The 57,671-nt window shown below is 64.2% G+C and carries 42 protein-coding genes; 15 read left to right on the top strand and 27 right to left on the bottom strand.

The window, feature by feature from the left end; genetic code table 11:
- Nucleotides 1-353: 353 nt before the first annotated feature.
- The 4 genes from preA to LB564_RS26440 all read right to left on the bottom strand — a co-directional run bounded on the left by preA (nucleotide 354) and on the right by LB564_RS26440 (nucleotide 4,741).
- Nucleotides 354-1,667, bottom strand: a complete 1,314-nt coding sequence (gene preA, locus LB564_RS26425) for an NAD-dependent dihydropyrimidine dehydrogenase subunit PreA (RefSeq protein ID WP_224542103.1) — start codon at nucleotides 1,665-1,667, stop codon at nucleotides 354-356.
- 12 nt (nucleotides 1,668-1,679) lie between these two features.
- Nucleotides 1,680-2,522, bottom strand: a complete 843-nt coding sequence (locus tag LB564_RS26430; RefSeq protein WP_224542105.1) for a class I SAM-dependent methyltransferase — start codon at nucleotides 2,520-2,522, stop codon at nucleotides 1,680-1,682.
- A gap of 4 nt (nucleotides 2,523-2,526) precedes the next feature.
- The gene (locus tag LB564_RS26435) at nucleotides 2,527-3,882 is read right to left on the bottom strand and encodes an NAD(P)-dependent oxidoreductase (RefSeq protein ID WP_224542107.1); all 1,356 of its coding nucleotides are present in this window, start codon (nucleotides 3,880-3,882) and stop codon (nucleotides 2,527-2,529) included.
- 121 nt (nucleotides 3,883-4,003) lie between these two features.
- A complete protein-coding gene (locus LB564_RS26440; RefSeq protein WP_224542109.1) occupies nucleotides 4,004-4,741 on the bottom strand; it encodes a gamma-glutamylcyclotransferase in 738 nt (245 codons plus the stop codon).
- Between the two features lie 172 nt (nucleotides 4,742-4,913).
- Here LB564_RS26440 and LB564_RS26445 point away from each other — a divergent pair, with 172 nt between their 5' ends.
- Nucleotides 4,914-5,690 carry a VOC family protein gene (locus LB564_RS26445; RefSeq protein WP_224542110.1) on the top strand — a complete coding sequence of 259 codons (777 nt, stop codon included), beginning with the start codon at nucleotides 4,914-4,916 and terminating at the stop codon, nucleotides 5,688-5,690.
- Nucleotides 5,691-5,735: 45 nt separating this feature from the next.
- On the opposite strand, the gene LB564_RS26450 is transcribed toward LB564_RS26445, so the two are convergent.
- Complete coding sequence (locus LB564_RS26450; protein WP_224542112.1) at nucleotides 5,736-6,224, bottom strand: hypothetical protein; 489 nt, start codon at nucleotides 6,222-6,224, stop codon at nucleotides 5,736-5,738.
- Between the two features lie 200 nt (nucleotides 6,225-6,424).
- On the opposite strand from LB564_RS26450, the gene LB564_RS26455 reads away from it, so the two are divergent.
- Nucleotides 6,425-6,817 carry a DoxX family protein gene (locus LB564_RS26455; RefSeq protein WP_224542114.1) on the top strand — a complete coding sequence of 131 codons (393 nt, stop codon included), beginning with the start codon at nucleotides 6,425-6,427 and terminating at the stop codon, nucleotides 6,815-6,817.
- 21 nt (nucleotides 6,818-6,838) lie between these two features.
- Here LB564_RS26455 and LB564_RS26460 read toward each other — a convergent pair whose 3' ends face one another.
- Both LB564_RS26460 and LB564_RS26465 read right to left on the bottom strand, forming a co-directional pair.
- Nucleotides 6,839-9,280 carry an FAD-dependent oxidoreductase gene (locus LB564_RS26460; RefSeq protein ID WP_224542117.1) on the bottom strand — a complete coding sequence of 814 codons (2,442 nt, stop codon included), beginning with the start codon at nucleotides 9,278-9,280 and terminating at the stop codon, nucleotides 6,839-6,841.
- 78 nt (nucleotides 9,281-9,358) lie between these two features.
- Complete coding sequence (locus LB564_RS26465; protein ID WP_224542118.1) at nucleotides 9,359-10,897, bottom strand: trimethylamine methyltransferase family protein; 1,539 nt, start codon at nucleotides 10,895-10,897, stop codon at nucleotides 9,359-9,361.
- A 217-nt stretch (nucleotides 10,898-11,114) separates the two neighbouring features.
- Here LB564_RS26465 and LB564_RS26470 point away from each other — a divergent pair, with 217 nt between their 5' ends.
- The gene (locus LB564_RS26470) at nucleotides 11,115-11,705 is read left to right on the top strand and encodes a transglycosylase SLT domain-containing protein (protein ID WP_224542120.1); all 591 of its coding nucleotides are present in this window, start codon (nucleotides 11,115-11,117) and stop codon (nucleotides 11,703-11,705) included.
- A 13-nt stretch (nucleotides 11,706-11,718) separates the two neighbouring features.
- Here LB564_RS26470 and LB564_RS26475 read toward each other — a convergent pair whose 3' ends face one another.
- From LB564_RS26475 to LB564_RS26500, 6 genes are all read right to left on the bottom strand, one after another.
- Nucleotides 11,719-14,040, bottom strand: a complete 2,322-nt coding sequence (locus LB564_RS26475) for an ABC transporter ATP-binding protein (protein WP_224542122.1) — start codon at nucleotides 14,038-14,040, stop codon at nucleotides 11,719-11,721.
- Nucleotides 14,041-14,088: 48 nt separating this feature from the next.
- Nucleotides 14,089-15,246 carry an ABC transporter permease gene (locus LB564_RS26480; RefSeq protein WP_140701986.1) on the bottom strand — a complete coding sequence of 386 codons (1,158 nt, stop codon included), beginning with the start codon at nucleotides 15,244-15,246 and terminating at the stop codon, nucleotides 14,089-14,091.
- Between the two features lie 11 nt (nucleotides 15,247-15,257).
- On the bottom strand, nucleotides 15,258-16,292 hold the full coding sequence (locus LB564_RS26485; RefSeq protein WP_140701987.1) for an ABC transporter permease: 1,035 nt from the start codon (nucleotides 16,290-16,292) through the stop codon (nucleotides 15,258-15,260).
- 148 nt (nucleotides 16,293-16,440) lie between these two features.
- Nucleotides 16,441-18,099 carry an ABC transporter substrate-binding protein gene (locus LB564_RS26490; RefSeq protein WP_224542124.1) on the bottom strand — a complete coding sequence of 553 codons (1,659 nt, stop codon included), beginning with the start codon at nucleotides 18,097-18,099 and terminating at the stop codon, nucleotides 16,441-16,443.
- 252 nt (nucleotides 18,100-18,351) lie between these two features.
- On the bottom strand, nucleotides 18,352-24,405 hold the full coding sequence (locus LB564_RS26495) for a translocation/assembly module TamB domain-containing protein (RefSeq protein WP_224542126.1): 6,054 nt from the start codon (nucleotides 24,403-24,405) through the stop codon (nucleotides 18,352-18,354).
- A 1-nt stretch (nucleotide 24,406) separates the two neighbouring features.
- Nucleotides 24,407-26,335 carry an autotransporter assembly complex protein TamA gene (locus tag LB564_RS26500; RefSeq protein ID WP_224542128.1) on the bottom strand — a complete coding sequence of 643 codons (1,929 nt, stop codon included), beginning with the start codon at nucleotides 26,333-26,335 and terminating at the stop codon, nucleotides 24,407-24,409.
- Between the two features lie 281 nt (nucleotides 26,336-26,616).
- Here LB564_RS26500 and LB564_RS26505 point away from each other — a divergent pair, with 281 nt between their 5' ends.
- From LB564_RS26505 to LB564_RS26535, 7 genes are all read left to right on the top strand, one after another.
- Complete coding sequence (locus LB564_RS26505) at nucleotides 26,617-32,115, top strand: alpha-2-macroglobulin family protein (protein WP_224542130.1); 5,499 nt, start codon at nucleotides 26,617-26,619, stop codon at nucleotides 32,113-32,115.
- A gap of 174 nt (nucleotides 32,116-32,289) precedes the next feature.
- Entirely contained in the window at nucleotides 32,290-34,380 is a 2,091-nt protein-coding gene (gene pbpC, locus LB564_RS26510; RefSeq protein ID WP_224542132.1) for a penicillin-binding protein 1C, read from the top strand.
- 204 nt (nucleotides 34,381-34,584) lie between these two features.
- Nucleotides 34,585-35,331: a M15 family metallopeptidase gene (locus LB564_RS26515; protein WP_411910224.1), complete on the top strand. Its 747-nt coding sequence runs from the start codon at nucleotides 34,585-34,587 to the stop codon at nucleotides 35,329-35,331.
- Nucleotides 35,332-35,542: 211 nt separating this feature from the next.
- The gene (locus tag LB564_RS26520) at nucleotides 35,543-36,571 is read left to right on the top strand and encodes a sulfate ABC transporter substrate-binding protein (RefSeq protein ID WP_224542136.1); all 1,029 of its coding nucleotides are present in this window, start codon (nucleotides 35,543-35,545) and stop codon (nucleotides 36,569-36,571) included.
- A gap of 22 nt (nucleotides 36,572-36,593) precedes the next feature.
- Nucleotides 36,594-37,445, top strand: a complete 852-nt coding sequence (gene cysT, locus LB564_RS26525) for a sulfate ABC transporter permease subunit CysT (RefSeq protein ID WP_224542137.1) — start codon at nucleotides 36,594-36,596, stop codon at nucleotides 37,443-37,445.
- Complete coding sequence (gene cysW, locus LB564_RS26530; protein WP_224542139.1) at nucleotides 37,438-38,322, top strand: sulfate ABC transporter permease subunit CysW; 885 nt, start codon at nucleotides 37,438-37,440, stop codon at nucleotides 38,320-38,322. The genes cysT and cysW overlap by 8 nt, the downstream gene beginning before the upstream one ends.
- A 72-nt stretch (nucleotides 38,323-38,394) precedes the next feature.
- Nucleotides 38,395-39,435, top strand: coding sequence for a sulfate/molybdate ABC transporter ATP-binding protein (locus LB564_RS26535; RefSeq protein WP_224542142.1), 1,041 nt, complete (start codon nucleotides 38,395-38,397; stop codon nucleotides 39,433-39,435).
- Nucleotides 39,436-39,478: 43 nt separating this feature from the next.
- On the opposite strand, the gene LB564_RS26540 is transcribed toward LB564_RS26535, so the two are convergent.
- Nucleotides 39,479-39,964 carry a GNAT family N-acetyltransferase gene (locus tag LB564_RS26540; protein ID WP_140702254.1) on the bottom strand — a complete coding sequence of 162 codons (486 nt, stop codon included), beginning with the start codon at nucleotides 39,962-39,964 and terminating at the stop codon, nucleotides 39,479-39,481.
- Nucleotides 39,964-40,245 carry a DUF1778 domain-containing protein gene (locus LB564_RS26545; RefSeq protein ID WP_140701998.1) on the bottom strand — a complete coding sequence of 94 codons (282 nt, stop codon included), beginning with the start codon at nucleotides 40,243-40,245 and terminating at the stop codon, nucleotides 39,964-39,966. The genes LB564_RS26540 and LB564_RS26545 overlap by 1 nt, the downstream gene beginning before the upstream one ends.
- Before the next feature lie 243 nt (nucleotides 40,246-40,488).
- On the opposite strand from LB564_RS26545, the gene LB564_RS26550 reads away from it, so the two are divergent.
- The 3 genes from LB564_RS26550 to LB564_RS26560 all read left to right on the top strand — a co-directional run bounded on the left by LB564_RS26550 (nucleotide 40,489) and on the right by LB564_RS26560 (nucleotide 43,357).
- Nucleotides 40,489-41,475 (top strand): sulfate ABC transporter substrate-binding protein, encoded by a 987-nt coding sequence (locus LB564_RS26550; RefSeq protein ID WP_224542143.1) that lies wholly within the window; start codon nucleotides 40,489-40,491, stop codon nucleotides 41,473-41,475.
- Nucleotides 41,476-41,727: 252 nt separating this feature from the next.
- Nucleotides 41,728-42,177, top strand: a complete 450-nt coding sequence (locus LB564_RS26555; RefSeq protein ID WP_140702000.1) for an RrF2 family transcriptional regulator — start codon at nucleotides 41,728-41,730, stop codon at nucleotides 42,175-42,177.
- Nucleotides 42,178-42,187: 10 nt separating this feature from the next.
- Entirely contained in the window at nucleotides 42,188-43,357 is a 1,170-nt protein-coding gene (locus tag LB564_RS26560) for a hypothetical protein (protein ID WP_224542145.1), read from the top strand.
- On the opposite strand, the gene LB564_RS26565 is transcribed toward LB564_RS26560, so the two are convergent.
- The 7 genes from LB564_RS26565 to LB564_RS26595 all read right to left on the bottom strand — a co-directional run bounded on the left by LB564_RS26565 (nucleotide 43,352) and on the right by LB564_RS26595 (nucleotide 51,357).
- Complete coding sequence (locus tag LB564_RS26565; protein ID WP_224542148.1) at nucleotides 43,352-43,900, bottom strand: gluconokinase; 549 nt, start codon at nucleotides 43,898-43,900, stop codon at nucleotides 43,352-43,354. The two genes, LB564_RS26560 and LB564_RS26565, sit on opposite strands and share 6 nt — an antisense overlap.
- 2 nt (nucleotides 43,901-43,902) lie before the next feature.
- Entirely contained in the window at nucleotides 43,903-44,907 is a 1,005-nt protein-coding gene (locus LB564_RS26570) for an ABC transporter permease (RefSeq protein WP_224542150.1), read from the bottom strand.
- Nucleotides 44,904-45,884 (bottom strand): ABC transporter permease, encoded by a 981-nt coding sequence (locus LB564_RS26575; RefSeq protein ID WP_140702003.1) that lies wholly within the window; start codon nucleotides 45,882-45,884, stop codon nucleotides 44,904-44,906. Before LB564_RS26575 ends, LB564_RS26570 begins: the two co-directional genes overlap by 4 nt.
- The gene (locus tag LB564_RS26580; protein ID WP_224542152.1) at nucleotides 45,881-47,428 is read right to left on the bottom strand and encodes a sugar ABC transporter ATP-binding protein; all 1,548 of its coding nucleotides are present in this window, start codon (nucleotides 47,426-47,428) and stop codon (nucleotides 45,881-45,883) included. Before LB564_RS26580 ends, LB564_RS26575 begins: the two co-directional genes overlap by 4 nt.
- Nucleotides 47,429-47,503: 75 nt before the next feature.
- Nucleotides 47,504-48,631: a sugar ABC transporter substrate-binding protein gene (locus LB564_RS26585; RefSeq protein ID WP_140702005.1), complete on the bottom strand. Its 1,128-nt coding sequence runs from the start codon at nucleotides 48,629-48,631 to the stop codon at nucleotides 47,504-47,506.
- A 307-nt stretch (nucleotides 48,632-48,938) separates the two neighbouring features.
- Entirely contained in the window at nucleotides 48,939-49,967 is a 1,029-nt protein-coding gene (locus LB564_RS26590; protein WP_224542154.1) for a LacI family DNA-binding transcriptional regulator, read from the bottom strand.
- A gap of 160 nt (nucleotides 49,968-50,127) precedes the next feature.
- A complete protein-coding gene (locus LB564_RS26595; protein WP_224542155.1) occupies nucleotides 50,128-51,357 on the bottom strand; it encodes an MFS transporter in 1,230 nt (409 codons plus the stop codon).
- Nucleotides 51,358-51,527: 170 nt separating this feature from the next.
- Between LB564_RS26595 and LB564_RS26600 the strand changes: the two genes are divergently transcribed.
- Nucleotides 51,528-51,818, top strand: coding sequence for a DUF3175 domain-containing protein (locus tag LB564_RS26600; protein ID WP_181173553.1), 291 nt, complete (start codon nucleotides 51,528-51,530; stop codon nucleotides 51,816-51,818).
- A gap of 36 nt (nucleotides 51,819-51,854) precedes the next feature.
- Here LB564_RS26600 and LB564_RS26605 read toward each other — a convergent pair whose 3' ends face one another.
- The 3 genes from LB564_RS26605 to LB564_RS26615 all read right to left on the bottom strand — a co-directional run bounded on the left by LB564_RS26605 (nucleotide 51,855) and on the right by LB564_RS26615 (nucleotide 54,219).
- Nucleotides 51,855-52,298, bottom strand: a complete 444-nt coding sequence (locus LB564_RS26605) for an SRPBCC family protein (RefSeq protein WP_224542157.1) — start codon at nucleotides 52,296-52,298, stop codon at nucleotides 51,855-51,857.
- Nucleotides 52,299-52,444: 146 nt separating this feature from the next.
- Nucleotides 52,445-53,221, bottom strand: coding sequence for a FadR/GntR family transcriptional regulator (locus LB564_RS26610; RefSeq protein ID WP_140702010.1), 777 nt, complete (start codon nucleotides 53,219-53,221; stop codon nucleotides 52,445-52,447).
- Between the two features lie 101 nt (nucleotides 53,222-53,322).
- On the bottom strand, nucleotides 53,323-54,219 hold the full coding sequence (locus LB564_RS26615) for an NAD-dependent epimerase/dehydratase family protein (RefSeq protein WP_224542159.1): 897 nt from the start codon (nucleotides 54,217-54,219) through the stop codon (nucleotides 53,323-53,325).
- 67 nt (nucleotides 54,220-54,286) lie between these two features.
- On the opposite strand from LB564_RS26615, the gene LB564_RS26620 reads away from it, so the two are divergent.
- Nucleotides 54,287-55,276, top strand: a complete 990-nt coding sequence (locus LB564_RS26620) for an NAD(P)-dependent oxidoreductase (protein WP_411910223.1) — start codon at nucleotides 54,287-54,289, stop codon at nucleotides 55,274-55,276.
- 14 nt (nucleotides 55,277-55,290) lie between these two features.
- Here the strand turns inward: LB564_RS26620 and LB564_RS26625 are convergent, their stop codons facing one another.
- A complete protein-coding gene (locus LB564_RS26625) occupies nucleotides 55,291-56,073 on the bottom strand; it encodes a FadR/GntR family transcriptional regulator (protein WP_140702256.1) in 783 nt (260 codons plus the stop codon).
- Nucleotides 56,074-56,257: 184 nt separating this feature from the next.
- Nucleotides 56,258-57,247, bottom strand: a complete 990-nt coding sequence (locus LB564_RS26630) for a sugar-binding protein (RefSeq protein ID WP_140702013.1) — start codon at nucleotides 57,245-57,247, stop codon at nucleotides 56,258-56,260.
- Nucleotides 57,248-57,671 lie beyond the last annotated feature (424 nt).

The raw sequence follows: 57,671 nt of genomic DNA on the forward strand, positions 1-57,671 counted from the left end.
CGCATCGGCCTCGCCGAGTTCAACGCCATCAAAGTCGGGACCACTCTCAAGCTTCTCGATGTGTGAATCCGATAGGTCACTATACGGGGAGAAATGCCCGGCAGGGCAATGAGGGGCAGCGCCAACTTTGCGATCCAATTCCTGAGATTATGGAAAATCGCCCGGTGCCAACACACAGGGCGGATCGCGCCAGATCGTCAGCGACGCCGGGGGGTACGGCTGCGAGCGGTGCGCGGATTATCTCAAAAGGTCGCGCTGCCCCTCATCCGCCTGCCGGCACCTTCTCCCCGTATAGTGACGGGGAGAAGGGAAAGCTGCCACGCTCTCGGCGCTCTCCCCGTGGACGAAAGCCCCTACTCCGCAGCCACCTTGGCCATCGGGTTGTTCGGGTGCGTCGTCCAGTTGGCGTAGACCGGCGACACCGGCTTGCCGGTGCGCTGATCCATCACGCCGGCCGCCAGCGGCTCCATGGTGATGCAATTGTCGACCGGGCAGACATTGACGCAGAGATTGCAGCCGACGCACTCGGCCTCGATCACCTCGAAATGCCTGATGCCGTTGACGACATTGGTGATCGCCTGGTGCGAAGTGTCCTCGCAGGCGATGTGGCAGCGGCCGCATTTGATGCAGGCGTCCTGGTCGATATGCGCCTTGGCGACATAGTTGAGGTTGAGATACTGCCAGTCGGTGACGTTGGGCGTGGCGCGGCCGATGACGTCGTCGAGCGAGCGGTGGCCCTTCTCGTCCATCCAGTTTTCAAGACCGGCGATCATCTCCTGCACGATCTTGAAGCCGTAGGTCATTGCCGCCGTGCAGACCTGCACATTGCCGGCGCCGAGCGCCAGGAACTCGGCGGCGTCACGCCAGGTGGTGATGCCGCCAATGCCCGAGATCGGCAGGCCGCGCGTTTCGGGGTCGCGGGCGATCTCGGCCACCATGTTCATGGCGATCGGCTTCACCGCCGGGCCGCAATAGCCGCCATGCGAGCCCTTGCCGTCGATGGTCGGCATCGGCGCGAAACTGTCGAGGTCGACGCCGGTGATCGAATTGATGGTGTTGATCAGCGATACGGCATCTGTTCCACCTGCGTGCGCGGCCCGCGCGGGCTTGCGGATGTCGGTGATGTTGGGCGTCAGCTTGGTGATGACGGGCATGCGCGTATACTGCTTGCACCAGCGCACCACCATTTCGATATATTCCGGCACCTGGCCGACGGCCGCGCCCATGCCGCGCTCCGACATGCCGTGCGGGCAGCCGAAATTGAGCTCGATGCCGTCGGCCCCGGTCTCCTCGACCAGCGGCAGGATGGCCTTCCAGCTCTCCTCCTCGCAGGGAACCATGATCGAGGCGATCAGCGCCCGGTCGGGCCAGTCCATCTTGACCTGCTTCATCTCGCGCAGATTGGTCTGCAAATCACGGTCGGTGATCAGTTCGATGTTGTTGAGGCCGAGCAGGCGGCGGTCGGCACCCCAGATCGCGCCGTAGCGCGGGCCGTTGACATTGACCACCGGCGGACCTTCCTCGCCGAGCGTCTTCCACACCACCCCGCCCCACCCTGCCTTGAAGGCACGCACGACATTATAGGCCTTGTCGGTCGGCGGCGCCGAGGCCAGCCAGAACGGATTTGGCGATTTGATGCCGACGAAATTATTTCTGATGTCAGCCATGACAGGTCCCTTTCAAACGAGACGAAGGATCAATTCGACGGGCGCGAGAATGCCGCCTTCAAGCGCGGCGGTGACATTGGCCATCTTGGTGCGAGCGTCCTCGCCCATGACGAGGCCCAGACCAGGTGACGGATTCTTGCCTTCGGCTTGCGCCGTGGCCAGCCGGGCGCGCATCGCGGCAAAGAACTCGACGGCGAAGGCGCCGCGCGGCCGTTCCGCCGTCACCGAGAAGCCCGCGGCGGCGGCAGCCGAACGATAGTCGTCGGGCGTGGCGACGAAGGACATGGTCTCGTTGGACGCCCATGGCAGCGGGTAGGTCAGCGCGCCGTCCTTGAGCCGCATCACATCGTAGACGGCGAAGACCGAGCCCGGCTTCAGCACACGGGCGGCCTCGCTCATCAGCTTCGGCTTGTCGGGCAGGTTCATGCCGACATGCAGGATCATTGCCGCGTCGAAGCTGGCCCTGGCGAACGGCATGTCCAGCGCGCTGCCTTGCACGAAGCGCGTCTTGTCGGCCAATCCCACCCGTTTCGACAGGCTGGCCGCGATATCGACATAGCTCTGCGTCAGGTCGATGCCGGTGACGTCGACGCCGGCGCTGTCGGCGACAAAGCGGGCCGGCCCGCCTATTCCCGATCCGATATCCAGCAGCCGGGCACCGGGCTTCAGGCCGATCTGGTCAATGAGCTCCCTGGTGGCGGCCACGCCGCCAATATGGAATTCGTCGATCGCTTCGAGATCGCCGGCGCGCAAATGGGCGACATCGACGCCCGCATCGGCGAGCGCGGCGAGGATCCGCTCTTCCAGGCCTGAAACCTCGTAGTGACGGGCGATGCCCGGTTCCACCGTGGCCATGTCCTTACCCCTGGGTCAGACTCCTATGGATGCTCTCGGCCGCATCCCGCCCTTGCGCCACGGCCGAGACGGTCAGGTCGTCGCCACCGAAGATGCAGTCGCCGCCGGCCCAGACCTTGGCCAGCGAGGTGCGCCCTTCCGCATCGACCTTGATGCGGCCGGCTTCGAGGTCGATCGATGTCCCGCTGCCGTTCAGCGCGGCCGGGACAAAACTCTGGCCGATCGCCTTGAACACCTGGTCGGCGACCAGCGTCAGCGTCTCGCCGGTACCGGCGAGCCTGTCGCCGTTGAGTGCGGTGTATTCGAGTTCGATGCCGCTGACCTTGCCGCCCTCGGCGATCACCCGCTTCGGCTGCAACCAGTGGCGGATGGTGACGCCATTGGCCGCCGCCAGGTCCTGCTCGAACTCGGAGGCGTTCATGTGCTCCTGGCCGCGCCGGTAGCAGATCGTCACCTCCTCGGCGCCGAGCAGCTTCGATTGCACGGCGGCGTCGATCGCCGTCATGCCGCCACCGATAACGACGACGCGGCGTCCGACCGGCAGCCCGGAGAGATCGCTCGCCTGACGCAGTTCGGCGATGAACTCGACCGCATTGGTGACGCCGGCCGCATCCTCGCCATCGGCGCGCAGCGCGTTGACGCCGCCAAGCCCCATGCCGAGGAACACCGCGTCATAATTGCGGATCAGGTCGGAGAGCTGGTAGTCGCGACCGAGTGCCTTGCCGTTCTGGATGTCGATGCCACCGATCGCGGTGACGTAGTCGACTTCGGCCTGGGCGAAATTGTCGACGCTCTTGTAGGCGGCGATGCCATATTCATTGAGGCCACCGGCCTTCGGCCGCGCCTCCAGTATGGTGACGTCATGGCCATGGCGGGCGAGCCGGTGCGCCGCGGCAAGGCCGGCCGGACCGGCGCCGACCACGGCGACGGTCTTTCCGGTCGGCTCGGCGCGCGGATAAAACTGCTTGTTCTCGCTCATCGCGACATCGGTGGCGTAGCGCTGCAAACGGCCGATCTGCACCGGCTTGCCTTCCGCCACCTCGCGCACGCAGACCTCCTCGCACAGTGTCTCGGTGGGGCAGACGCGGGCGCACATGCCGCCGAGAATGTTCTGGTCGAAGATGGTCTTGGCCGAGCCGATTGGATTGCCGGTCGAGATCTGGCGGATGAACAGCGGAATGTCGATCGAGGTCGGGCACGCATTCATGCAGGGGGCGTCGTAGCAGAAATAGCAGCGGTCGGATTCGACCAGCGCCTCGTGATGATCGAGCGGCGGATGCAGGTCGGAGAAATTGTCCGCGTATTGGTCAGCCGCAAGCCGGCCGCCGACAATACCTTCTTTGAACTGGCCCTCTGGCATTCTCAGTTCCCCATGTTTTCGTTTTGGGGAAGGCTAGCACGTTTTATTTTTTTATCAATTGGTCAATTTTCGACGCAAGCCACTGATAACGCTGGATAAAAACATGATGATTTTATTCATGTTATGAGAGCTGCAGTGGTGCGTGCAGAGCATGCGAATGGTCGGTATCGAGTGGGCGGCCATGGATCGCCCGAACCTCGTGCGCGACCAATTCCTGCAACCGCCACAGATTGCGGTCGTGGATGCCGAACGCTTCGAGGTGGCTGACGGTGTTGTAGAGATACTCGGCGCCGGATCCGATATGCCCGCACGCCCTGGCCAGCACGCGCGCCACCTTGTCCAGCGGCTGGCTGAGTGACGTTCCCCGCCCCTTCACGCCCACCCAGAAGCCAAGCGCCCGCAACGCGCCTTGCGCCGTGTGCACCGGCAACCATCGGACCGAGCTGACGCTTTCGTGGTCGGAGATTTCACGCCGTAGCAGCCTTTCGATCTGGGCTGGTTTCTCGCCCTCCGGCAGGCGGTAGATCACGCCATTGCAGCGCCCGCCCCGTTCCAGCGCCATCATCAGTCCCGGCTGCTCGGCGCTGCCGCGCCAACGCACCATGTCCAGACAGAAGGATCGATGCCAGCCGAAAGCGGTTGCGAGCTGTTGTTCGACCGATTCGAATTCCGGCTTCCAGATCAGCGATCCGTAGGCGAACACCCAGAGCGGCCCCGCGTCCGCTTCATCGGAAAGCCGCGCGGCAAGCGTCCGGAAATCCTCGTCGTTCAACTCCGTCCAACTCGGATCCGGGCCGGGGTCGGCCTCTTCCCGATGGCACAGTGCGACAAGCTCAGGCGTAAGCGACATAAGGCGCATGAATCGACAGCCCCCTTACCGCAGACAAATCGAAAACCGCGGGATACGCAAGCCCGGGAACGCTTGGCGAGGGTTGACCATTATTATCCCGGCGGGTGTCGGATTTCCGTCGTGAAGATCGTCCTGGGATGGATCGAACGACGATCGGTGCACAAAGGTGAGGAGACCGACAATGCCAAAATCCCCCATGCCCTTCTTCTGGTACGAACTGCTGACATCGGACCTCGACGCCGCCGAGGCTTTCTACACCGCCGTGGTCGGCTGGAGGGCCGAGCCTTTCGACAAGGCTCCCGGAATGCCGCGCTACATCGTCATGAATGTTGGCGAGCGTGGCGTCGGCGGCCTGATGACGATGCCGCAGGATGCGGCCAAGATGGGCATGCCGCCCGCCTGGCTGGGCTATATCCATGCCAGGGATGTCGACGCCGCCACGGCGGCGCTGGAAAAGGCAGGCGGGGCCATTCACCGCCGCCCCGACGACATCCCCGGCGTCGGCCGCTTCGCCGTCGTCGCCGATCCGCAGGGCGCGACCTTCATGTTCCTGCAGCCGAACGGCCCCGATCAGCCCGTGGTGCCGGCGAGCACGCCGGGCCATATCGGCTGGCATGAGCTCTACACATCGGACTGGAAGGCCGCCTTCGATTTCTATTCCGGCCAGTTCGGCTGGGCCAATGCCGGCGAATTCGACATGGGCCCGATGGGCATCTACCAGACCTTTACCGCCGGCCCCGAATCCGGCGGCGGCATCATGAACAAGCCCGAGCAGATTCCGGTGCCGGTCTGGCAGTTCTATTTCAATGTCACCGGCATCGACGCGGCCGCAAAACGCGTCAGCGACAATGGCGGCAAGATCCTGATGGGACCCATGGAGGTCCCCGGAGGCAGCTGGGTCGTGCAATGCCAGGATCCGCAAGGCGCGCATTTCGCCTTGATGGCGCCGGTACGGTAGACGCCCCCCCGGCCAGCCGCGGATATCACCCGTGCTGGCGTCGGCTCATTCCGGCGCCAGCACCGCGACCTTGAGGCTCTCTTTCTTGGCACCGCTGAACTGGACGGTGGCCTCACCCGACGCTAGCTTGAAGCGTACGCTCTTGCGGATGCCGGGGCAGGTCTTGACGCCGCTATAGCCGGACGATTTCACGGCCTTGCCGTCCTGGATGACATCGATCCACGCCTCGCCCGACAGGCTGATCTGGATGGCGCCGTCAGGCGGCACCGCGACACTGGCGACGGCGCCGAACGTCCCCTCCGCCGGCGCGCGTTCGGGCGGCACCGCGAAGCCGGCCTTGTCGATCGGCACCAGCGCCAGATCCGCGGCGGCACCTACCGCCAGGGCGGCTCCGGACGGGGCCGACGGTGCCGCTGCGAACAGCGCCTGTTCTCGCGTTACCGGCCATTTGAAGGCCTCGCAGCCGGCGTCCTCGGCCATGGCGAAGCTGGTACTTGTCAGGATTGCGAATAGGGTGACGGCGACGTTTTTCATGGCAAAGCGACCCACATGTCTGGATGTCCACAACTCAATACAACCAAATTAAGAATAATGCAACCCTGGCGCGCAGCTATGAAAGGTCAGGCCGGGGCACATTTCCAATCACCAATTGTTGATGGCAGACCATGGGAAATGAATGGTCCATTGCCGGGTGATAAACTATGGCCGGCCGGGACGCTGAAATGGAGTTTTAGATGAAGCTTTTCGATGGCCTCTCCAAATACCAGCCGCAGGCGCTTGGCGTGCTGCGCATCATGACCGCGCTGCAGTTCATCGAGCATGGCAGCCAGAAGCTGTTCAACTTCCCCGTAAGCGCCGAACCTCACACTCTGAACAGCCTGACCCTGACGGCCGGCATCCTCGAATTCGCCGGCGGCATTCTGTTGGCGCTGGGCTTGTTCACGCGCCCGGTTGCGTTCCTGCTGGCCGGCGAAATGGCGATCGCCTATTTCATGGCGCACTACCCGCGCGACTTCTTCCCCATCAACAACAGCGGCGATTCGGCGATCTCGTTCTGCTTCATCTTCCTCTATCTGGTCTTCGCCGGCGCCGGCGCCTTCGCGCTGGACAACCGCCGCAACGCGTGATCCACCGTGCGGGGTGAACGCTCACCCCCGCATCCGTTCGAAATTCGCATCGAACAGCGGCGCCGCCTGCATGCGCGCCGCATGCCGCTTGCCCAGCAACTCGATCTCGAAACCGTCGCTCTCCTCGGCGATTTCCTTCGGCACATAGCCGACGGCGACCGACTTTTTCGAATGATGGGCATAGCCGCCCGATGTCACCCAGCCGCGCACCGCGCCGCCGAACCAGATCGGCTCGTCGCCGATGACGTCGGCATCGTCGGTCTCGACGATGAAGGCGCGCAGCCTGAGCTTGCCGCCCTGCTTGCGCTCGGCCAGCGCCGCCGCCTTGCCGATGAAGTCGGCATCCTTGCCATAGGCGACGAAGCGGTCGAGCCCGGCTTCCAGCGGCCCGTAGATCGGCCGGTATTCGCGCCCCCATGAGCCGTAGTTCTTCTCCAGCCGCAGCGCGTTGAGCGCGCGCGAACCGAACAGGCCGATGCCGAACTCCTCTCCCGCCGCCATCAGCGCCTGATAGGCGGCGCGCTGATATTCCGGCGCCACCCAGATTTCGTAGCCGAGATCGCCGGTGTAGCTGACACGGCCGACCAGGCATGGCGCCATGCCGATATCCATCTTGCCAACGGCCATGAAGGGAAACGCCGCATTCGATATGTCGGAGCGCGTGGCTTTCGCCAGCACGTCCCTCGCCCTGGGACCAGCGATCGACAGGCCGGTGAGCTTTTGCCCCAGCGCCTCGATATGGACCGAGCCGTCATCGGGCAGATGCTGCTCGAACCAGCGCATGTGATATTGCTCGGCGATGCCGGAGCCGGCCAGGAACCAGACCGCCTCTTCCCGATCCTGGGGACCCAGATTGGCCAGCGTGAAATCGCCGATCAGCCTGCCATCTTCCTTCAGCATCGGCGCCAGCGTCATGCGACCGGGCTTCGGCAGCTTGCAGGCGAGCAGGCGGTCGAGCCAGGCCGCCGCGCCCTCGCCCGTCACCTTGTACTTGGCGAAGCTCGATATCTCCGACAGGCCGACGCCCGACCGCACAGCCCCGACTTCGGCGGCGACATGGGTGAAGTCGCTCGAGCGCCGCCACGAGAACTCGTCCTTGACGCCTTCCGGCGCGTACCAGAGCGGCACCTCCAGCCCAAAGGCAACGCCCCACTGCGCGCCTTTGGCCGACAACAGGTCGTAGACCGGCGTCGTCTTCAGCGGCCGCCCGGCGGGCAGTTCCTCATTGGGAAAGCGGATTGAAAAGCGCCTGGAATAGTTTTCGCGCACCTTGGCGTTGGTGTAGGCCATGCCAGCCCAGTCGCCGTAGCGGGCCACGTCCATGGCCCAGATGTCGGCGCCGGGATCGCCCTCGATCATCCAGTTGGACAGCGCAAGGCCGACGCCGCCGCCCTGCGAAAAACCGGCCATGACACCGCAGGCGACCCAAAAACCCGGCAGGCCGCGCACCGGCCCGACCAGCGGGTTGCCATCGGGCGCGAAGGTGAAGGGCCCGTTGATGATCTGCTTGATGCCGGTGTTCTGGAAGGCCGGGAAATGCCGGAAGCCGACCTCGAGCGATGGGGCGATACGGTCGATATCCGGTTCCAGCAATTCATGGCCGAAATTCCACGGCGTGGAGTATTCGGACCACGGCTTGTTGGCCTTCTCGTAGGTGCCCATCAGCATGCCGCCGCGCTCCTGGCGCAGATAGAGCTCGCCGTCGAAATCGACCGCGTGGATGATCTCGGTGCCGGTCGTCTCGTTCCAGGCGGCGACCTCCGGCATGTCCTCGGTGATCAGGTACATGTGCTCCATCGCCAGCACCGGCAGTTCGAGCCCGACCATGCGGCCGACCTCGCGCGCCCACAGGCCGCCGGCATTGACGACGTGCTCGGCCACCACCTCGCCCTTGTTGGTGATGACGCGCCACAGCCCGTCGGGACGACGAACAATGTCCTCGACCTTGGTGAAACGTTCTATATCAGCCCCAAGCTTCCGCGCGGCCTTGGCATAGGCGTGCGTGACGCCCGAGGGATCGAGATGGCCGTCCTCCTTGTTGCGGACGGCGCCGACGAACTGGCTGGGGTCGAGCAGCGGCATCAGTTCGGCCGCCTCTTTCGGCGAGATTTCCTCCAGCTCGATGCCGAGATAGCGCCCCTTGGCGACGACCCCGCGCAGCCAGTCGAGCCGCGCCTCGGTGGCCGCAAGCAAGACGCCGCCGGTCAGGTGGACGCCGGTCGCCTGTCCCGACAGCTCCTCGATCTCCTTGTAGAGGTTGATGGTGTACTTCTGTAGCTTGGCGACGTTGGGGTCGCCATTGATCGTGTGCATGCCGCCGGCCGCGTGCCAGGTCGAGCCCGATGTCAGCTCGTCGCGCTCCAGGAGCACGACATCCGTCCAGCCGTGGCGGGCGAGATGGAACAGCACTGAACATCCGACGACGCCACCGCCAATGACCACGACCTTTGCATGCGATTTCATGAGTTTTTCTCTGATATCAGTGAGTTGGGAAGACGAATTGAATCGAAAGGGCAGCGCCTCGCGCGAACACTGCGAAAATCACGGCTCGCCCTGCCCGATCGCTTGCCTGCGCTTCGCCACATAGGCCTCGAGCTCGTCGCGCACCGCGATATCCATCGTCGGCTCGACATACTCTTCAAGCGCCTTCTTCCACAGCCGCGTCGCGCGCGCGGTCGCGTCGAGGCCACCGGCCTCCTGCCAGGCTTCGAAATTCTGCCAGTTGGACAGCATTGGCTGGTAGAAGGCGGTCGCATAGCGCTCCAGCGTGTGCGGCTCGCCGAAGAAATGGCCGCCGGTCGGAACCGCGCCCAGCGCCTCGACGGCCAATTCAACCTCGTCGACCACGATCGGGCGCAAAAACTCCATCATGTGCTGGATCATTTCGACGTCGATGATGAATTTCTCGAACGACGCCGTCAGCCCGCCCTCCTGCCAGCCCGCGGCATGATAGACCAGATTGCCATGGCCGAGCACGGCGCCCCACAGCGCCATCAGCGTCTCATAGGCGCCCTGTGCGTCGGCGGCGTTGGAGGCGGAGCCCGGCGTCGTCCGGTAAGGCAGGCCGTAGCGTCGGGCCAATTGTCCGGAGGCTATGTTGGCCTTGGTGTTTTCAGGCGTGCCGAAGGCCGGCGCGCCCGACTTCATGTCGACATTGGAGGTGAAGGCGCCGTACATCACCGGTGCGCCGGGGCGCACCAGTTGCGTCAGCACGACGCCGAACAGCGCCTCGGCATTCTGCTGCGCCAAGGCGCCGGCCAGCGTCACCGGGCTCATCGCTCCCATCAGCGTGAACGGCGTTACAGCCACCGACTGACCGAATTCTGCCATCGTCATCAGCCCCTCGGCCATCATCTCGTCGAAGCGTCGCGGCGAGTTGACCGAGATGATGGTGGCGATGCCGGGATCGTCGCGCATCTGGTCCAGCGTCAGTCCGCGCGAAATCGCCATCATCTCGATGCCGTCCAGCGCCCTGCCTCGGCCGATCGCCGAGACATGGAAACTCTTGTCGGTCAGCGTGAGATTGGTGAAGTAGGTGTCGAGATGGCGCGAGTTGGCCGGCAATTCGACCGGCGCGCAGACCTGGTTGCCGAGCATGTGGACGCAGTTGAAATGCTGCGCCAGCCGGGTGAGATCGGCATAGTCGCGCAGATTGCCCGCGCGGCGCCCGCGCTCCATGTCGTGCACGTTCGGCGGCCCGGCAACGAGGGTGAAATTGATGGTGTCGCCGCCGAGATGGATTGTGTTGGCCGGATTGCGCGGGGTCAGCGTGTAGGTGGCCCGCGTCGTCTTCAGCGCCTCGTCGACCATGCCGCGATCGACACGCACATTCGCCGTCGCATGGTCGACCGTGGCGCCGGCTTTCTCGAACAGCGATAGCGCCCGCGCACTCATCACCTCGATGCCGAAATTCTCCAATACGTGCATCGACGCCTGGTGGATCGCCTCGAGCTGGTCGGGCGAGAGTAACGCCATCGGCGGATAGGGATTGGTCACCCGTCTGGGCGGCAACTGCGCGATGGGCGCTGGCCCCCTGTTGCTCGTGCGCTCCGCGCCGCGCTTGCGTCTTGGTTCGGTCATCCCGGCATCAAAGCTCGGGCAAACCAGGCAAGCTGTCAGAAATACGCCATCCACAGGCGTGATTTTAGCCAAGGCGGCACATCTGGAGAATCCATTTAGAAATAACGACGCATTACGTCGCATTGCCGATACGTCACCGCCATGAGCCCATGACGCCTGACGGCCATTAACGGACTCGGCAAGATTCCCTTTATGATTTCGGCCTATTGCTCCTCCCATGGGTAGGTCGAGTTTTAGTAGAATTGTAGCGGTTTGCGCGCTGTTGGCGCTTTCGGCTTGCGCCACCGCGCCCAGCCACATCAACAATGTCTGCGCCGTCTTCGACCAGAATGACGGCTGGTTCGACAATTGGCAGTCGGCGGCCGAGCGCGCGTCGCGGAAATACGGCGTGCCGGTGCCGGTGCTGATGGCCACCGTGCGCAAGGAATCCGGCTTCAAGAGCAACGCCCGGCCACCGCGCACCAAGCTGCTCGGCTTCATCCCGTGGAAGCACGTCTCGACAGCCACCGGCTTCTCGCAGGCGCTGGACGGCACCTGGTCGCAATATCAGCGCGAGACCGGCAACTGGGCGGCACGGCGCACGAAATTCGCCGACGCGGTCGACTTCGTCGGCTGGTACCATTCCAAGACGTCAGACAGCTACGGCGTCGCGCGCAAGGACACCTATAATCTCTACCTCGCCTATTATCTCGGCTGGAGCGCCTATGGCCGTGGCAACCGTGGCGACGCCGGCGTGCAGGGTTATGCGCGGGCCACCGACAAGATGGCCAGAGACTATGACGCGCAGCTAAGGCAGTGCGGCAACTGATACCCTGCCTGGGTTAGTGCCGCCTTGTCGTATCTTTCGGCTTTGAAACCCCGGTCTCGGAAACCTCGTCGCGGACTTCGTGACGACGGGCCCGCAAGACGGCGTCCGCGTCCTCGGCAGCCTTTCCGGTCGCATCGGCTTCCGCATTGGCATTTTTGCCGCTCGGGCGCGCCGGCGGCGAACCGGCAAAGCCTGGACCTTCGCCATACGCCGCATCGTCCGGCACGCCTTCATGGGCGGCGTGTTCCTTGTCGAACTTGATCACCGGCTCCATGGTCCTGAGCACGTCGTCGGAAAGCCAGCACAGGCTCATATGGCCGTCGCCGAGGTTCTTGACCGGCGGCACCTTGGTTTCGCACAGATTGTCGGGCACCAGCTTCTTGTAGCCGCAGCGCGTCTGGAACGGGCAGCCTGACGGCGGGTTCATCGCCGAAGGAATGTCGCCCTCGAGCACGATGTGTTTCTTGACCACGCTGGTGTCGGCAATCGGGATCGCCGACAGCAACGCCTCGGTATAGGGATGATAGGGCGGCGCGAAGATCTGGTCGGTCGTGCCTTGTTCGACGATGTAGCCCAGATACATGACGACGACCCGGTCGGCGATGTAGCGCACGACCGACAGATCGTGGCTGATGAACAGCATCGTCGTCTTGTTCTTGCGCTGGATGTCCATCAAGAGTTCGGTCACCGCTGCCTGCACCGACACGTCGAGCGCCGAGACCGGCTCGTCGGCCACGACAACCTTGGCGTCGCCGGCAAAGGCGCGCGCCACGCCTATGCGCTGCTTCTGGCCGCCGGAGAGCTGGCGCGGCTTGCGCGTCTCGAAGGCGCGCGGCAGCTTCACCAGGTCGAGCAGTTCCAGCATGCGCTTGCGCCGGTCGGCGACGGTCTTGCCGACATTGAATTTTTCCAGCGTGCGGATGATCTGCGACCCGACCGAATGGCTGGGGTTGAGCGTGTCGAACGGGTTCTGGAACACCATCTGGATCGACGACACGGTGTCGACGCCGCGGCTCTCGATGCCGGTCGACTGAATTTCCTTGTTGCCCAGCGTCACGGTGCCGGAACTGGCCGTCTCCAGCCCGAGCAGCACCTTGGCCAGCGTCGACTTTCCGCAGCCGGATTCGCCGACGATGGCGACCGTCTCGGATTCGCGCGCCATGAACGAGATGGTCTCGTTGGCCTTGACGACGCGGCCTTCGCTGGAGCCGAACACCTCGCTGCCGCCGACCTTGTAGTATTTCCTGAGATCCTCGATCTTGAGCACCGGCGCGCCGGGCACGACCTTTTCGTTGACCTTCTTGGCGCCGGGCGGCAGCGCTTCCCAGTCGATCTCGTTGAAGCGCACGCAGCGCGAGAAATGGCCTTCGTGGCCGGCGACCTCGATCATCGGGATTTCGGCGGCGTTGCAGACGCCTTCGACGAAATGGTGGCAGCGCGGGCCGAAATTGCAGCCCTTCGGCCGCTCATGCGGCAGCGGCAACTGGCCGGGGATGGCAATCAGCGGCCGCGAGTTCTTGTCGGCGCCAGGCAGCGGGATCGAACGGAACAACCCTTGCGTATAGGGATGGCGCATCCGGTCGAAGACATCCTTGATCTTGCCGGTCTCGACCGCCTCGCCCGAATACATCACCGTGATGCGGTCGCAAGTCTCGAGAATGAGGCCCAGATTGTGCGACACGAAGATCATCGAGGTGCCGAACTTCTGGCCGAGACCCTTGACCAGATCGACGATGCCCGCCTCGACCGTCACGTCGAGCGCGGTGGTCGGCTCGTCGAGCAGAAGCAGCGCCGGCTTCGACAGCAGCGCCATGGCAATGACGATGCGCTGTTGCTGGCCACCGGAAAGCTGGTGCGGATAGGAGCGCATCATCCGCTCGGGGTCGGGCAGCTTGACCGAGCGCACCATTTCGAGCGCCCTGGAATAGGCCTCTTCCTTCGACACCTTGTCGTGGATCAGCGGCACTTCCATCAGCTGCTGGCCGATCTTCATCGCCGGATTCAGGCTCGCCATCGGCTCCTGGTAGATCATGGCGATCTTGTTGCCGCGGATGGCGCGCAACTCCTCGTCGGAGAGTTCGCCCATGTCCTTGCCCTGGAACTTGATCTTGCCGCCGACGATTTTTCCGATGTTGGAGAGGTCGCGCATGATGCCGAGCGACACGGTCGACTTGCCGCAGCCGGATTCACCGACAATGCCCATCGCCTCGCCGGGCATGACCGTGCAGGAAAAATCCATGACCGCCGGAATCTCGCCCTTGCGGGTGAAGAAGGAGATCGACAGGTTCTCGATCTCGATGATCGGTTCCGCGGGATTTCGAACTGCCTCGTTCATGGGTCGCTCCAATCCAAATTGTACCAGACGCGGGTCAAGGCCCGTCAATCAGTCTTTCATCGATTGCTCGCGCAGCGAATCGGCCAAGAGATTAAGCCCCAGCACGAACGACATCAGCGCGATCGTCGGCGGCAGCGCCGGATGGATAAACGAACGCAGCAAGCGGCTGGCATCCTTGATCGCCGTACCCCAGTCCGGGCTCTCGGGCGCAAGGCCCAGACCGAAATAGCCCAGCGTGCCGAGCAGGATGGTGGTGTAACCGATGCGCAGGCAGGCATCGACGATCAGCGGCCCGCGCGCATTGGGCAGGATTTCCCACAACATGATGTACCAGGGCGATTCACCGCGCGTCTGCGCCGCCGCCACATAGTCGCGCGTCTTGATGTCCATCACCAGGCCGCGCACGATACGGAACACGCCGGGGCTGGAGGCGAACACGACAGCCACGAAGATGTTGAGCTGGTTGGGATCGATGTGGACGATCTTCAGCGGATCCCTGTCGAAGACAAGGCCGACATAGATCCAGCCGCCGATGATGAGCGTCAGGCCGAGCAGGATATAAATCCGGTCGGGCCGGTTCTTATAGCGGGTCCAGAACAGCACGCTGAAGAAGATGATTGGAAACAGGAAGAAGACGCCGGCCAGACCATAGGGGATCGGCGTGTCCATGATGCCCGGCGTCACCAGGAGGTAGAACAAGAGGATCACCGGGAAGGCCAGCACGAGGTTGGCCAGGAACGACAGGATGGAATCGATCTTGCCGCCGTAATAGCCGGCCGGCAGGCCGAGCGTGATGCCGACCATCAGCGCGAAACCGGTTGCGGCCGGGGCGATGATCAGCACGATTTGGCTGCCATAGACCATGCGCGAGAAGACGTCGCGGGCGAGCTTGTCGCCGCCGAACAAATAGACGAGCCCCGATTGCGGCTCGATGGCGCCGGGCAGCGTATCCTTCATGATCGGGATCTGGCCGAGCGGATCGAAAGGCGAGATGGTCGAGGCGAAGATCGCCGTGAACAGCCAGAACAGGCAGATGAAGACGCCCGCTATGCCGACGCCGCTGTCGAACAACTGGCCGTAGAGCGCCAGCTTCTTCTTGTAGAGGAAGCTCGCGCCCATGACGATGAGAAGCGCGACCCAGACCGGCCAGAAGCGCCAGAGCACATCGAGAACGATGGCGGAGGCGCCGATATATTGAGCTTGCATGCGCCTTCTCCCTACTGAACGCGGATGCGCGGATTGAGGAATGCGTAGCCGACGTCGGAAATGAGCTGCGTGATCAAGACGATGAACACCGAGACCAGCGAACAGCCGAGCAGAAGGTCGATGTCGTTGTTGCCGGCGGCCTCGACCAGAGTGTAGCCGAAGCCCTGGTAGCGGAACATCACCTCGACGATGACGACGCCGGTGAGCAGCCAGGGGAATTGCAGCATGATGACGGTGAAGGGCGCGATCAACGCATTTCGCAGCGCGTGCTTGACCACCACGCTCTTGAAGGAAAGCCCCTTCAGGCGCGCGGTGCGGATATATTGCTGCGTCATCACCTCGACCATCGAGGCGCGTGTCATGCGCGCGATATAGCCGATGCCGTAGATCGCCAGCGTGATCACCGGCAGCGTGAAATTGTAGAAGGTGATGCCCTGGCTGGCGGAGGCGGCCGACCCGTTCAGCCAGCCGAGCCAGGAGGCGAAGACGACGGTGAAGATGACGCCCGACACATATTCAGGCGTCGCCGTCGAGGCGATCGAGGCGACCGACAGCACACGGTCGGTGCGCGAGCCCTCGCGCATGCCGGCAAGGATGCCGATCAGCAGCGAGACCGGCACCATCACCGCCAGCACCCAGAACATCAGGATGCCGGTGGCGCCGAGCGCCGGGAACAGCTTGGCCGCGACCGTGGTCTTGAACTTGGTCGAGCAGCCGAAATCGCCCTCGATCACGCCGGAGAATGTCGGCACCGCCGGGTCGTTGCAGAAGGAGAAACGCTGCGTCGTCTTGCCGGTTGCCGGATCCGTGATCGGCTGCTTGGGCACGATGCCGAGCCACTGGCCGTAGCGGACGAAGAAGTTCTGGCGATAGCCGTGATTGACCAGCCAGCTTTCGAGCTGCTCGGCCGATGTGTGCATTTCGGTCTGGCTGATCGCCAGCTTCTTCAAATTGGGTTCGAGATTGACGAGAAAGAAGACGACCAGCGTCAGGCACAGCATCGTGAGCAGTATCGTGCCGATACGTCTGATGATGAATGAGAACATGGTGCCCCCTGCCGGCCGGGTTGGGGTCAGATATGGTCAACCCTGTGACGAAAATCATGTGACGTCACGCCGCCGCTGCATCCAGTGCAACGGCGACGATCCTGCGGATATGAGGGGCAAGCGCCCCTCATATCCAACAAGCCGTGGATCACGCCTGATCGAGCCAGACCTTGCCGAAGTCGTGCTCGTAGGTGGGGTGCATCGAGTGGTTCTTCACCTCGGGCTTGATGTTGATGTAGAGCTTGCGCCAGTAAGGCTGGATGATGATGCCGGAATCCTGCAGCATCTGCTCGACATCCTTCATCACCACCTTGCGCTTTTCCGCATCGGCGATCCCGAGCGCCTCGTTGACCTTCTTGTCGAAGTCCGGATTGGCGTAGGCCGTCTCGTTCCAGGCTTCGCCCGAGCGATAGGCGATGGCGATGACCTGGATACCAAGCGGACGCATGTTCCAGTTGGTTTCCGAGAACGGGTATTTCGTCCAGTCGTTCCAGAAGGTCGAGCTCGGCAGCACGGTGCGCTTCACTTTGATGCCGGCCTCGCGCAGCTGGGCCGCGATCGCGTCGGTGGTGTTCTTGTGGTAGTCCTCGTCATTGCTGATCAGCTCGTGTTCGAAATCGATCACGCCGGCTTCCGTCAGCATCTGCTTGGCCTTGGCCACGTCGCGGGGGATCTTCGGCAGTTCGACATATTCCGGATGGATCGGCGCGACATGGTGATTTTCGGCCGGCGTTCCGGCATTGCCGTAGCCAAGCTGCAGCACCACGGAATTGTCGACGGCCAGGCACATCGCCTGACGCACCTTCTGGTCGCCATAGGGTTTGGCATTGACGTTGAAGCGCGAGACCACGGTGGCCGCGGTCACGACTTCCGAAGGCGGCGCGCCAACATCCGCGATGATCTTGACGTAATCGGCGGTCGTCTCGTGGTTGGTGTGCACTTCGCCGGATTCGAAGGCCGAAACCGTCGCGGCCGGATCGGTGCCGTAGTCGATGAACTCGACGCCGTCGAGGAAGGCCTCGCCCTGCCACCATTTGCCGGTCGTGCGGCGCTTGTAGACCACCTTCTGGCCGACATCGTAGGAGACGAGCTCGAATGGGCCGGTGCCGATCGGGCAGCTCTTGAAGTTGGCGCCCTTCTCGTCGAAGGTCTTGTGGACGACGAGGCCGGGATAGTCGCACAGGTTGGCGATGAGCGCGATGTCGGGCTTGGTGAGCTTCAGCTTGACCGTCATGTCGTCGACCTTGACGATCGATCCTTCGCTCAGCTTCTTGGTCTTTTCGTCGACGAGGCTGCCAAGGCGGCCCGGCATGGAATTGCCTTCTGCGTTCTTGTCGGCCCAGCGCGTGAAATTGTAGATCACGTCATCGGCGGTGAACTTGTCGCCATTGTTCCATTCGACGCCTGGCCGCACATGCAGCGTGTACTCGGTGGCGTCGTCGTTGATATCCCAGCTTGCCAGCAGATAGGGCGCGAATGTGTACTCCTTGGTGTATTTCACCAGCGGCTCGAGCGCCTGGCGCTCGGCGTTGGAGATTTCCGACCAGTCGGCGGTGCGCGGATCCTTGGGATCCTTGACGGACATGGCGACCTTGAGCACGCCGCCCTTCTTGCCCTGTACGTCCTCGGCCTTGGCCGGGGTCGGAGCGGCGAGCCCGAGAAGACCGTAGGCCATGGCCGTCGAGGCGCCGAAGATGCTGGCCAGCGCCAGGAATTCGCGGCGATCGACCTTACCCGACTTGGCTTCTTCGGCCATGGCCAGGATATGATCCGGAACGCTGTCGCCGTTGCTCTTGTAGATTGTCATGACTAACTCCCATTGTTGGCTTTCCGCCGATTAACATTCCGCATCCAGGCCATGATGTCAAAGACGACATGGATTGGGAACATGTTAGCGAATGTGCAACTTTGGAAGGAGGGCAGTTCGCGTGATAGCGACAGTCTTGGCGCAAAATTGCTAGTGCGCCCAGATTTCGCCAAAATCTGTTCGGGCTATTAAACTGAGACATTTGCACTGGCTACGACAGCGCCAGTTGCGGCCAGCACGAGGGGCCAGGCCTCAATATTCCTTCTCGTAGAAGATGCCGCCCTTGGCTTCGCCGGCGTCGGTCGCCTCGCCGCGCAATTTGACGCCGCGCCCGACATTGAGGTCGATGGTCGCCTTGCCGGAACCCGGCTTGTCGCCCTTCTGGATAGTCACATAGGTGCGGTCGTTGAGATACTTGCCAGCCGAGACCGCCGTGCCGCCCTGGTCGTCTGTGGTGACGTCGAGATCGTCGACACCGATGGCGCTGCGCAGATTCTCCAGCAGTGACGTCGAACCGCCGACGCCCGCCAATTGTCCGGCGGCCTCGGCCAGCTGCGCGATCTGCAACGGCGACAGGTTCGACATCGACCGCCCGAAGATCAGCTGCGCCAGCACCTCGTCCTCAGGCAGTGCCGGCACCGAACTGAAGGTGAATTTGGGATTGGTCGCCTCGCCCGACACCACGATCGTGACGGTGGCGCCGGTTGTCGTCGTTGTCGCCGTCAGGTTGAGGTAAGGCACCAGCGAACCGGAGAACCCCACCGTGCCTTCGGTGAAGGTCAGCCGCTTGCCGAGGATCGACAGCCGGCCGCGCTGCAAGGTGAAGGTGCCGACCGCCTGCGGCGAAGAGGCCGGGCCGGTCAGTTTGAGCGAGCCGCCGAGTTCGGCGTCGACACCCCTGCCTTGGATGAAGATCTGGTTCGGCGCATTGACCGTGACGTCGAGCGCAAGGCCGCTGCCACCGCTCTTGCCGCTGGTCGTCGCCGGGCGCAGCGCCTTGTCCTGCGCCTTGACCGGGCCGGGCGCGTTCTTGTGCTTGACGTCGAGCGCCGCGAGCGAGCCGGGCAATTTGTCCGGAACCGTGATGACGGTCTTGGCCAGGTTGACTGTGCCGGCAACCACCGGCGCCGAAGTCAGCGGCCCCTTGATCGTCAGGTCGCCGCCGAGGTTGGCGGTCACGACGCGTCCATCCGTGTAGCGGCCATCGGTGAGCTTGATCGACAGGTCGGCCGGGAAGCCTTGCGCCGGATTGATGCCGACCGTACCGCTGGCCGACAGGCTGCCGCGCGTCGACAGCGTTCCGGTCAACCGGTTGATCCTGGCGACGCCGTTTCCGATCGAGATGTCTGCCGCGATATCGTTGACAGCAAGGCCCGAGCGTGCCTCGACCAGACGCGCGCCGGAGGTTCTGACGCTGCCGCCGATCACCGGAGACGTCGCTGGACCGCGCACCTGGACATTGACGTTGGCGTTGCCGGTCAGCGACAGGCCCTGCGCGGCAAGCTTCTCGCTGAGGAGGCCGAATGGCACGGCACCGTTGAAGTCGAGCGCCAGCGCCGGGGTGCCAGCCGTCGTCACAGTGCCGCCGCCCTTGAGGCCAAGCCTGGCCCCGTCGCTGACATTGGCGTCGAAGGTCAGCTTGTTGCCGGCAAAGCTGCCCGACGAGGCAACGCTCACCGCGCCGACACCGGCGCTGCGGGTCTGCGACGTCTGCACCCCGGCCGCGTCGATGTTGAAGGCAACGGTGGGGCTCGCCGGTGCCCCGGTCACCTTGACCGTGCCGGAGATGGAACCCGCTGCATCGAGCCCGGGCGAGAAACTGTTGGCGAGCGACATCGGCACGCGCGCCAGCACCGCATTGATGTCGAGCGCCTGGCCGACCTTGCCGGTTACCGTCGCGGTGCCGCCGCCAAGGTTGAGCACCAGCCTGTCCAGCGTCGTCGTGCCATTGGCGATGCTGACCGTCGAGGCTTGGGCGATAGCCGCCTTGATGCCCTGGACGGTCGCCTGCCCCGAAGCGAGCTCGATGGTCGTCGTTCCGCCGGCCACCTTCACCCGCCCGGCTGCCCTGGCCGGAATGCCCTTGACCGTGGCGCCGCCGGAAAAGCCGGTCCAGTCGCCATCGCGCTTGAGGTCGACGTCGATGCCGCTGATCACGGTGCCGCCCGACGTGACGGTATCGGCGCGGACTTTCCCGGAGATCACCGGCGCCGTCAGGTAGTTGGCGATCAGCGCATCGACCGAGACGGCCTTGGCCTGAAGGTCGCCGCGCACGATCGAGCCGGTCGCCGCCTTGACGATGACCTGGGGTGCGCCGCCGTGCTTCGAGAAGGCAATGGTGCCGCGCACGTCGCCTTCGGCCTTTTCCAGCGCCAGGGCGGCAAGCGGCCCGATATCGGGCAGGTCGAGCGAGATGGTGCCTTCTGGCACGAATTTGTCGTCCAGCGCCAGGTCGCCGGAGATCCTGTTCTTGCCCAGCGACAGGAGCAGCCCATTGATGGCGCTCTTGCCGTCCGCCGTTGCCAGCACGGCGCTCCCCTGCAGCGCCTGGCCGGCGACATTGCCGGTGAGCTGCACATTGGCCGCCGGATTGGCGGCGTCCGCCTTGCCGGTGGCGGTGAGCTTCAGCCCCGTAATCTCGCGCTCAGCCACGACAAGCCGATCGCTGTTGACCGTCAGCGACAGATCCGGCGCGATGGCCGGCCCCTGAGCGTTCAGCGCGAAGGCAATCGCGCCCTTGGCATCCTTCGACAGCGGCGAGATATCGGCAAGAACGCCGGTAATGTCGGCGGCCACCTTGTTGTCGGCAAGGCTCGCCTCCCCCTGTGCGGTCAGTCCGCCCGACACCAGCTTCAGCCCATCGACACTTATGGCACCGTTGGGGTCGCGTTTCAGCGCGGCGCTTATCCGCGCGCGTTCGCCAAGCATGCCGCGCGCCGCGGCCGGCAAGGCCGAGGCTGGCGCATCCGCATTCAGCTTGAGATCGATGGCGCCGTCACGCAGCGATACCTGGCCGGCGACCTGGCTGCTCAGCGCATCGCTTTTCAGCGAACCGCTGTCGATAGCGACGGCCTCGGCGCTGAGCCGCGCGTTGAGCGCGGCCGTGACCTTGCCGGCGATGAGCGGCGCGATCGTGGGATTGTCGAGCCCAACCTTGTCCACCGATACCGTTCCGGAAACCGGCCCGGCGCGATTCCCGAGATCGAACGCGTCCGAGTGCAGTGTCAGGGTAAGCCCGTCCACCTTCGCGGGGCTGGTGACGACCGAGGGCAGGATCGCGGAAAAATCCAGCCTGGCATGCGTGCTTTCGCCGGCGATTTTTGCCGACACCGATCGGACCTCGATCTTGACCGGGCTCTCCGCGCTTCCGAGCGTCAGCGGCAGACTGGGACCCGATGAGGTCAGATCGATCGCGAAATCGCTGGCCCCGTTCGGGTTGATGATGCCGGCGGCCTGGCCGGAAACCTTGTCGCCGGTGAGGGTGGCATGATCGAGGGCGACGCCGCCGGCAATCGTATAGCTGCCGACCGCTTCGACGGCGAGTGGTCCAAGCCCTGCCTGTCGGGTCTGGCTGGTCTCGGCGCCGGCCAGCTTCGCGTTGAACTGGATGTCGGGGGCGACCGGCGCTCCGCTTACTTCAGCGATACCGTCAAGCGTTCCCGCGGCCTCCAGGCCGGGCAAAAACGCATTGGCAAGCGCGGCGGGCAAAGCTGAGACCCGCGCCGCGAGATCGAGCGTCTCGCCGGCACTGCCCGACAGCGCCACTCGGCCGCCGCCTATATCAAGCGCCAGCTTGTCGATGTTGGCCGTGCCGTTGGCGATGGTCAGAGCCGACGGTTCGGCAATCGCCGCCTTGATGCCGCGAACGGTAGCCTCGCCCGACGCAATCTCGACGCTGGTGGTGCCCTGGGCGATCTTCACCCGGCCGGCGGCGGTCGCCGGAATGCCCGCTATGGTCGCGCCGCCGCTGAAATTGGTCCAGTCGCCGTCGCGCTTGAGGTCGACGCCGATACCGCCGATTTCGGTGCTCCCCAAAGTGACCGCGTCGGCCTTGATAATGCCCGAGATCGCCGGCGCCTCGAGATAATTGGCGATCAGCGCGTTGATGGCGATCGCCTTGGCCGTCACCTCGCCACGCGCCACCGACGTGCTCTTGGCATCGATGGCAATGGAAGGCGCGTCGCCCTCCTTGGCAAACAGGATGGTGCCGTTGATGTCGCCGGTCACCGCCTGGCCGGCGAGCGCGGCCAACTGGTCGATGGCAGGTGCGGCGAGCGTCAGCGTGCCCAGGGGCATGAACTTGTCATCCAGTGCCAGGTCGCCCGAAACCTTGTTGTCGCCCAGCGAGACCAGGAAGCCGTTGATCGAACGCTTCCCCTCGCTGGTCACCAGGGCCGCCTTGATATCGAGGGGCTGGTCGTTGACGGCGCCGGTCAGCGAAACGTTGGCGGAAGGGCTCGTTATGTCGGCCTTGCCGCTCGCGGTCAGCTTGATGGCCTTCACCGTGCGGCCCGAGGCGGTCAGGCTGTCACTGTCGGCGGTAACGGTGAAATCCGGCGCGGTGATCGCGCCGGTCGCCGACAGCGCGAAATCGACCCCGCCGGCAACCGGTACGCCGACCGTCGGCGACAACACCGAAACGTCGCCCAACTTGCCCTTGATGTCGGCCTGGATGTCCGTGCCTTGCATGCTGGCCGTACCGCTGGCGCTGAGCGATCCCGAAGTGAGTTCGATGGAGTTCGCGGCGAAAGACCCCTGCGGATCGCGCGATGCCGTGGCCGAAAATTTCACCCGTCCGCCGAGCACCGAGGCGATCTGCTGCGGGAATGCGGTCGCCACGGCGTCGGCATTCATCTTGAGCTGCATCGACATGTCGGCGAGCGCCACCGTCGCCGTCAGCGACGCATTGAGCGCGTCGGAGCGCAGCGTGCCCTGATCGATGGCGATGGCGTCCTTGCTGACTGACCCGGCCAGATCGACATTGACCTTGCCGGTGATCAGCGGCGCCAACGTCGCGACGTCGCTTTTCAGACCGCCCGCGTCGAGCTTGACCGTGACCGGGCCGGAGCGATTCTGGATATCGAAGCCGTCGGAATGGATTTGCGCCGCCAGATCGTCCAGCCGCGTGCCGCCGGCGACGATCGAAACGAAGGAAACGCCGACATCGACGATCGGCGCCTTGCCGTCGCCGAAGGCGCGTGCGGTGGCGTTCTTGATCGCGAGCGTGATAGGCTGCGCCTTGCTGCCTACGCTGATCACCACGGGCGGGCCCTTGGCGGCGAGTTCGACCGACAGATCGCTGGCACCGGCGGGATCGGCGATGCCGGAGGCGGCCCCGTGCACCGCATCGCTCTCGATGCTGGCCCGGTCGATGCTGATACCGCCAGCCGACGTGGCGGTGCCGGCGACATCGAAGCTGGTCTTGCCGGCAAACAACGGCTTCAGGTTTTCCGGCAGGAAGCGCGCGAAATCGCCGTCGCCCTTGGCCTCGACATGATTGCCCTTGTCGGTGAGCTGGTGGCGGCCGGTGAGTTGGGTGACGATCTGATGGTCGACGAGGAACGTGCCGACACCGCTCCAGTTGGCGAGCGGCCCGCTGCCCGAAACCACGATATCGACCGGCGGCGCATCCGGCAGCTTGAGCAAATTGGCAATGATGCCGCCGGCCGGCTCCGACGCCTTGAGGTCGAGGTCCAGCTTGTTGTCGGCGGGCGCGAAATGGATCTTGGCGTCGACATTGCCCTGCTTGCCGTCGTGGCGGGTGACGTTGAGCGCCGTCTCGACCGCCAGTGGCGCGGCATCGGCCTTGAGCATTCCCTTGGCCGCGAGCTCGGCAATGCCGCTGCCGGCCAGCTGCTCGCCGAGCGCGATTTCCGGCAGGTCGATCTGCTTGATGTCGATGGAGACCGGCAGCGTCGTCGTGCCGCCCTGCGCCGGCGGCTGCGAACCGGCCACCGGCAGGCGCGCCAGTTCGATGCGCTCGGCCGCGATCCGCCCGGCGCTGAAGCTTTTCGACAGCAGCGCCGTCGGCGACCAGTCGACAGCCACCTTGCGCGCCACCAGCCAGGCGCCCTCGCGGTCCTCGAGCACGACATGATCGACGCTGAGATTGCCCGACCAGATGCCGTCGATACCGCTGACGGTGACCTTGCGATCGTCGCTGGAGGCGAGCCGCGAAATGATGCCGGCGAGATTGTCGCGCCCGCGCTCGGTCTTGGTCAGCACGATGAGCGCGCCAATGGCGCCCGCGACCACGATCAGCAGCGTATAGAGGACAATGCGAAGGATGCGCCGGACCGTCTTCATTTCAAAACGCCTGTCCGATGCCGGCATAGATGCCGAAATGCGGGTCGCCGGGGTCGCGGTTGAGCGGCACGGCCGCGTCGATGCGCAGCGGACCGAACGGCGTGACATAGCGCAGGCCGACACCGGCGCCGACCTTCACGTCGGAGAAGTTGGGAACCGACTTGGTCGACACCGTGCCGGCATCGACGAAGGGCACGATGCCGATCGTGTCGGTGACGGCGATGCGCATCTCGACAGAGGTCTCGAAGAAGGACAGGCCGCCGATCGGCTGGCCGGTGAAGTCCTTGGGGCCGATGCCTTGATAGGCATAGCCGCGCACCGAGCCGCCGCCGCCTGAATAGAAGCGCCGGTCGGCCGGCACGTTCTGCAGCCCGGTACCGACGATCGAGCCGACGGCGACACGCTCGGCAAGCACGAACTTCGAGGCCGTGTCCAGCGACTGATAGGCCGATCCCTCGCCCTTCAGTTTGAGGAAAGCGGCACCACTCAATATGTCGTAGCTGGGCTCCGCATAGGCAAGCACTCTAAAGCCGCTGGTCGGGTTCAGCCTGTTGTCCCGGTTGTCGTAGACATATTGCAGCGGAATGCTGGCGATCAGGTATTTGTGCTTGCCGAAGGCGTCATGGATGCGTGAGTAGTCTAGCGCCACCTCGGCCGATACGGTCTGCTTCTTGTCGAGTTCATAGGAGAGCCCGGTGCTGCCCTTGACCGAGAAATGGTCGTACGCGTCCGGATGCTCCAGCACCGTCTTCACGCTGGCGAAGAACTTCGATGCTGGTCCGATCACGCCGGGTTTCTCGAACATGATGCCGGCATTGTAGTTCAACTCGGACAGATCGTTGCTGCCGATGCCGCTTATGGCGCCGTCGATGCGCAGCTTTTCGGCGTGGCCAAACAGGTTGCGATGGCCCCAGTAGCCCTCCAGGCCAAGCCCCTCCGTGTTCGAGAACGTGCCGCCCAGCCCGAAATAGCGCGGCTTGCGCTCGCTGACCTGCACGCCGATCGGGATGTTGCCGTCGGCGTCGAGCTTGTCGGCTTCCTTGAACGTCACGCTGTTGAACACCTCGAGCGCCAGCAGCCGGTCGCGCGCGTCGCTGATCTCCTGCGGCGAGTACTGCCGGCCGCGCTTCAGCCCGGTCATGTATTCGGTGAAGTCGCGGTCGACCTTTTCCGTGCCTTCCACGGTGGTGGCGCCATAGCCGGCGACCGGCCCGGCGGCGACCGTCAGCGTCACGTCGAGCGTCGAGGTGGCATGATCGGCGACGATCTGCCGGTCGGTGACCTTGGCCAGCGGCCTGCCCTGCTCCTTCAGCGTCCGCACGATCAGCGCCTCGGCCTTGAGCACGGCGCCCGACCCGGCGTCGCCGCCTGATATCAGGCCGTAATCGGCGCTCATCAGCCCCGCCGCGTCGCCCTCCAGCCTGATATTGCCAAGGGTAAATTTGGGACCGGCGGCGACAGTGATTGCCACCGGGATAGGCTGTGGCCCCTTGAACTCGGCGTCCGGCGGCAACTCGTCGAGCGGCTTGCCTTCGATGGTGATGGTGACGACGCCTTCATACCGGGCATCGGCGTAAAGTGCGGCGACCAGCTGCTCACGGTCGCCGCGCGCCTTGGCCATCAGCCCGAGCGAACCCGAGACCGGCCGGTCCTCGTCGCCTTTCAGCGCCGAGGCGTTTTCGAGCTTCTTGACGAGGTCCTTGTCGGCATCGGGCGCGGAGATGGTCACCGCGTAGCGCAGCGGATCGACGATGTCGGCGTCCTCGTCGCTGGACGACCCCCAAAGCTTGATGCCGAAAAGCTCGAACGCGGCCGCGTGCCTCGATTGGCAAAGCAGCGCCGTCGAGCACATCATGGCCAAAAGCAGGGCGCGCGGAAGGGCGCGCCCTGGCGCTCTCCTTCCTGACATCTGCTTTTCATGCGCCGGCATTAAGACAACCTAGGTTACAAAAATAAAATTGGAATGAAGTTCTGAAGCGCTCGTAAAGGGGCCACAATCCAATTGTCTGAAATAGGGCGGGCTTGGAATTCACACCTTCTGCGTTTCCGCAAGAATGCGTGATCCCCTGTCCTATGGAGGTTACTGTCCGCATACCGGTCCTTGGCCGGAAAATAAACCGTTGGCAGGCGGCAACCTGCCGCGTTCGCGCGTTGACAAGCCCGACTGAAGCTTGATCATGCCCGGACGTCTGCAATTGTCTGGAGGGTGTAATGGCAATGCGCGCGGCTCGTGGTCTGTCGATTCTCGTCCTTCTTTTCCTTGCCTGGGCCAACGCCTTAGCCTGGAACGGCGTCGCGCAAGCGGCCGAGGCCCGGCGAATCGCAACGACGGACAATTCCGATTATTTCGGCTTCGATCTCCGGTCCGACCAAAACGTCACGCTCGACCAGTGCAAGACGACATGTCTCGGCGATCCGGCTTGCCGCGCCTTCACCTACAACACCAAGGCAAAATGGTGCTTTCTCAAATCCGACTATAACCAGTTGAAATCCTTCAACGGCGCGGTCGCCGGCAAGGTCGTCAACGTCGACGGCGACCCCGATATCGGCGCGCCGCCGGAGCTCGCCTTCTTCCCCAACTGGATGGCCGACCAGGCCCAGCAATACCGCAACAAGCTGCTTGGCCCCGCCTTCGACAAGCCGACCGAGGGCATGGCGGCGCTGACGAATGCCGCCGAACAGGCCGTGCTGACCGGCGACCATCGCTCCGCCATGCAGAAATACGAGTCCGTGGTCTCGGTGATGCCTGACGACGGCCAGCTCTGGCTCAGGCTGGCGCGCGAAACGCTGGCCGTGCAGCCCGCCGCCAACACCTCCGAGGCCTCGACTTTGCCGGCAAACGGCACGTCGGCCGCCTTCAACGCCTACAAGCTGCTGCGCACCACCAGGACGCGCGCCGACGTGCTGGCATTGCTTGGCAATGGTCTCGACAAACGCGATCTCTACCGGCCGGCGCTGCAGGCCTATGAGGCCAGCCTTGCGCTGGAAACCTCGCCCGCGGTCCAGGCCGAATATGCTGATCTGAAGGCCCGCAAAGGGTTCCGCGTCATCGATCACTCCGTCGATGCCGACACCAGCGCGCCGCGCATCTGCGCGCAATTCTCCGAGGAACTGGTCAAGACCGGCGTCGACTACGCGCAGTTCGTCACCGTCGACAACGCCCCGCCGAAGGGCGTCGAGGCCAAGGACAAGCAGATCTGCGTCGAAGGGCTCGAACACGGCCAGCATTATGACGTCACCTTCCGCGCCGGCCTGCCGGCCGCGATCGGCGAAGTCACCGCCGCCCCCGTGGTGCTGTCGATCTACGTGCAGGATCGCGCCCCCTCCGCCCGCTTCACCGGCGACAGCTTCGTGCTGCCGGCCGGCGCGCGTCGCGGCATTCCGATCGTCACCGTCAACATGAATGCCGCCGAGATGAAGCTCTACCGCATCGGCGACCGTTCGCTGGCGCAGCTCCTGTCGGGCTACCAGTTCCTGCACCAGCTCGACGGCTATGACATTTCCAACATTTCCGAGCAGATGGGCGAGCCGGTCTGGAAGGGCCAACTCGACATCGTCAGCGACCTCAACAAGGAAGTCACCACCTCCTTCCCGGTCGACGAGGCGCTGCCGCAGCGCAAGCCCGGCGTCTATGTGCTGACCGCGCAGCCCGTCAACGACAAGAGCGACGACTACGGTTCGCTGGCCACGCAATGGTTCGTCGTCTCCGACATCGGCCTGTCGACCTATACCGGCCAGGATGGGCTCAATGTCTTCGCCCGTTCGCTGGGCTCCGCCAAGGCGATAGCCGGCGCCGAACTGACGCTGGTTGCCAGGAACAACGAGGTTCTCGGCACCGCGACGTCGGACGCGAACGGCCACGCCGTCTTCAATCCCGGCCTGACGCGCGGCGACGGCGGCATGGTGCCGGCCGTGCTGATGGCCAAGCAGGGCGACAATGACTTCGTCTTCCTCGACATGGCCAAGGCCGGTTTCGACCTGTCCGACCGTGGCGTCACCGGGCGTGCCGCCCCCGGCGCGCTCGACGTCTATGCCTGGACCGAGCGCGGCATCTACCGCGCCGGCGAGGACGTCCATGTCGCCGCACTTGCCCGCGACGGCGCGGCCAAGGCGGTCGAGAACCTGCCGCTCACCTTCATCTTCTCGCGCCCCGATGGCGTCGAGGACCGCCGCATCGTCAGCGACGGCGTCTCGGCCGGCGGCCACGCCGTCGACCTGCCGCTCGAACCCAACGCCATGCGCGGCACCTGGTCGGTGTCGATCCATACCGACCCCAAGCAGCCGGCGGTCGCCAGCCAGATGTTCCTGGTCGAGGATTTCGTGCCGGATCGCATCGAATTCGACATGAAGGCCGACAAGCAGGAGATTGCGCGCGGCGAGACCGCCAACATCAACATTGACGGCCGTTTCCTCTATGGCGCGCCGGCGGCGGGCCTTGCGCTGGAAGGCGAACTGACGCTGTCGACGTCGCGTGACTGGGACCGCTTCCCCAACTTTTCCTTCGGCCTCGCCGACGAGCAGTCGGCCGAGCCGACGGTCACGCCGCTCACCGATCTGCCGGTGGTCGGCGATGACGGCAAGGCGACCTTCCCTGTTACCGTCGACCAGTTGCCCTCGACCACCAAGCTGGTCGACGGCAAGGTGACGGTGCGCATGCGCGAAACCGGCGGCCGCGCGATCGAACGCTCGCTCAACATCGGCATCCGCCCGCAAGGCCATATGATCGGCATCCGTCCGGATTTCGCCGATGGTGAAGTGCCGCAGGGCGGCACGGCCAAGTTCAGCCTGATCGCCGTCGATCCCGACGGCAAGCGCGAGGCGCTGAAAGGCGCGCAGTGGTCGCTGGTCAAGGTCGAACGCAATTATCAGTGGTACCGCTCCAACAACTCCTGGAACTACGAGCCGGTCTCCCTGACCAAGTCGATCGCCAACGGCCAGATCGACCTCGGCGCCGATGGCGACGCCACCGTCTCCGTTCCCGTCGACTGGGGCCAGTACCGGCTCGAGGTCGAGACATCCGATCCCGAAGGGCCGGCGACCAGCTATGAGTTCGACGCCGGCTGGTATGTCGCCTCGACCACCACCGAGACACCTGACGGCCTGGAGATTGCCCTCGACAAGGACAATTATGCCGCCGGCGAAGTGGCCAAGCTGAAAATCTCGCCGCATTTTGCCGGCGAACTTCTGATCAATATCGGCTCCGACAAGCTGTTGAAGACCATCACGGCGACCGTACCGGCCGGCGGCAGCACCGTCGACATCCCCGTCGGCGACGATTGGGGCGCCGGCGCCTATGTCACGGCAACCCTGTTCCGGCCGGGCGACGCGCAGGAAAGCCGCATGCCGGCCCGCGCCATCGGCGTGAAGTGGCTGACAGTCGATCCGGGCGCCAAGAAACTCGCCGTTACGCTGATGCCGCCGGAAAAGACCGTGCCGCGCCAGCAACTGTCGATCCCGGTTTCCGTGGTCGGCGTACAGCCGGGCACCAATGCCTATGTCACGGTTGCCGCCGTCGATGTCGGCATCCTCAACCTGACCAACTACAAGGCGCCGGATCCGGAGGACTGGTTCTTCGGCCAGCGCATGCTGGGCATGGAGATCCGCGACATCTACGGCCGCCTGATCGATGGCTCGTTGGGCACCACCGGCAAGCTCAGGACCGGCGGTGACGGCGCCAACATGCAGACGCAAGGCAGCCCGCCAACCGAAAAGCTGGTCGCCTTCTTCTCCGGCATCGTCCAGCTCGACGCCGACGGCAAGGCGCGGATCGACTTCGATATCCCGCAGTTCAACGGCACCGTGCGCGTCATGGCCGTCGCCTGGACCAAGGAAGCGGTCGGCCATGCCCAGGCGGACGTGATCGTGCGCGATCCCGTCGTCATCACCGCCGGCCTGCCGCGCTTCCTGGCGCCCGGGGACAACGCCGTCATGCGGCTCGACGTGGCCGACACCGACGGCCCGGTCGGCGACTATGCGCTGTCGATCGACACCACCGGCGACCTGTCGACGGGCGAAAAGCCCCTGCCCCAGAAGCTGACGCTCGCCCAGGGCAAGCGCCAGACCTTGACCGTGCCGCTGATCGCCGGGACGGCGGGCAATGCCTCGCTCACCATCAAGCTGGCGCATGCCGACGGCACCAAGGTCGAACAGACGCTCTATGTGCCGGTGCGCCCGGCCCAATTGCCGGTCACCACGCGCCTTGTGGTCGATCTCAAGGGCAATGGCGGCGCGCTGCGCGTCGACAAGGAGCTGCTGGCTGCCAGCCTGCTCGACGGCGCTTCGGTCTCGGTCGGCGTTTCGCAGGCGGCGGCCTTCGACGTGCCTTCGCTGCTGATGACGCTCGACCGCTACCCCTATGGTTGCGCCGAGCAGACCACCAGCCGCGCCATGCCGCTTCTCTACGTCAACGAGATGGCATCGGGCGTCGGCATGGAAAGCGACCCGGACCTGCATGGCCGCGTCCAGGATGCGATCTACAAGGTTCTGAGCTACCAGTCCTCGAGCGGCAGCTTCGGCCTGTGGGGCCCGGGCTCCGGCGATCTGTGGCTGGACGCCTATGTCAGCGAGTTCCTGACCCGGGCGCGGGAGCAGAAATACGACGTCCCGAGCTTGGCGATGAACCAGGCCCTCAACAACCTGCAGAACTCGCTCGGCTACGACCAGAGCGTACAGGATCGCGGCAGCGAGATCGCCTACGCGCTCTACGTGCTGGCCCGCAACAAGAAGGCCTCGATCGGCGACCTGCGCTATTACGCCGACACGCAGCTCGAAGCCTTCTCGAGCCCGATGGCCGTCGCCCAGCTGGCCGCGAGCCTGGCGCTCTATGGCGACACGCAGCGTTCGGAGGCGACGTTCAAGACCGCGCTGCAGCTCGCCAAATCGAGCAGCGACTACGACTGGTACCGCTCCGACTACGGCTCGGCGCTGCGTGACGGCGCGGCCATGCTGTCGCTGGCGGCGGAGTCGAAGCCGGTATCGACCATCGTGCCGGAGCTGATCAAGCTGGTGACCAGGAAACGCGCCGAAGCCCGCTGGACCAGCACCCAGGACGATTCCTGGATGCTACTGGCGGCCCGTGCGTTGAAGGAGGGCAACGACTCCATCACGCTGACCGTCAATGGCGCGCCGCATTCCGGCGGCTATTCCAACCAGGTCAACGGTTCCGAGCTGGTCGACAGTCCGCTCGAAATCGCGAACACCGGCAAGACCCCGCTGCAGGCCGTCGTCACCACCGTGGCCTCGCCCATCCAGCCCCTGCCGGCCGGCGGTGACGGCTTCACCATCAGCCGTACCTACTACAAGCTTGATGGCACCGAAGCCAATGTCACGGAGGCAACCCAGAACGAACGCTATGTCGTCGTGCTCAAGGTCACCGAGCAGAACAGCTGGCCATCGCGCCTGCTGGTCACCGACCTGTTGCCGGCCGGCTTCGAGATCGACAATCCGGGTCTGGTTTCCAGTGCCCAGTTGACGAACTTCTCCTGGCTGGCACAGACCGACGCCGCGCATCTGGAATTCCGCGACGACCGTTTCGTCGCGGCGTTCAACCCGGCCGACGGCGACCACGACCACAATCTGACACTCGCCTATGTCGTGCGCGCCGTGACGCCGGGCACCTACGCCCACCCGGCGGCAACGGTGGAGGACATGTACCGGCCGCAATATTCGGCCCGCACCGCCACCGGCATGATGGAGATCAAGGCACCGTAAGGTGTTGTTGGCGGATATGAACGTGAGGCTTGCGCTGCCCCTCATTGCCCTGCCGGGCATTTCTCCCCGTATAGTGACGGGGAGAAAGGGGCTAGCGTCGACCGCCGCGACAGCTCCCTTCTCCCCGTCACTATACGGGGAGAAGGTGCCGGCAGGCGGATGAGGGGCAGCGCCATGCTCTCCAGGAAATCTCTTCGCCGCGCTGCCGTCGTTGCAACCTCTCTCGCTGGCTTCGCGGCAATCGCCACCGCCGCCCTCTGGGAACTCGACCGCGCCTTCCCGCCCCCCTTGCCAGCCGAACTCACCGTCTCCACAGAAGTCCAGGACCGCGACGGCCAGTTGTTGCGCGCCTTCGCGACACCCGACGGCTACTGGCGGCTCGAAACCCGGCTCGACCAGGTCGACAAGCAGTTCGTCGACATGCTGGTGACCTATGAGGACAAGCGCTTTTGGGACCATGAGGGCGTCGACGTGCTGGCGCTGGCGCGCGCCGCCGGCCAGTTCGCCACCAGCGGCCATATCGTTTCCGGCGGCTCGACCCTGTCGATGCAGCTTGCCCGCCTGATCGAGCCGCGCGAAAGCCGCAGCCTCGGCTCCAAGATCAAGCAGATGCTGCGCGCCATCCAGATCGAGCGGCGGCTGTCGAAGCGCGAGATCCTCGAACGCTATCTGACGCTAGCGCCCTATGGCGGCAATCTGGAAGGCGTGCGCGCCGCTTCGCTCGCCTATTTCGGCAAGGAGCCGAAACGGCTCACCGTCTCGGAAGCCGCCCTGCTCGTCGCCCTGCCCCAACTGCCGGAAAAGCGCCGGCCCGACCGCAACCTCAAGATCGCTCATGCAGCGCGCGACCGTGTGCTGAGCCGCATGGTGTCATCGGGCCTGATCGGCGAACGCGAGGCGGCCCGCGCCGCACTCGACGATGTGTCGGGCCTGCGGCGCACCTTGCCGGCGCTCGCCCCGCATGCCTCTTACGCGATGCTGCCCAAGGCCGTCCCCGGCCAGCCGCTCAAGCTGACGATCCACAAAAGCGTCCAGCAAGGACTGGAACAGGTCGCGCGTGACGCCGCCACCCGGCTCGGGCCGCGTCTGTCCGTCGCCATGGTGCTGGCCGACGCCCGCACCGGCGACATTCTGGGCGAAGTCGGTTCGGCCAATTTCTTCGATTCCAGCCGTTCCGGCTGGATCGACATGACCAAGGTCGTGCGTTCGCCCGGCTCGACGCTGAAGCCGTTCATCTACGGCCTCGCCTTCGAGCAGGGGCTGGTGGCGCAGGAAACGCTGATCGAGGACAGCCCGGTCGATTTCAGCGGCTATCGGCCGAAGAACTTCGACATGGGCTATCAGGGCGATGTCTCGATCCGCCAGGCTTTGCAACTGTCGCTCAACGTGCCGGCGATCCGCGTGCTCGACGCGGTCGGCCCGACGCGGCTGACGGCGCGCTTCCGCCAGGCCGGCGTCAACCCGATCCTGCCGGTCAACCAGGCTCCGGGCCTGGCCATCGGCCTCGGCGGCGTCGGCGTCACGCTGCGCGATCTCGTCCAGCTCTATACGGGGCTCGCCAATGGCGGCAAGACGCATTCGCTGCGCGACGGCACCGAGCCGGCCAATGCCGTGAGTTCGACCACCACCATTCTCAACGACCAGGCCAACTGGCAGATCATCGACATCCTCTCGGGGGTAAAGCCGCCTGAAGGCGCCTTGCAACGCGGCATCGCCTACAAGACCGGCACCTCCTACGGCTACCGGGACGCCTGGTCGGTGGGCTTCGACGGCCGCTACGTGCTGGGCGTCTGGGTCGGCCGGCCCGATGCCGGCGCGGTGCCGGGCCTCTCCGGCTATGTCTCGGCCGCCCCGATCCTGTTCGAGGGCTTCGTCCGCTCGGGGCTGGCGACCGTGCCGCTGCCGGGCAAACCGCCCGGCACCTTCACCCCCAGGCGCGAGGAGTTGCCGGTGACGCTTGCCCGCTTCGGCGCCGGCGCGGATGGCCTGGTGCAGGCGACGCCGACCGAACCCGCGCCGACCATCATCTTCCCGCCGGACGGCGCCCGCGTCGATCTCGCCACCAACTCGGCCGACGCCTCGCCGCTGGTGCTGAAGCTGCAAGGCGGCCGCGCGCCGTTCCGCTGGCTGGCCAACGGCAAACCCCTCATCGGCCTCGACCGCCGCCGCACCGCGACCTGGCAGCCCGACGGCGCCGGTTACTCGACGCTGACCGTCATCGACGCCGCGGGACGGGCGGCGAGTGTGAAAGTGTTCGTTGAATAGTCTGCATCAACGGATTCAGGAGACTGGCCTTTCGAGGTCGGGGGATAAGGGATAAATTGCCTGATGTCCGGTGCGAGGCGCCCCCCTCTGGCCTGCCGGCCATCTCCCCCTCAAGGGGGGAGATCGGATGGCCCGGCCGCTTTCGCCAATGACCAACGGCGGCGCGCGACGCAAAAGCTGCCAATCTCCCCCCTCGAGGGGGAGATGGCCGGCAGGCCAGAGGGGGGCGTGCCACGCCATACCTTACGCAGCATAGCCGCCATTTTAGCGACTTTCTTCGTAACTTTTCCCGCCTCGGCCGATCCCCTGCCCACCGGCTTCGTCAGATTGGCCGCAATCGATGCCTCGATCCGCCAAGACATTCGCTACGCCATCTCCGACAATTTCCTGCACCGCAAGGTGAACGGCTACGACGCGCCGGTCTGCATTCTCACCCGCCAGGCGGCCGAGGCGCTTTCCAGCGTCCAGACGGCGATCGCCGCCAAGGGTCTGACGCTGGTCGTCTTCGACTGCTACCGCCCTGCCCGCGCCGTTGCCGACATGGGCGACTGGACGGTCGCGGGCGGACCGCCGGATCCGCAATGGTATCCGGGGGTCAAGCGCGGCGAGCTGGTCACCCAAGGCTACGTCGCCCGGCAGTCGGCCCATTCACGTGGCTCGACCGTCGATGTCGCCATCGCAGGGACCGATGGTCCGCCCAGGTCGAAGCCGGCCTGTGGCGCCATCGATGCCGATACGCTCGATTTCGGCACCGGCTTCGATTGTTTCGACCCGACGAGCCAGACGGCGCACCGCCCGCTCGGCGCGGAAGCGGCGGCAAACCGCAAGCTCCTTGTCTATGCGATGGGTGCCCAAGGGTTCAGGAACTACGCGCGCGAATGGTGGCATTTTACGCTGGCCCACGAGCCATTTCAAAAGCAGCGCTTCGATTTCCCTGTGACCGCCGAGTAAACCGGCCCAAAGCGATCTTGCCCCGCAACCGCGCACCTCTAAATAGGTCGGACGGCGGGCCGATTCCGCGCGGAACGGTCGCAAGGAAAATATTTCCCATTGCCGCGACAAATCGCCGAAGATTTTCTTCAGAAAGCCAAAAAAGGCAACATTCGATGCATCTTATTTCTATCAATTCGGTAGATTTGGCGCGGGTTCAACGGAGGCAGAAATGACCAAACCTCATTTCAAGAAACTGCTCGGCGCGCTGGTCGTCACATCGGTTCTATCAGGCACGCTCGGTTTCGCGTTCGCCGACACCACCATTCTCAACGTGTCCTACGATCCGACACGCGAACTCTATAAAGCCTATGACGAGGCCTTCGCAGCGCACTGGAAGGCGGAGAGCGGCGAGACGGTCACCATCCAGCAGTCGCATGGCGGATCGGGTGCCCAGGCCCGCGCCGTGATCGATGGTCTCGACGCCGATGTGGTGACGCTGGCGCTCGAAGGCGACATCAACGCCATCGTCTCGAAATCGAAGAAGATCAATCCCGACTGGCGCAAGAAGTTCGAAAACAATTCAGCGCCTTACACCTCGACCATCATCTTCCTGGTCCGCAAGGGCAATCCCAAGGGCATTCACGACTGGAGCGATCTGGTCAAGGACGGCGTCCAGGTGATCACGCCCAACCCAAAGACTTCGGGCGGCGCACGCTGGAACTACCTCGCCGCCTGGGCCTATGCCAACGCCAATGATGGCGGCGACGAAGCCAAGAACAAGGAATTCGTGGGCAAGCTCTACGCCAACGCCCCCGTGCTCGACACCGGCGCCCGCGGCTCGACCGTGACCTTCGCGCAAAAGGGCATCGGCGACGTGCTGATTGGCTGGGAAAACGATGCCTATCTGGCACTCGACGAATTCGGCGCCGACAATTTCGAGATCGTCTATCCGCCGACCTCGATCCTCGCCGAGCCGCCGGTGGCGATTGTCGATGCCAATGTCGATGCCAAGGGCACGCGCAAGGTGGCTGAAGCCTATCTCGGCTGGCTCTATTCCAAGGAAGCGCAAACGATCATCGCCAAGAACCACTATCGTCCGGCCAAGCCCGAACTGGTGGACGCGGCTGATATTCCCAAGACGCCCGATATCAAGCTGATCTCCATCGACGATCCGCTTTTCGGCGGCTGGAAGAAGGCACAGCCTTATCATTTCGGCGACGGTGGTATATTCGACCAGATCTACAAGCCGGCCCAGTGAGCAAGATCTAGATCAGGACGACATGACCACAGCACCCGCGCAGGCGGGGTGGAGATTCAAGCAGCCGAGCGTCATTCCGGGTTTCGGATTGACGCTCGGCTTCTCGCTTGCCTACCTCACCCTCATCATCCTCATCCCGCTTTCCGGGCTGATCTGGCGCTCGGCCGCCCTCGGCTGGGCCGATTTCTGGGCTATAGCCACGGATCGCCGCACGCTCAACGCGCTGGAAATAAGCTTCGGAACCGCCTTCATCGCGGCTGTCGTCAATGTGGTTTTCGGCACGCTGGTCGCCTGGGTGCTGGTACGCTACCGCTTCCCCGGCCGTCGCATCGTCGATGCCATGGTCGACCTGCCCTTCGCGCTACCGACGGCGGTGGCCGGCATCGCGCTGACCACGCTCTACGCGCCCAATGGCTGGATCGGCAAGCTGCTGATGCCGCTCGGGCTCAAGGTCGCCTATACGCCGCTCGGCATCGTCATCGCCCTGGTTTTCATCGGCCTGCCCTTCGTCGTGCGCACCGTGCAGCCGATCATGGAGGAGATCGACAAGGAAGTTGAGGAAGCCGCCGCCACGCTCGGCGCCAGCCGCTTCCAGATCATCACCCGCGTGCTCTTTCCCGGCCTGGCGCCGGCCATCATCACCGGCTTCTCGCTCGCCTTCGCGCGCGGCGTCGGCGAATACGGCTCCGTCATCTTCATCGCTGGCAATTTGCCCTACAAATCCGAGATCGCGCCGCTTCTGATCGTCATCCGGCTCGAGGAATACAATTACCCCGCTGCGACCGCGATCGCGGCAATCATGCTGGCGCTCTCGTTCGTCATGCTGCTGGTCGTCAACCTCGTGCAGACATGGAGCCGCAAGCGCTATGGCTGACCCCGAGATCAAATCCTACGAACCGTATCACGAGAGCCGCTCGGCGGCGGTGACCGAAAGCCGGCCGGCGCAGGCCCTGCTGATGGCCATCGCTTTCGCTTTCCTCGGCATATTCCTGCTCTTGCCGCTGATCATCGTCTTCCACGAGGCGCTGGCGAAAGGCATGGGTGCCTATATGCAAGCACTGGGCGAACCGGACGCACGCTCGGCCATCCGCCTGACACTGCTTGTCGCGGCGATCTCGGTGCCTCTCAATGTCGTCTTCGGCATCTCCGCCGCCTGGGCGATCGCCAAGTTCGAGTTCAAGGGCAAGGCGTTTCTGACCACGCTGATCGACCTGCCCTTCTCGGTCTCGCCCGTCATTTCGGGTCTGGTCTACGTGCTGCTGTTCGGCGCCCAGGGGTTGCTCGGCGAGTGGCTGAAGGGACACGGCATCCAAATCCTGTTCGCCGTGCCGGGCATCGTGCTTGCCACCGTCTTCGTCACCTTCCCCTTCGTTGCCCGCGAACTGATCCCGCTGATGCAGGAACAGGGCAATGGCGACGAGGAAGCCGCCCTTTCGCTCGGCGCCAATGGCTGGCAGACCTTCTGGTATGTGACCTTGCCCAACGTCAAATGGGGGCTGCTCTACGGCGTGCTTCTGTGCAATGCGCGCGCCATGGGTGAATTCGGCGCGGTTTCGGTGGTTTCGGGCCATATCAGGGGCTTGACCAACACCATGCCGCTGCATGTCGAAATCCTCTACAACGAGTACAATGCCGTCGGCGCTTTTGCCGTCGCCTCGTTGCTTGCCGGGCTGGCGCTCGTCACCCTGGTCTTGAAAACACTGCTCGAGATGCGCTACGGCGCCGAACTCGCCGCGACGCGCGGACATTGACTAAATGCATGTCGCCCAAAAGTGGGCTCCGGTTTTGGGACAACGACATGCATCACCAACTGAGGGATTTGTATGGAAGTTCGCGTTGCCAATGTGCGCAAGGAATTCGAGCGGTTTCCCGCGCTCCACGACGTCTCGCTGGACATCAAGTCGGGCGAACTGATCGCGCTGCTGGGGCCGTCCGGTTCCGGCAAGACGACGCTGCTCAGGCTGATCGCCGGGCTCGAGCGGCCGACGCGTGGAAAAATCTTCTTTGGTGACGAGGACGCTTCGCAGAAATCGATCCAGGATCGCAATGTCGGCTTCGTCTTCCAGCACTACGCGCTGTTCCGCCATATGACGGTGGCTGACAATATCGGCTTCGGCCTCAAGGTCCGGCACGGACCGTCGCGGCCGCCGGCGCAGGAAATCCGCCGCCGCGCCTCGGAGCTTCTCGACCTTGTCCAATTGTCGGGTCTGGAGAAACGCTATCCGGCGCAGCTTTCGGGCGGCCAGCGCCAGCGCGTGGCGCTCGCCCGCGCCATGGCCATCGAACCCAAGGTGCTGCTGCTCGACGAGCCGTTCGGCGCACTCGACGCGCAGGTGCGCCGCGAACTGCGCCGCTGGCTGCGCGAAATCCATGACGCCACCGGCCACACCACCGTCTTCGTCACCCACGATCAGGAAGAGGCGCTGGAACTGGCGGACCGCGTCGTGGTGATGAGCCAGGGCCGCATCGAGCAGGTCGGCACCGCCGACGACATCTACGACACGCCGAACTCGCCTTTCGTCTACGGCTTCATCGGCGAATCGAGCGCCCTTCCGGTCAAGGTCGAGAATGGCGAGATCTGGCTGGCCGACCGTCCGATCGGATTGCAGGCGCCGCATGCGCCTCCGGGCGATGCGACGCTGTACTTCCGTCCCCATGATGTCGAACTGCTCGACGGCTGCAGTGGCTGCATCGCCGGCACCGTCGCCGCCAGCCGCCGCGTCGCCGGCACACGGCGCGTCGAGCTCGAAATCGGCGGCGAACGCCAGCGGGTCGAGATTGAGCTACCGGTCGATCATCCGGCCGCGCAGAAGAGCCGCGTGGCGTTCCGCCCGGGGCGCTGGAAGCTGTTCCCGGCTGCGTAGCGGTAGGACTGCCGCCAATTTCATCCTGGCCGAGGGCGGCCGCCTACCCTTTCACCAGGCCTTTCAACGACAGCACCAATGTCATGGGATTTTTCGGGGAAGCCGCAAAGCCATAGCGCTCATAAAAGGCTTTCGCTTCGTCCGATATGGCATGAACAAAAATTCCGCGTATCCCGAGGATCGTCGCGGCTTGACCGGCGCGCAGGACGGCATCTTGCAGAAGCGCAGCACCCAGTCCCTTCCCTTGCCAGCCTGCGTCGACCGCCAGACGCCCGAGCACGACCATTGGAATGGGATCCGGCATGTTGCGCCGAACAATGCCCGGCGCTTCCGCCAGATCAAGCCCGCCCGAAGACAGGCAGTAGTAGCCGACAACGCGTACGCCTTCCGCCACCACATAAGTACGAGATGCGCCACTGACCTGGTTGGCGCGCGCGCGACGGCGAAGCCATTGGTCGAGACTTTCGGTTCCGCTTTGGAAAAGTTCGAGATCGTGGTTCTCGGCCAGCGGCGTGGGCGCCGACAGCATCAGTCCTGCCATGGCTTGGGCACGTTCATAAGACGTGCAAAACCTTCCCCGCTTGGCGGTTCATCGAGGATGTCGAGATAGTGCCGGTAACTCTCTGCATCCACCTTGATCAGTGTTTGGTCGAGGAGCGTGTCCTCGGCCGCGCGATAGGCGGCATCGATCATGAAATCGGAACGGGTTTTCCCGCGCAGCTTCGCGGCACGGTCAATCAGCATGCGCATATCCTCTCGAATGCGCAGATTGACAGGCTTGGCGTGGGTTTCGGCTGCGGCTTTCACCATGGAGTGCTCCTTTGCTCCACCATAACATGCCGCATACACATTGTGTATCTATTTGTCCTTCCATGGGAAAAGGGTGATGTGAACCGAGCTCAAATATGATGCCGCTCAAAAGAAAAACCTAGGATCAGCCTGTTTGGGAAACGGTTTTCTAGCAACGAGTGCCAAGCCCTGAATCTATGCCTCGCCGCCCCTTTGTACCCCCGCTATGCTCGAACAATAAAGCATTACATCCGGAGCCTTTTCATGAAGCGATTTTTCCTTGGCGTTGCCGCCGCCGCCGGTCTCCTCCTCGCATCCTCCCAAGCCTGGTCGGCCGACAAGCTGCTGAACGCTTCCTATGACGTCGGCCGCGAACTGTTCGTGCAGGTCAACAAGGCCTTCATATCGGGGCATCCCGGTGTCACCATCGACCAGTCGCATGCCGGCACTTCGGCGCAGGCGCGTGCCATCGCCGAAGGCCTCGGCGCCGACGTCGTCACCTTCAACCAGGTCACCGACGTCGATTTCCTGGTCAAGAAGGGCCTCGTTTCCGCCGACTGGCAGAAGGATTTTCCCGACAACGCCTCGCCCTTCTATTCGCTGCCGTCCTTCCTCGTGCGCGCCGGCAACCCAAAGCACATCAAGGACTGGAACGATCTGGTGCGCGACGACGTGCAGGTGATTTTCCCCAACCCGAAAACCTCGGGCAATGCGCGCTACACCTACCTGGCGGCCACCGCCTACGCCAAGGAAGCCTTCAAGGGCGACGACGCCAAGGTGAAGGAATTCATCACCAAGCTGTTCAACAACGTGCCGATCTTCGACACCGGCGGCCGCGCCGCGACCACCACCTTCGTGCAGCGCGAGATCGGCGATGTGCTGATCACCTTCGAATCCGAGACGCGCGGCATCCGCAAGGAATATGGCGACGACAAGTTCGAGCAGGTCACGCCTTCGGTCAGCCTTCTGGCGGAATTCCCGGTGGCGATCGTCGACAAGGTCGCCGACCAGCACGGCACGCGCGATCTGGCCAAGAGCTATCTCGACTTCCTCTATACAGCCGAGGGCCAGGGCATCGCCGCCGAGAACGGCCTGCGCGCACGCGACGCGGCTGTCGCCGCGAAATACAAGGCGGATTTTCCGGATGTGCGCCTGCTGACGGTGGAAGACGTCTTCGGTGGCTGGGACAAAGTCCAAAAAGAGCATTTCGCCGCCGGCGGCCTGCTCGACCAGGCTTATGGCAGCCGCTGAAGTCTCCGCGGCCCGATAGGAAGATCAGGAAAGCCGGCCCCGGCCGGCTTTCCTCGTTTATGCAGGCCGATACGGCAAATCCAGCGCCCCTCGTGCAAAACGTTACAAAGAATCAACGCGTTTGTGCCTAACATGCCTTCGAGTGGCTTGTTTTTCGCGAAACGGCGGCGCGCCAACGCAAGACCGTCATCATTTGCACACAAACAGCCGCCAGATGCGGAGTGGTTGGGGCTTAAACGGGTTGATCAGGGCATGCTGACGAAAAAAGGCAAATACGGCCTCAAGGCCCTCGTGCATCTTTCCAATCTTCCGGTTGGCCAATTGGCCTTCGTCAACGGCATCGCCGTCGCCAACAACATCCCGAAGAAATTCCTCGATGCGATCCTCGGCGAATTGCGTAACGCCGGCTTCGTCCAGAGCCGCAAGGGCAAGGAAGGCGGCTATCGCCTCGCCCGCCCCGCCTCGGAGATCAAGATCGGCCATGTGGTGCGGGTGCTCGACGGTCCGCTTGCACCGATACCTTGCGCCAGCCGCACGCAATACCAGCGCTGCGAGGATTGCGACGAAGCGACCTGCCAGGTCCGTCACATGATGCTCGAGGTGCGCCAGGCGATCGCCGAAGTGCTGGACAACCGCAGCCTCGCCGCCATGCGCGATGCCGACAATGACGATTTTCCGGTCGAGTTGACGTCCCAGATCTAGAGCCGGATGAATGAGGCTGTCGAGATTTACGAAATCCCGAAAAGCCGCCGCCCGCAAGCAGCCATCGGCAGCCAGCTTTCGCACCGAGATCATCGCTGACGTCTTTGTCCCCGAATATGCCGAGGACGTGCGCTTCTTCAGCCGCAAGGTGGTTAATCCCGGCAGGCTGCGCCGGTTCTCCACCAGGGATCTTCGCGAAAGTCTGGTTGCCCTCTTCTATCTCGCGGTCGCGGCAGCGCTGCCGGTGCGCTGGTGGGCGCCGATCTGCGGTTGGGCGTCCAGGTTTCGTCTGAAGCGCCATATGCGCAAGGAATTTCCAGGCTATGCCGCCGCGACGCGGGCGGTGCTCGGCGACGGCATCGATGCGCGCAAGCTGTTCGAGGCATTGCTCGCGGCCCGCCATCGCCGCCGCATGCAGCTTGCCGCGCATCTGGTCGCCCGCCGCTGGGCGCCGACGATCCGGTTGGAAGGGCTCGACGGTTTGCAGGCGGCCTTGCAGCGCGGCCATGGCGCGATCCTGTGGTGCGATCAGTTCACCGCCCAGACGATGATCGGCAAGCGCGCCATATACGAGGCCGGCATCGAGGCGCATCAGGTCAGCGTCGACACGCATGGCGTGTCCGAGACGGCTTTCGGCCTGCGCTTCCTCAACCCGCCAATGGTCCATGTCGAGAACCGGTTCCTGAAAAGCCGGATCGTCTTCGACCGCGACGACGCCTATCAGGTCACCATCCGCATCCAGAAGATGCTGAAGCAGAACGGCGTCGTAATGATGACCAACACCATCCACGCCGGCTCGACCTTCACCGAAACCGCTCTTGGCGAAAGCGGCTGGACGCACCTTGCCTCGGCACCGGCGAATTTCGCCGCCCGGGGCAAGACAGCCCTGTTTGCCATGTCGACCTTCGAGATGGTGCCGTTCCGGCAATACCGGGCCGTCCTGAGCCCCGAACTTGTGCCAGCGGTCACGGCAGCGGACACGGCCAGGGACGGAGCCAAGAACGGGGCCAAGAACGGGCCCAAGAACATGGCCCTGCAGGCGCGCTACGCCCTGCTCAAACGCGACCGCCTGATGCAAGCGCTGAAACAGTGCCCCGAGCAGATGATGTCCTGGTCGCGCCATGAGCGGTTGACGCAAGCTCAGGACAGTATCGGCATCGGTGCTGAAGAAGGCTCATGACCGGCGCATCGAGCGCATTGCGTCGGCGACGAGTTCGTCGATCGGCCGCGTCGCGTCGAGCGTCAACGCCCGCTCATCGGCCCCCGGCGGATCGAGGATGGCGAACTGGCTGTCGACCAGGCTTGCCGGCATGAAATGCCCCTTGCGGTTGCCGACGCGCCGCCGCGCTGTGGCCGGATCGATCTCCAGATAGAGGAAGACGATGTCAGGGCAAAAGCCGCGCAGGCGCTGGCGATAGCCGCGCTTCAGCGCCGAGCAGGCGGCGACCACGCCTTGCCCCTTGCCGGCCGACGCCGCGATCTGCTTGCCGATCGCATCGAGCCAGCCTTCGCGCAACTGGTCGGTGAGCGGCTCACCACGTGCCATGCGGGCGACGTTTTCCGGTGGATGCAGCCTGTCGCCCTCGATGAAGAGGGCGTCCAGCGCGGCGGCCAGCGCGATACCGACGGCTGACTTGCCGCAGCCGGCGACGCCCATCACCACGATGGCCGGAGGCATCGAGCCGGGAGCGCCAGCCGGCGCCCGCGCTGCCTTTTCGTCCATGGTCAGCGGCTCGCCGGGGCGCGGCCGTAAAGCAGCAGCATGGCGACGATGACGACGCCATAGATGATCTGCCGCCCCGCCTCCGGCATCTGCATGACCGACAGGATGGATTGCAGCAGCGTGATCAGGATCACGCCGGCAACGGTGCCGAGATAGGAGCCGCGCCCGCCCAGGATGGAGGTGCCGCCGAGCACGACGGCCGCGATCGACGGCAGCAGATAGGCATCGCCCATCGATTGCGCAGCCTTGGAGGCGTAGCCGGCCAGCAGCACGCCGCCGAAGGCGGAGAGACCGCCGGACACGGCGAAGGCGATCATCACCACGCGCCGCGTGTCGACGCCGGAGAGATAGGCGGCGCGCTCGCGGTTGCCGATGCCATAGACCGCGCGGCCAAAACCGCTGCGGGTCAGCACGAACACCATCGCGGCCCCGATCAGCGCCCAGATGATGACCGCGTTGGGAACGCCCGGAATGGTGAAGCCGGTGGCCAGATAGCGCATGGCGCCGGTGGCCGAATCCTGCGGCGAGAAGCCACCGGTGTAGACCACCATCAGCCCTTGCGCGACGGCGTTGGTGGCCAGCGTGATGATCATCGAGGGGATGCGCAGATAGGCGACGCCGATGCCGTTGACGACGCCGATCAGCACACCGCAGAAAATGCCGAACGGAATGGCCAGCGCCACGCCCGCCGGACCGTAGGCGGCGGCCGCGCAAGCCATCATCGCGCCCGCCGCCACCGACCACGGCACCGACAGGTCGATCTGGCCGAGCAGGATGACCAGCATCATGCCGGTGGCGATGACGCCGAGAAACGAGGCCACCTTGAGCTGCTGCAAGAGATATTCAGGCGACAGGAAGCTGCGCGAATAAAGGCTGCCGACCAACAGCAGCACCACGATGCAGGCAAAGGCCGTCAGCACCGCCGGATCGGCGCGGCGGATGAATTTCGGCATGCGGCCGGCAATGCCGCTGTCGCTCTTCCCAACCATCGGCGTCGTCTCGCTCACAGGAACCACTCCAGCCGGTTGCGGACCCGAAACAAAGCGAAGGCGCCGAGGCTGACGGCGACCAGCAGGATAACGCCCTGGAACAGCGGCTGCCAGAGCGGGTCGAAATCGAACACGAACAACAGGTCGCCGATGGTGCGGAAGGCGAGCGCGCCGAAGATCGCACCGATGGCGCTGCCCTTGCCGCCGAACAGCGACACACCACCCAGCACGACCGCCGCGATCGAGAACAGCGTGTAGGAGTTGCCGCTGGCATAGGCCGCCTCGCCCGTATAGGTGAAGAAGGTGAGGAACAGCCCGCCGATCGCCGCCAGCAGCCCTGCCAGCGTGTAGGCGGCGAACTTGCCGCGCCTTATCGGCACGCCGGACATATAGGCCGCCGTTTCCGAAGAGCCCGCCGCGTAGGCCGCCCGGCCAAGGACGGAGCGGCTGAACGGCACCCAGATCACCAGCACGATGGCGAGCAGCACCACCAGGCTCGCCGGCACGAAGCCGAACACGCGGCCGGTCAGCGCATCGGCAAGGTCCTCATTGACCGAACCGCCCGGGAAGGGCCGCAGCAGAAGCCCGATGCCGTAATAGACGGCCCCGGTGGCAATGGTGGCGACGATCGGCTGCAGCCGTCCATAGATGACGATGGCGCCGTTGATGGCGCCGCACAGAAGGCCCGCCGCCAGCACGGCGATGACGCCGAGCGTGGTCTGCATCGGCGTGCCCACCACCAGCCAGGAGGCCAGGCAGTTGGTGAGCAGGAAGATCATGCCGACGGACAGGTCGATGCCGGAGGTTATCACGACCAGCGTCTGCGCCATGGCGACGAAGGCAAGCAGCACGCCCTTGTTCGCGGCCGTCTGCACGACATTGGCGGTGAAGCCCGCCGGATGGTTCGACGTGTAGATGACGAACATGACGATGAAGATGCCGAGCGCCAGCAGCGTTCCGCGCTGCTCGGCCAGCCAGTAGCGCCAATCTTTCACAGGCTTGCTCCCAGGCCCACCGGGCTCTCATCGCCATGGATGTTGAGCGCGCTCGATATCAGCGCCCGCTCGGTGATTTCTGCACCGACCAGTTCGCGCTTGACCGCGCCGTCATAGAGCACCAGCACGCGGTCGCAGCAGCCGATCAGCTCGTCATAGTCCGTCGAATAGAACAGGATCGCCGCGCCGGCGTCCGCCAGCTTGCGCATCAGCTGGTAGATTTCCTGCTTGGTGCCGACATCGATGCCGCGTGTCGGATCGTTGAGCAGGATGATGCGCGGCTGGCGCATCAGCCATTTGGCGATGACCACCTTCTGCTGGTTGCCGCCCGACAGCGCGCCGACCGGAATATCGAGGCCCGCCGTCTTGATCGCCAGCAGGCCGACCATGTCGTCGATCAGCCGCTGTTCGGCGGCACGGTCGATGATGCCGCCTTTCGACAGCCGGTCGAGCGCGGCAAAGGACAGGTTTTCGCGCACCGTCATCGGCAGCATCAGTCCTTCGGTCTTGCGGTCCTCCGGGATGAGCGCCATGCCGATGCCATCCTCGCGGGCCGCCGCAGGGCTGGTGATCGTCACCGGCTTGCCGTCGATCAGCACCTCGCCCGAAAGGCCGCGCAGCACGCCGAAGAAAGCAAGCAGCAATTCGCGCTGGCCCTGGCCATCGAGCCCGCCGAGGCCGACCACCTCGCCTGCCCTGACGGTCAGCGAGATGTCGTGCAGCCGGTCGGCCCAGGACAACCTGCGCGCCTCGAGCCTGGGGGCGGCGCTGGCGGCTGCCGCCGGCGGCTTGGGCGGAAAAATATGGCTGTACTCGCGGCCGATCATCAGTTCGACCACCTCATTGTCGCTCTTCGAGCCGGCCTTGTAGCTGGCGACATTGCGGCCATTGCGGAACACCGTGCACTGATCGGCGAGTTCGGCGATCTCGTTCATGCGGTGTGAGATGTAGAGCAGCGCCAGCCCTTCCGAGCGCAGCCGCTTCAGCACGCCGAAGATCTTCGAAACGTCCGCCGCCGTCAGCGCCGATGTCGCCTCGTCGAGAATGAGGATGCGCGGCTTGCGCGCCAGGGCCTTGGCGATCTCGACCATCTGCCGCCGCGACAGCGGCAGGTCCTTGACCAGCGCCAGCGGATGGATGTCGCCGGCACCCGCGCGGGCCAGCGCGTCCTCGGCGATGCGCCGCTGCGCCTTGCGGTCGATCATGCCGAAGCGTTTGGGCGGATCCGAAATGACGATGTTGTCGGCGACGCTGAGTTCGGGGATCAGCGACAGTTCCTGGAAGATGCAGACGATGCCGGCCTTGTTCGCCGCACCCGGCGACGCGAAGGTCACCTCGCGCCCGTCCAGCATCATGTGGCCCTCGTCGGGCGCCACGACACCGGCCATGACCTTGATCAGCGTCGACTTGCCGGCGCCGTTTTCTCCGAGAATGGCATGGATGCTGCCGGCCTCGACCGTCAGTTCGGCCTTTTCCAGCGCCCGCACGCCGCCATAGCGCTTGGAAATGCCTTCCATGCGAAAGAGTGGAGCCGCACCGTCCATCAACCCTCCCAGGGTGATTGTGGGATTGCAGGCTGGCGCCGCGGACCAGGCCACGGCGCCAGACGATAGAAGCGACTACTGGTTTTCCTTGGTCTGCCCCATGATTTCCTGGGCGCTGAAATTGATGCCGCAGGTCGGGAAGGAGTTGCCGACGAAGAAATTGTCGGACTCCTTGGGGAAGTAATCCGTGCCTTCCTTCATGTCCGGATCCGTGGCGACGGCCAGAGGCAGCTTCACCTCCTGCGGCACCACCTCGCCTTCGAGTGCCGCGATCGCCGTCTTGATGGCGACGGCGACCTGGGCCGGGCCCGAGCCGGCGGAGGTGCATTTCAGGCCATCGGCCGAATGCGCCGCGCAGAACTTGCGGAAGCCGTTTTCGGTCTCGCCGCCGAACGGCACGAACGGATGCTTGGCGTCCATCATCGCCTGCACGATGCCGGTGTCGCCGCCCTGGCCGGTGATGCCGTCGAACGGACCGTTGGTGGCGATCGCATCGGCGGTCACTTTCTGCGCCACGCCGTCATCCCACTTGCCAGCGACTTCGGTCACGTCCCACTTCTTGCCCGAGGCGTCGAACACCTCATGGATGCCGTTGTGGCGATCGGTGTCGACGGAGGTGCCGGCGACGCCGCGCACTTCCAGGATCTTGCCGCCGTTCGGGATCTTCTCGACCAGCCATTTGGCCCACAATTCGCCAAGTCCCTTCTGGTCGACATTGACGTTGATGGCGTCCTTGGTATCCAGGATGTTGTCGAAGGCGACCAGCACGATCCCGGCTTCCTTGGCGCGCTTGATGACCGGACCGAAGGCGGTCGGGTTCTGCGCATCGGTGACGATGGCGTCATAGCCGGAATCGATGAAGTTGTTGATCGCGGAGATCTGCGCCGGCACGTCCTCGCCGGTCGAGACGACCTTGAATTCCTTGATCTTTGCCTTCACGTCGGGCTGCGACGCATAGGCCTTGGCCGTCTGCACCATCTGGATGCGCCAGGTGTTGGCGATATAGCCATTGGCGAAGGCGATGCGGTACGGGCCTTCCTTCTTGGGGAATTTGAAGAACTTGGTGTCCGCGCTCCAGGGCGCGAAGCAGTCGGCCTGGGCGGCGGGGCCGGAGACGATCTCCGGGCCGGCGGCCATGGCGGCCGAGTTGAGCATGACGAAGGCGCTGGCGGCAACGATGCCACCGACAAGTGACTTGATCATCGATAATCCTCCCGATTGCAGTTCCGATTTGTCGGTTCAGTTTTATGCAATTTCGAGCTTCCGGCTGACACCTTCCGCCTTGCGCGGTCAGGCCTGCCTGATGCCGACGACCTCCCTGAATCCCTCCCTTGCAGGCTCCTTCGGTCGGGGAAAAGCTATCATATTATACATAATAAACAAGCATGAGCTGTTGCTTATGTATAATAAACAAGTTCACCATTTCGGTGACGAAGCCTCCCGAAGAAAAATGGTAGCGCTACCATGACGCAGTGTAAAGCGCCATTCGCGGGTGTTCTCGAAACCGTGTTCAACGTGCCGTGCTCTCGCGGCGCTTGAGCTCGAAGCCGAGGTCGACGACACGCTCCCGCGACCGATCACCGGAGATTGCCGCCAGCGCCATCGCCACTGCGCGCCTGCCGATTTCATAGCGATGAGTGCGGATGCTGGTGATCGAGGGAAAGGCCACCTGCATCATGTCGAGATCGTTGAAGCCGACAATGCCGATGGTCTTCGGCACGTCGATCGAGGCGCGATGGCATTCGAACAGCACGCCGAGCGCGATGTCGTCATTGTTGCAGAACACGCCGTCCAGCGTCGGCATCTTGGCCAAAGCATCGCGGAACAGCTCGCGGCCAAGCGGCACGCTGGAAAGCACCGGCGTGGTGGTGATCAGGCGTGGGTCTGAAAGGCCGGCCTTTTCCATCGCCACCCGGTAACCGGCGAGGCGCCGTTGCGAGCGCGGGTCCATGCGCGCACCGATGAAACCGATCCGGCGATACCCCGCCTCGATCAGGTGCTCGGTGGCAGTCCTGCCGCCGTCGAGATGCGAGAAGCCGACCATCATGTCGACGGGATCGGGCCCGGTCTCCATCACCTGGACCACCGGGCAACCGGCATTCTCCAACAGTTTTCGCGAGGTGGGCGTCTGGTCGATGCCGGCAACGATCAGCGCCGCCGGCCGCTGGGAGCCAAACAGCTGCAGCAGCCGCTCTTCCTCAAGTCCGGAATAGTGCGTATTGCCGAGCTGGATGCGGAACGGGCTGTCCGACAGGCTGTCATAGATGCCGCGCACCACCTCGGCGAAGACGTTGTTGGTCAGCGACGGCACCAGCACGCCGAACACTTCCGCCCGCGCCGAGGCCAACGCCCGAGCATTGGGGTCCGGCACATAGCCGAGTTCGTCGACGGCGGCCTGGATCTGACGGCGCAGCTCCTCGGAAACGCGCGCCGGGTCGCGCAGCGCGCGTGAAACGGTGATGGCGCCGACGCCGGCCTTGCGCGCCACATCCGACAGGGTCGGGCGGCCGCCGCCCCGGCGCGAACGTGGCTTGATCAAGGCCTCGCCCCGTGCGCATGGCCATCGAGGCGCGTCCGCAATGCGATCTTTCCAGCTGTCGCCATCTCACCGGCCTGTTGCCGCACCCATCGGCCCCTGGCGTCGCGCAGTGACTGCCTGTTGTCAAGGCGAGCCACCGAGTGGCAGTGCCTGGCCTTCCTCAGGCGGCGACGGCGGCGCTCTGCCTTGCTTTCCACATAAACAGCCCGATCGCCAGTATGTTCAAGAGGTTCCAGGCGATGCCGTTGAGGAACGCGGCGGCATACGAGCCCGTCAGGTCGTAGATCCAGCCCGACATCCAGCCGCCGATCGCCATGCCGAAAATCGTCGCCATCATGACGATGCCGATGCGCTGGCCGGCCTCCTTGGCGGGCAGGTATTCGCGCACGATGATCGCGTAGCAAGGCACGATGCCGCCCTGCGACAGGCCGAAGACCAGCGACACGACATAGAGCGAGGCGAGCCCGTCGAACGGGATATAGAACAGCAGTGACAGGCATTGCAGCACCGAGCCGATGAGCAAGGTTTTGACACCGCCGATGCGATCGGCGACAAAGCCCGACGCAAGCCGGCTGACGACGCCCGCCGCCATCATGATCGACAGCATGTCGGCGCCATGCGCCATGCCGTAGCCCAGATCCATGCAATAGGCGACGATATGCACTTGCGGCATCGACATCGCCACGCAGCAGCCGAGGCCGGCAACGACCAGCAGCGCCTGCATTGCCGCCGGAGACATCGGCATCGGCTGCACGGACCTGCTCCCGGGCGAGCCGGCGGCCGCCGCCGCTGGCGCGCCCCGCCGCAGCAACAGCACCAGCGGCACCATGGTGACCAGGCAGAAGACGCCGATGGCCGCATAGGTGAAGCGCCAGCCTTCCGCCTTCATCAGCGTTGGCATGATGGTCGGCCAGATCGCGCCGGCAAGATAGTTGCCCGCGGCCGCCGCCGTGACGGCGACGCCGCGGCGGCGGTTGAACCAGTGCGAGATGTCGGCGATCAGCGGCCCGAAGATCACCGATGTGCCGACGCCGATCAGCACGCCCTGGGCAAGGGTGAATTGCAGGATCGATGTCGACAGCGCGGCGAGCAGCAGGCCGGCGGAGAGCGCGACCGAAGAGATCAGCGCCGGAACCCAGTAGCCCATGCGGTCGATCGCGCGGCCAACCAGCACATTGCCGGCGGCAAAGCCCACCATGGTCGCGGTGTAGGGCATGGATGCGGCGGCGCGGTCGACGCCGAACTCGGCCTGGACCGCCGGCAGCACCACGACGACGGCCCACATGCCGACCGCGCCGATCGTTGCCAGCAGCATCGAGATGGCCAGGCGCATCCAGGCGTAGGAACTGTCGATACCGGGGCCGGGCCGGCTCAAGTCGCTTCGGGTCAAAGGCGTTTCCTGTCGGCGGCTTCAGCCGCTGCTGTTTTGGCCACTATCGACGCATTCTCGGCGCACAGCAGCGCCACAGCGGGCAAATCCGTGGCTCCAGGCCGACAAGGATGCGGGAACCGACCCCAATATGCGGAGTTTCCAATCAACAACCGCAAAGGAGTCCAGCCATGACCGCGACCAAGCAGAAATGGTCGGCCGAGGTGACCGAACACAGCGATGCGATGGATCTCGAGGAACACGTCTTCGAATCCGACGACGCCAGGAAGATCGCCGCCTCGCTCAAGCGATCGGCGGAACACAGCCACCGCCGCAAGGCCGAGCCCTTCCAGTCCGCCATGTCGATGCTGAATTTCTACATCAACCGGGCCGGCAAGAACCTGCCCGCGGCGCGCAAGAAGGTCCTCGAGGACGCCAAGGACGAACTGCGCGAAGCATTCGGGCGGCCAAAGGAGGATTAGCCGCCCTCGCCCGCCAATGGCTCCCGAACAGAGCGCCTATTGCTTGATATCCGGTTCGACGAGCTTGGCCAGGTTGCGCAACGATTCCTGCCAGCCGAGATAGCAGGCTTCCGCGGGAATGACGTCCGGAATGCCGGCCTGGATGATGTTCACTTCGGTGCCCACCGACACTTTCTTCAACGTCACGGTCACCTCGATCTCGCCGGGCAAATTGGGATCGTCGAACCTGTCGGTGTAGCGCAGGAGTTCGCCCGGAACGAGCTCGACATATTCGCCGCCGAACGAGTGGCTGTCGCCGGTGGTGAAGTTGCGGAACGACATCTTGAACGTGCCGCCGACCTTGCCGTCGAACTGATGGACCGTGCAGGTGAAGCCGTTTGGCGGAAGCCATTTGGCAAGCGCGTCGGCTTCGAGAAACGCGCGGTAGACCTTCTCCGGGCTGGTGGTCAGAACGCGATGCAGACGAACGGTGCTGGGCATGTCGATACTCCTTCGTGGGTTCCTCTTCGATATCCCAAGGACGCGTGCCACACGGCCGATCCGACACCGGCGTTTGAATTTTTTGACGGTGACGGCCCGAATTGCGTCGAGCCCGCAGGGCGGGAACACCCGCGTGTCGCGGAAATCTATCGCGAACGGATGACGTTGTCGGTATTGGCCAAGAGCTTGCGCACGGCATTGCGCGCCGCGTCCGGCCGCTGCAGGCGGATGTTCTTTTCGATTGCCTCGTGCATCTTCTGCGCGAGCTGCAAATCGTCGAGTTCGCGTGTCGTGTAGGCAAATAGGTGATCGAAGGCGGACTCGATCAGCACGCCGAGCGGCACCAGCAGGTCATTGCCGGAAGCACGCAGGATTGCGAGATGGAAGCGGGTGTCGGCGCGGGTCCGTTCCTGCAAGCTTTTCGCCTCGCCCATCTCCCGGCAGGCCTCGCTGATCTCCGCCATCTGCTCGTCGGTCCGCCGCATGGCGGCGAAGGCGGTCGCTTCCGGCTCGATGATGTGGCGGAACTCCTGCACCGTCTTCAGGAACACCTCTCGGTCGGGCGACGTCGCGTACCAGGCCAGCACATCGCGATCGAGCAGGTTCCAGCGCTCCTTCGGCTCGACCCAGCTGCCGATCTTGGGGCGCGATGCCAACAGGCTCTTGGCCATCAGCATCTTGATCGCCTCGCGCACCGCCGATCGGCTGACGCTGAAGGTCTCCGACCATTTGGCTTCATTGGGCAGGATGGTGCCGGGCGGATAGTCGCCGCGCACGATCCTCAGCCCAATCTCGCTGGCCAGCGAGGTGTGCACGCTGGAGCCCGGAATGCGTGCCGCGTCGGGCCGGCGAACACCGGCCTGGCGCTCGGCGGCCCCAGCCTTTCCAGGCGATTTTTCCTTGTTCGGCTTCGCGTCCCGCATGGACTCCAGAGAGGCCGGTTTAGGGAAGCTGTCAAGCGCGGTGCGGGCCTTGGACGGCAAAGCCCTGAGCTATGCACAACCCAGCCGCGATTCGAGCGCGCTCAGGCGGTCTTGACGTATTTGCGCCAGCTGTGCTCCGGCCGGAAACCGAGCATGTCGCGCGCCTTGCGGTTCGACAGCAGCGTCTCGTATTCGCCGAGATCGGCCTTGACCGGCACGCCTGGATAGAACCGCTTCAACAGTTCAGCGGTCGGCAGATCGGACGAGGTGTCGTCATTGGCGGCGTTGAACACCTGATAGCCCAGCCCGTCCTTCTCGACGGCGCGCAGCGTGATCTGGCCAAGGTCGCGCGCGTCGATGTAGCTCCAGGCGATCCGTTTGCGAAACCCCGGGTCGGCGAACCATTTCGGAAACAGCGAATACTCATGCGGCTCGATGACGTTGCCGATGCGCAAGGCATAGATATCGGTGCCATTGCGCTGCGCGAATGCCCGCGCGGTCTTCTCGTTGACGACCTTGGACAGCGCATAACTGTCCATCGGATCGACGTCATACGCCTCGTCCAATGGGAAATATTCGGGATCGCGCGGCTCGTTGGCGAACACCAGGCCGTAGGTCGTCTCGCTTGAAGCGATGATCACCTTGCGGATGCCGAGCTTCACCGCGGCCTCGATGACGTTGTAGGTGCCCATCGCATTGATGCGGAACACCTCATTGTCGGGCGTGATCATGATGCGTGGAATGGCGGCGAAATGCACCACGGCGTCCACCGGCTGCGGCCGCAGCGACGGATCGAATTCGTGCAGGCCCATATAGCTCGACAGCGCGTTGAACACCTGGCCGCTGTCGGTGATGTCGGTGATCAGCGTGCGCACCTTGGGATTGTCGAGCGGCCTGGTGTCGATGTTGAGCACCTGGCAACCCTGCTCCACCAGATATTGCACGACGTGCCGCCCAGCCTTGCCGCTGCCGCCGGTGAACATGATCCGCTTCGTCATTGTGGTCTCCACGAAAGTCCTGGGATTTACGTCTATTGTCAGACAATATTGCTTTCCGCAACCGTCTATGGCTAAAACAGCGGCGACATTATCGATAATCGCAAACAGGACAGACAGCATGAACACCTCCGCCACCAGCGAGACAATCGGCTTTGTCGGCCTTGGCCTGATGGGTCACGGCATCGCCAAGAACATCGTCGACAAGGGCTATTCCCTCACCTTCCTCGGCCGCAAGAACCGCAAACCGGCGGAGGATCTTCTCGGCCGGGGCGCTCACGAGGCACCGACTTCCCGCGACGTGGCGGCGGCCTCCGATATCGTCTTCATCTGCGTCACCGGCTCGCGCGAGGTGGAGGCCATCATTCGCGGTCCCGGTGGCCTCAAGGAGGGCTTGAAGAAGGGTTCGGTCGTCGTCGACTGCTCGACCTCGGATCCGGTCTCGACGGTGGCGCTCGCGGCAGAACTCAAGGCGCTCGGCGTCGACTATGTCGACGCGCCGCTCAGCCGCACGCCGAAGGAGGCCTGGGAAGGCACGCTCGACGCCATGGTCGGCGCGCCCGACGCCGTCTTCGCCAGGGTCAAGCCGGTGATCGACACCTGGGCCGGCCGCATCGTCCATATCGGCGACACCGGCGACGGCCACCGCATGAAGCTGCTCAACAATTTCATCTCGCTGGGCTACGCCGCCCTCTATTCCGAGGCATTGGCGCTGGCCGAGAAGGTCGGCATCTCGCCGCCGCGCTTCGACAGCGTCATCCGCAACGGCCGCATGGATTGCGGCTTCTACCAGACCTTCATGCGCTGGACGCTGGAGGGTGACCGTGACGCCCACAAATTCACCATCGCCAATGCCTTCAAGGATCTGACCTATCTGGAATCGATGGCGGGCGCGGCGGGCATCGCCAACCCGCTCGGCAACGCCACCAAGAACTCCTTCGCCGGCGCTCACGCAACCGGTCCGGCCGAACAGTTCGTGCCGATGCTGGCAACGCATATCGCCAAGGTGAACGGCGTCGATCTGATGCCGATGAAGGATGGCAAGAAGCAGACGATCTGAGGGCTCGAACGGCTTTACCGCCGCGACCGCTCAATGACCTCGTCGGTATTGGCGAGCAATTTGTGCACCGCGGCCCTGGCGGCGGCCGGCCGTTGCAGGCGGATGTTCTTTTCGATCGCCTCGTGCAGCGACTGGGCGCGCCGCTGGTCGCCGTGTTCGCGCGTAACGAAGACGAAGAGATGGTCGAGCGCCGATTCGATCAGCACACCAAGCGGCACCAGAAGGTCGTTGCCTGAGGCCCTGAGAATGGCGAGATGGAAGCGTGTGTCGGCGCGCGTGCGCTCCTGCAGGTTCGTCGCCGTTCCCATCTCGCGGCAGGCCTGGCTGATCTCCGCCATCTGCTCGCCGTTGCGCCTTATGGCGGCGAAGGCGGAGGCTTCCGGTTCGATGATGTGGCGGAACTCCTGCACGGTGCGCAGGAACACTTCGCGGTCGGGCGAGGTCGCGTACCAGGCCAGCACGTCGCGGTCGAGCAAGTTCCAGCGTTCCCTGGGCTCGACCCAGCTGCCGATCTTGGGCCGCGACGCAAGCAGGCTCTTGGCCATCAGCATCTTGATGGCCTCGCGCACCGCCGAGCGGCTGACGTTGAACGTTTCCGACCATTTGGCTTCATTGGGCAGGATGGTGCCCGGCGGATAGTCGCCACGGACGATCCTGAGGCCGATTTCGCCGGCCAGCGAGGCATGCACGCTCGATCCGGGGTTCCACGCCATTTCAGGCCGGCGAACAGTAGCGGCGGGCGGGCTGGGCGGCGCTTCGAGCCCAGCGGATCGCTTTCTAGACTTGTCGTCCGGCATCTTCGTTCCGGCGTCGGCGATCTTGTCTGGAAGCCGTCCGGATTGTCCGTGCCCGCCATTGTCCATGCCGAACGGCAAGACGCACGAGCCCGACAAGCCGGAGCCTCTGCCCCGACAATGCTGCCTGTCCTTGTCACTGAGGGAGTTGACGGGGCGCCCGGAAAGGACGCCCCGGTATCACAAGTTACTTCTGGATGCAGGTGTCAACCGTGTCCTTGGTGCATTCGTCCAGGCCGGTGAACACCGGATCGTCGACCTTCTTGCCTTCGATCAGGTCGATCATCACCGTCGGCGCCTTGTAGCCCATTTCGAAGGGCCGCTGGCCGACCAGCGCGGTGACGAGGCCATCCCTGGCGATCGCCACCTCGTCGCCGATCGTGTCGGCGGCGCCGATGACGAAGTCGTTCTTGGCCAGCCGGTCCTTGAGCGGTCCGACCAGATCGCGGTAGGGCTGCGGCGCGCCGAACAGCGGCCAGCCACCCATGATGCCGAACGCATCGAGCTTGGGGTTGGCGGCGAGGATGTCGGTCATCGCCTGCACGCCCTTGGCGCCGTCGTCATTGGTGAACACCGGACAGCCGGCGACTTCCGTCCAGCCGCCCTCGCCGGCCAATGCCGTGAGGCCTTCCTTGCCCGTCAGCGCGTCGCGCATGCCTTGCGCGCGGCGCAGGATGTTATCGGCCGCCGGGTTGCCCTCGATGGTGCAGATCGTGCCGCCATTCGGCTTGGCCTTCTTGATATACTCGCCGATCTTCTTGCCCATCAGATAGTTGTCGGTGCCGAGATAGGTCTTGCGCAGGGCCGCGTCTTCCTTGGCAAGGTCGGCGTCGACGGTCATGATCGGGATCGTCGGATTGGCGCTCTTGATCGTCTGCGCGATCAAAGGCGCGTTGGACGGCGAAATCGCCATCGCCACCGTATCGGGCTTGCTCAGCATGTCCTGGACGATCTGTGCCTCGCCGGCCTCGTCGGAAGTCGACGCCGGACCGGTGTAGAAGCATTCATATTCCGAGCTGGCGTTTTCCTTGTTCCACTTCTCGCAGCCCTGGTGGATGGCCTCGAAGAACGGATTGTCGAGACCTTTCACCACGATGACGAGCTGCTTCTTGGCCAAGGCCGGCCCGGCGCCCAACGCCATGGCGGCGACGGCGGCGAGCAATACTGTTTTCCTCATGTCAGTCCTCCCTTTAAAACAGACGGACACGGCGTGCCCGCCACACACACAAACCGCCCGTATGCGAGATGGCAGAGCCAATGCTCGTGCCGCCAGGCAAGGCCGGTAAGCATTTTCAGATGCGGCCGGACCGGCAACGTGCCGTAACGGCCGATAACCTCCCACCGGTCCCTCCGCGACAATGGCCTGGGACCGGAAATCTTTCTCCGACCATCAACTAATAACGGCGCGACGCCAACGTCAATTGCTATTTGTCCTACAAAACGGATTTTTCGGAACCGCATACTCTTATTCGTCTGACAAATAGCACATTTCGACAATTGACGCCCGCGCCGGCATTCGCGTAAATGCCGAAGATCGTTGCCTCCGGGGGGAATGGGGAGCACGATAGAAGAGCCGCGGCCTGGAAAAGGCATGCGGCAAG

The organism is Mesorhizobium sp. ES1-6 (assembly GCF_020164775.1).
Classification (GTDB): Bacteria; Pseudomonadota; Alphaproteobacteria; order Rhizobiales; family Rhizobiaceae; genus Mesorhizobium.

What these genes read in the sequence shown, in the direction of transcription:
- LB564_RS26550 (WP_224542143.1), top strand. Translation starts at nt 40,489, where the DNA reads ATGAAGCGATTTTTCCTTGGCGTTGCCGCCGCCGCCGGTCTCCTCCTC.
- LB564_RS26555 (WP_140702000.1), top strand. Translation starts at nt 41,728, where the DNA reads ATGCTGACGAAAAAAGGCAAATACGGCCTCAAGGCCCTCGTGCATCTT.
- LB564_RS26620 (WP_411910223.1), top strand. Translation starts at nt 54,287, where the DNA reads ATGGCTAAAACAGCGGCGACATTATCGATAATCGCAAACAGGACAGAC.
- LB564_RS26455 (WP_224542114.1), top strand. Translation starts at nt 6,425, where the DNA reads ATGAAGCTTTTCGATGGCCTCTCCAAATACCAGCCGCAGGCGCTTGGC.
- LB564_RS26470 (WP_224542120.1), top strand. Translation starts at nt 11,115, where the DNA reads ATGGGTAGGTCGAGTTTTAGTAGAATTGTAGCGGTTTGCGCGCTGTTG.
- LB564_RS26500 (WP_224542128.1), bottom strand. Translation starts at nt 26,335, where the DNA reads ATGCCGGCGCATGAAAAGCAGATGTCAGGAAGGAGAGCGCCAGGGCGC.
- pbpC (WP_224542132.1), top strand. Translation starts at nt 32,290, where the DNA reads ATGCTCTCCAGGAAATCTCTTCGCCGCGCTGCCGTCGTTGCAACCTCT.
- LB564_RS26520 (WP_224542136.1), top strand. Translation starts at nt 35,543, where the DNA reads ATGACCAAACCTCATTTCAAGAAACTGCTCGGCGCGCTGGTCGTCACA.
- LB564_RS26450 (WP_224542112.1), bottom strand. Translation starts at nt 6,224, where the DNA reads ATGAAAAACGTCGCCGTCACCCTATTCGCAATCCTGACAAGTACCAGC.
- LB564_RS26480 (WP_140701986.1), bottom strand. Translation starts at nt 15,246, where the DNA reads ATGCAAGCTCAATATATCGGCGCCTCCGCCATCGTTCTCGATGTGCTC.
- LB564_RS26440 (WP_224542109.1), bottom strand. Translation starts at nt 4,741, where the DNA reads ATGCGCCTTATGTCGCTTACGCCTGAGCTTGTCGCACTGTGCCATCGG.
- LB564_RS26505 (WP_224542130.1), top strand. Translation starts at nt 26,617, where the DNA reads ATGGCAATGCGCGCGGCTCGTGGTCTGTCGATTCTCGTCCTTCTTTTC.
- LB564_RS26445 (WP_224542110.1), top strand. Translation starts at nt 4,914, where the DNA reads ATGCCAAAATCCCCCATGCCCTTCTTCTGGTACGAACTGCTGACATCG.
- LB564_RS26540 (WP_140702254.1), bottom strand. Translation starts at nt 39,964, where the DNA reads ATGCTGTCGGCGCCCACGCCGCTGGCCGAGAACCACGATCTCGAACTT.
- LB564_RS26535 (WP_224542142.1), top strand. Translation starts at nt 38,395, where the DNA reads ATGGAAGTTCGCGTTGCCAATGTGCGCAAGGAATTCGAGCGGTTTCCC.
- LB564_RS26545 (WP_140701998.1), bottom strand. Translation starts at nt 40,245, where the DNA reads ATGGTGAAAGCCGCAGCCGAAACCCACGCCAAGCCTGTCAATCTGCGC.
- LB564_RS26515 (WP_411910224.1), top strand. Translation starts at nt 34,585, where the DNA reads ATGGCCGGCAGGCCAGAGGGGGGCGTGCCACGCCATACCTTACGCAGC.
- LB564_RS26460 (WP_224542117.1), bottom strand. Translation starts at nt 9,280, where the DNA reads ATGAAATCGCATGCAAAGGTCGTGGTCATTGGCGGTGGCGTCGTCGGA.
- LB564_RS26615 (WP_224542159.1), bottom strand. Translation starts at nt 54,219, where the DNA reads ATGACGAAGCGGATCATGTTCACCGGCGGCAGCGGCAAGGCTGGGCGG.
- LB564_RS26475 (WP_224542122.1), bottom strand. Translation starts at nt 14,040, where the DNA reads ATGAACGAGGCAGTTCGAAATCCCGCGGAACCGATCATCGAGATCGAG.
- LB564_RS26565 (WP_224542148.1), bottom strand. Translation starts at nt 43,900, where the DNA reads ATGGACGAAAAGGCAGCGCGGGCGCCGGCTGGCGCTCCCGGCTCGATG.
- cysW (WP_224542139.1), top strand. Translation starts at nt 37,438, where the DNA reads ATGGCTGACCCCGAGATCAAATCCTACGAACCGTATCACGAGAGCCGC.
- LB564_RS26585 (WP_140702005.1), bottom strand. Translation starts at nt 48,631, where the DNA reads ATGATCAAGTCACTTGTCGGTGGCATCGTTGCCGCCAGCGCCTTCGTC.
- LB564_RS26580 (WP_224542152.1), bottom strand. Translation starts at nt 47,428, where the DNA reads ATGGACGGTGCGGCTCCACTCTTTCGCATGGAAGGCATTTCCAAGCGC.
- LB564_RS26625 (WP_140702256.1), bottom strand. Translation starts at nt 56,073, where the DNA reads ATGCCGGACGACAAGTCTAGAAAGCGATCCGCTGGGCTCGAAGCGCCG.
- LB564_RS26560 (WP_224542145.1), top strand. Translation starts at nt 42,188, where the DNA reads ATGAGGCTGTCGAGATTTACGAAATCCCGAAAAGCCGCCGCCCGCAAG.
- LB564_RS26485 (WP_140701987.1), bottom strand. Translation starts at nt 16,292, where the DNA reads ATGTTCTCATTCATCATCAGACGTATCGGCACGATACTGCTCACGATG.
- preA (WP_224542103.1), bottom strand. Translation starts at nt 1,667, where the DNA reads ATGGCTGACATCAGAAATAATTTCGTCGGCATCAAATCGCCAAATCCG.
- LB564_RS26495 (WP_224542126.1), bottom strand. Translation starts at nt 24,405, where the DNA reads ATGAAGACGGTCCGGCGCATCCTTCGCATTGTCCTCTATACGCTGCTG.
- LB564_RS26430 (WP_224542105.1), bottom strand. Translation starts at nt 2,522, where the DNA reads ATGGCCACGGTGGAACCGGGCATCGCCCGTCACTACGAGGTTTCAGGC.
- LB564_RS26490 (WP_224542124.1), bottom strand. Translation starts at nt 18,099, where the DNA reads ATGACAATCTACAAGAGCAACGGCGACAGCGTTCCGGATCATATCCTG.
- LB564_RS26465 (WP_224542118.1), bottom strand. Translation starts at nt 10,897, where the DNA reads ATGACCGAACCAAGACGCAAGCGCGGCGCGGAGCGCACGAGCAACAGG.
- LB564_RS26435 (WP_224542107.1), bottom strand. Translation starts at nt 3,882, where the DNA reads ATGCCAGAGGGCCAGTTCAAAGAAGGTATTGTCGGCGGCCGGCTTGCG.
- LB564_RS26610 (WP_140702010.1), bottom strand. Translation starts at nt 53,221, where the DNA reads ATGCGGGACGCGAAGCCGAACAAGGAAAAATCGCCTGGAAAGGCTGGG.
- LB564_RS26600 (WP_181173553.1), top strand. Translation starts at nt 51,528, where the DNA reads ATGACCGCGACCAAGCAGAAATGGTCGGCCGAGGTGACCGAACACAGC.
- LB564_RS26605 (WP_224542157.1), bottom strand. Translation starts at nt 52,298, where the DNA reads ATGCCCAGCACCGTTCGTCTGCATCGCGTTCTGACCACCAGCCCGGAG.
- cysT (WP_224542137.1), top strand. Translation starts at nt 36,594, where the DNA reads ATGACCACAGCACCCGCGCAGGCGGGGTGGAGATTCAAGCAGCCGAGC.
- LB564_RS26630 (WP_140702013.1), bottom strand. Translation starts at nt 57,247, where the DNA reads ATGAGGAAAACAGTATTGCTCGCCGCCGTCGCCGCCATGGCGTTGGGC.